The following is a 57,671-nucleotide window of genomic DNA, read 5'->3' on the forward strand; positions in this document are numbered from 1 at the left end:
AAGGACCGCTGGCCAACGGGTTATGGTTTTGAGTATTTTTACGGATTTTTGGGCGGGGAAACCTCGCAATGGGAACCCCGGCTGACCCGTAATCTGGACGCGGTGGAGCCGCCGGTGGGAGACCCGGAATATCACCTGACGGAAGATCTCGTGAATGATGCCTTGAACTGGTTGGATGATTATCGCGCCTTCGATCCCAACAAGCCTTTCTTTATGTACTGGGCGCCGGGCGGCGTGCATGGCCCTCATCATATTTTCCCCGAATGGGCCGACAAATATGACGGCCAGTTTGACGAAGGCTGGGACGCCTACCGCGAGGCCACGTTCAAACGACAACTCGAGCTTGGTGTGATCCCGGAAGGCACAGAGCTAACGCCGCGGGACGAAACCATGCAGGGCTGGGACGACATCCCAGAGGACCAACACGAATTCCAAACGCGGCTGATGGAGATTTTTGCGGGCTTTGTGGAGCATACCGATACGCAAGTCGGTCGTCTGGTAGATGGCCTCGACGATCGGGGTTTGCGCGACAACACGCTGATCTTTTACATTTTCGGTGACAATGGGTCGTCCTCGGAAGGACAGCGAGGGTCGATCAGCGAGCTTCTCGCCCAGAACAACATCCCCAATACCATCGACCAGCAATTAGAGGCGCTCGACCGGATTGGCGGTGTGGATGTGCTTGGAGGCCCCCGCACGGACAACATGTATCACGCTGGCTGGGCTTGGGCAGGCAGCACGCCGTTCAAGGGAACAAAGTTGATGGGCTCCTACTTCGGAGGAACACGCAACCCGATGGTTGTAACGTGGCCCGGGCGGATCGCTCACGACCGCAAGATGCGCACGCAGTTTCACCATGTCGTTGATATCGCCCCCACCATCTATGAGATCCTGAAGATCCCGCATCCACAGGTCGTCAATGGCTACACGCAGATGCAGATGGATGGCGTAAGCCTTGCCTATGCGTTTGAGGACGCAGAGGCGGCGCCGCAAAAGTCGGAGCAGTTCTTCGACAACAACGGCAGTCGCGGCCTGTTTCTTGACGGCTGGTTCGCGGGCACGTTCGGACCCTTCACCCCTTGGGACAGCGCAGGGTCTGCCGCCGGTATTGCGGACTGGGATTCCGATAATGATGTCTGGGAGCTATACAATCTCACGGAGGATTTCAGCCAGGCCAATGATCTGGCCGAAGAGATGCCGGACAAACTGGCAGAAATGAAAGCGCGCTTTCTTGAGGTTGCTGAGGACAACGAGGATTTCCCGATTGGGGCTGGCAACTGGCTGCGCATTCACCCCGCAGACCGGATCACGTCGGATTACGACACATGGACATTCGGGCCGAACATCAGGCGCATGCCCGAGTTTGCCGCCCCCGGGATCGGTCGCCAGTCAACGCGTGTGACAATTGACGTGGAACTCGGCGACGCGGCGAACGGCGTACTCTATGCCGTCGGCGGCGCGGGTGGCGGTCTGACGGTCTATTTGCAGGACGGAGTTATGGTCTATGAATACAACATGCTGATCATCGAAAACACACAGGTTCGCACCGATCCGCTACCAGCGGGGCGCCACAGCATCATCATTGACACGTCGATTTCAAAACCCGGCGGATCTGCAGACGTTGCCATAACTGTTAATGGAGAGGAAGCCGCAAGTGTTCAGGTGCCTCGAACTGTGCCAGCAGCGTTCACAGCGACCGAGAGCTTTGACGTCGGTCGGGACCTAGGCTCGCCTGTGTCCTTGTCCTACGAAGAAGAGCGTCCGTTTGCTTTCGACGGGATCATACACACCGTCGAAATCTCGCAAGGCGCAGCTTTGGAAAATTGAGGTCAAAACAGTCTACCTTCAGAATGTCAACTTTGGATAGTTGAAATCCTGTTCCGCTAACGTCTGCTTTGTCCGCATAGCTGCCATCTGACGGAAACATTCAGATGACTGCACCGAGCCCAAACTGACAAACGCTGCGGACTTGATTATTGACAGAGAAATGAAGAAAGCTGTCATTGGAATAGTCTATAGAGGCCCGCGCCGATTTAGTGGCATTGCCACATGCGCGTTATGCTCCATGCCTTTCGCGGTCGTCATCGCAACAATGGGCTGCCGCATAACTTGCCCTGATTTTGAGCGGCATGAAAAGACAAGAAAACACGCCGAACTGCCAATAAGAGATAAACTGTGGTTACATTTAACCTGTGAGTTTGTATGGCATTTTCCCTCCACGCGCCTATTGTGTTCTCACAATATGCAGCCATCATGATATAGGAATCCGAAGTCAAAACGCTAAGTGCTCAGCCAAAATTGCATCGCGGAATGGCTGGTAACCAATTGAGAAAATTTAAGCGAATAAGCCTCAGATAGGAGCTTTAGATGAAAATCCACTATATGTTCACAATGGGATTAGTTCTGGCTGTATCGTCGTCGGTCGCAATTGCCCAAAATGCCCCAGAGATGAAGGAGCCTCTGGGCTATCCCGGTTTCAACGGCAAGATTGAACTGGACGTGCGCGACTCTGAATCGGATTGGACGCCGTTCACACCAAAAGCAGCGCCCGAAGGCTCACCTAACATCCTGTTTGTTCTGTACGACGACACCGGGCTTGGGGCGTGGTCGCCCTATGGTGGTAAGATCAACATGCCGACCATGGATGATCTGGCTGCGCAGGGTTTGACTTATACGCAGTGGCACACGACAGCATTGTGCTCTCCGACGCGTTCGACACTTCTGACAGGCCGCAACCATCACTTGAATGGTATGGCGGCAATTACCGAAACGGCGGATGGTTTCCCTGGCGCCAGTGGTCGACTTCCTCCGCAAGTAACAACAGTAGCTGAAGTGCTTCAGGCCAACGGGTACAGTACATTCTGGATCGGTAAGAACCACAACGTCCCCGAGCAGGATGTGGCATCTGGGGCCAGCCGCACGGAATGGCCGCTCAATCAAGGTTTTGATCGCTTCTATGGTTTCCTGGGCGGCGAGACGAACCAATGGTATCCCGATCTTGTTGAGGACAACCGGTTCATCGAACAACCATATAGCCCCGAAGATGGGTATCACCTGTCCAAAGATCTCGCTGACCAGGCGATCCAGATGTTGCGCGATCAGAAAGCGACTAACCCGTCGAAACCTTGGTACATGTGGTTTAACCCCGGCGCCAATCACGCGCCGCATCACGCAGGCGCGGAATGGGCGGACAAATACAAGGGTGTTTTTGACGAAGGCTACGATGTATACCGCGAGGAGATCACTCAGGCGATGATCGAAAAAGGTATCGTGCCTGAGGGAACGGTCAACACCGAGTTGAACTTCCTGCCGGATGGCATCGCCAATCCGGCTGATGCAGTGCGTCCCTGGGACAGTCTGAACGACGATGAAAAGAAATTGTTCACCCGTATGGCAGAAGTCTATGCGGGCTTCTCGGAGTATACCGATAGTCAGGTGGGACGCATTGTCGATCACCTGAAAGAAACCGGACAATACGAGAATACTCTGATCATCTATGCCGCCGACAACGGGGCATCGGGCGAAGGCTCTCCGAACGGGTCGGTGAACGAGAACAAGTTCTTCAATGGCTTCCCGGATGAGCTGGAAGAGAACATGAAGTATCTTGATACGCTTGGTGGTCCGGATACCTATAACCACTATCCAACCGGCTGGGCGGCAGCATTCTCGGCCCCGTTCAAGATGTTCAAGCGCTATTCGAACTATGCTGGCGGCACCAATGACCCGCTAGTCATGTCCTGGCCTGCGGGCATCAAGGATGGCGGTGAAATCCGGCATCAGTATCACCACTCGGTCGATATTGTTCCGACCATACTGGAGATCACCGGCCTGGAAATGCCCGCCGAGGCAAATGGCGTCGAGCAATACCCTCTGTCGGGGGTTTCAATGGCCTATACCTTCGATGCAGAGCCCAATGACCCCACCCAAAAAGAGGTGCAGTATTACACTATGCTGGGGACCCGAGGGATCTGGAAGGATGGTTGGAAAGCGGTTGCGGTCCACGCGCCTTTGACCGGTACAAGCAACTTCGATCAAGACAAATGGGAACTGTATCACGTTGATGTTGATCGTTCAGAGTCAAACAACCTTGCAGAACAGGAACCGGAAAAACTTCAGGAACTGATTCAGGTCTGGTTCGATGAGGCCGCAAAAAACAACGTGCTGCCTTTGGATGACCGCAGCGCGGTAGAAATCTTGACCATCGAACGCCCGACGGCGGAACCTCCTCGTGATACCTATGTCTACTACCCGAACACGACATGTGTGCCGGAAGGTGTGGCGGTTAACGTGCGAGGGCGCGACTACAAGATCCTCGCAAACGTCGATGTGGAAGAGGATGCCAGTGGTGTTATCTTCGCCCACGGGTCACGCTTTGGCGGCCATGCTTTGGTGGTCAAGGACAAAAAGCTCTACTACACCTACAACTTCCTCGGAATTCAGCCTGAACAGACGTTTGAGTCGGATGTGGAACTTGAGCCCGGGAGCTACACGCTGGGGATGGAGTTCGACGCGACCGGCACGGGCGCCAATGGCGAAGTTCTTGGGTCGATGAAGCTCTACGTCAACGATCAAGAGGTGGCCTCGGGCGATATGCGGACCCAGTCGGGCAAGTTTACGCTTTCGGGTGACGGCTTGTGCATCGGCTATGACAGCGGCGACGCCGTTAGCAAGCTGTATACCACGCCAGGTGAATTCGAAGGCGGAACCATCCGCGAGGTTGCCGTGTCCGTCTCAGGTGAAAGCTATGAAAGCCTTGAAGCGGCGGCTCAGCGTATGCTGAAGCGGCAGTAAATCCATAGCCGGTTACACCACATGAACGCAGTGACACGACGATTGGTGAGAGTATGATCTTGGTACGCTTCCCTGACATCAGGCCGCAAAAATGGATCACTCGTGTGGCTGTTATCTTGGTTATCTCGTGTACAATGAACTTTGTATCCGCCGCTTCGGCGGCGGATATGATCCAAATTGAAGGGCAGACGTTTAATATGGGATCGCAATCGCATTACCGCGAAGAAGGTCCCATACGCCCTGTGACTGTAAGCACATTCTTCATAGGCAAGACTGAGGTCACAAACGCGGAATTCGGTGCATTTGTGGACGCGACGGGCTATGTCACCACGGCTGAACGTGGCCTGACACAAGAAGAACGCCCCGGCTGGCCGCCGGAGCTACTTGAGCCCGGATCCATGGTGTTCGCGCAACCCGCTGAACCTGTCGATCTGGATAATCCCAACAAGTGGTGGCGCTGGGTTGCTGGTGCAAACTGGCGAGCACCTGAGGGGCCCGGAAGTACAATTGACGGACGCGATAATCATCCCGTCGTGCAAGTTTCACCGGAGGATGCTGAAGCCTATGCGATTTGGGCCGGAGGCCGTTTACCGACAGAAGCTGAATGGGAATTGGCTGCGCGTGGTGGCCTCGGTGACGGTGCAACCTGGGATGAACCTTATGACCCGGTGTCTGGCTGGAAAGCGAACACATGGCAGGGCGAGTTTCCTTCGACTGACATGGCTGCTGATGGTCATCACGGCACGTCACCCGTCGCCAGTTTTTTGCCAAACGGCTATGGAATTCACGACATGGTCGGCAATGTTTGGGAGCATGTGTCAGATTGGTGGGTGCCGACGCATCCGAACGTCTCGGAAACCGACCCTCATGGCCCTTCCGAAGCACTCGCAGCGCGCTTCTCCCATCCAGAAATAGGAGCTCAGCGCGTGGTAAAGGGAGGTTCGTGGCTTTGTGCCCCTGCCTTCTGCATGCGTTATCGACCAACTGCAAGGCAACCCTTTGAACGCGGCCTTGGATCAAACCATACGGGCTTTCGGCTTGCTAAGAATGCTCAGTAGCAAAAGGGGTTTCCAGCCGTTTTTGTGTTTATCCCAATTACAATGCACGTAAGCCAAAGGAACAACTGTCTTTTCTTACATTAACTACATGATCGTTTCGCGGGTAGGGCGCTCTTGCCTATAGGCGCTAAGCAAACAAAGCGGACTTTGCGACGCCACACCCAAACGGCGGCAATGTCCCGCAAAGCAGTCGTTTTGAAGGGTTGCGGCGAACGGTTGCTCCGAGCCCACTACTTCAAAGTAGTAAACGACCCTAACAACCTTGGTCTTCAGTCGATTTTGTTGCGCAAGCCGCACTATAAGTCGGTTGAACTTGCAGTTTGTTTTCAGCAGCGACCAAACTATTGCGCCAGAGCGGCTTCCAACCGGGCAGAACTGCAGAAACAACGTTTGGCATACTCGACCTTGCGAATAGATCCAGCATCAAGTCCAACGGCTTTACCACAGTCTTCGCGCGCAGCACCTGCCATTTGAAATGCAGGCCCGTTGCGGCCTGAGTTCGTGAGTTGGTCATGTTGTGCCACCGCAACCTGAAGGCGTGCCGTCAAATCGCTTTGCAGTTCGTCGCCAGCAGCCGTTTCAGAAAGGGGCACATCACGATAGCTCCTGCAGGCGGCCAGAATGTCTCCCAGACCTACGGTGACACGGCGATTGCGACGCTCGGCCGTGGTCACAGCGATAAGAAGGTCGGTTTTGCCGCGACTTGAAATATCTCCGATCTGATCAACCGATACGCCAGCAGCAACCAGTGCACGCGCGACTGTATTTGCCCGCCTTTGCCCAAGACTCTGATTATAACCCGTTGAACCAACTGCATCCGTGTACCCAACCACAACTGTTGGCTTATAGCTGTCAGTTGCTTTCAGCCGTTCCGCTATTTCATCGACCTGCCGCTGGCCTTCCGCATCCAACTGGTCGGAATCAAAATTAAAATTTACGGTCCCGAACACCTCGGCCAATACGCTGACCGGCAGTACCGAAAGAACAAGAATAACAACAAGCCGAGCGAGTTTTTGTAAACGCATCAGTATGGCCTCATAAAATTGGTGGTCTTTGGAAATGTGTCAGGACCCGTGTGTTTTGACAAGCTCACGTCTCGCTATGCGCGACTCGCCCGCACGTATCATAATAATTTGTTGCCAATTGCCCATTGTTGGGCAATCTTCCTAAACAAATTGGCCTAAACGCGTCCCTTAACCGGAGAGCTTTTCGAGGAAATCTATGCGCAAATTTCTTTGCGGCACGGCAATGCTTTGTATTGCGGCGATATCATTGCCAAAAACCACCAGTGCGTTGTCTCTGGAAGACGCTATTTTATTTGTTCTTGAAACCAACCCGGAGATCACCGCAGCGGAATCCAACAAGCAGGCCATAGAATTTGAACTGCAACAAGCCCGCAGCTTTTGGGCTCCGCGCTTTGAGCTGGACGCCTTTGCCGGGGGCAGCGTCAATGATGGCACCACAACCCCGGACCTCTCCGCGGCCGATGGGTGGATCGACGGCTATGAAGTCGGCGCTCGCGTTTCGCAACTGTTGTTCGACGCTGGTGAGACGCGATCCGAGATCGAACGTCAGGCCTATCGGATTGACGCTGCGGCCCTGCGCGTCCTTGAAAGATCCGAGGTTCTTTCTCTGGAAGCGATCCGGCTTTACGCGGACGTTCTGCGCGTTCAGTCCCTGGTGCAACTGGCACGTGAGAACAGGGACTATCACGTTGAAGTCCTCAGACGGATACAGAAAGCCTATGACAGCGGCGTTGTCGGGATCGGAGACCTGCAGCAAGCCGAAGAACGTCTGATTTTGGCCGAAGACACGATCATTTCGTTTGAATTTGATCTGGAAGACGTCAAGAACCTGTTCATTGCCGTGGTGGGTGTTGATGCCGAAGGGCTTTCGTCCGTGCCGGACATTCGCCACTCCTTACCCGCAGATATGGATGCCGCGCTTGAAATTGCGCGCCGCACCAATCCCACTATTCGGTTCCTGCAGGCCGATGTCGGGTCGGCCGAAGCACAATCACGCCGCACCAATGCAAACGCATATCCCAAGTTATTCCTCGAAGCTGACGGACGCGTTGGTGAGGACGTTGGCGGTTTTGAAGGCGATGTTGCTGACGCGCGGATCGGCTTGGTGATGCGCTATCAGTTCCAGGGCAGCTCAAAACGTGCGGCCAGACAGGAAGAGGTGCGTCGCGTCAGCGAAAGCCGCGCACGTCTTTTGGCCCAGACCCGAAATGTCGAAAACGAGGTACGCCAGAGCTATTCGATCTATCGGACCGCGCAGCGGCGGACCCGTAAGATCACTGCTCAGGTCAAAATCGCGCAAAAGCTGCGGGACACGTATGAGCAGGAATTCACGGTCGGTCAGCGGTCATTGCTGGATGTTCTGAATACGCAGAACGCGCTGTTTCAGGCCGAAGCCAATCTGGTGAATGCCAAGTCGGCCGAGAACTATGTGCGGTATCGTATTCTGGCCTCGGTCGGGGTGCTGCTAAGGACAATGAGCATTGAACCACCCGAGGACAGCCGCGTCTATGCCCGCGACGAGTTGAACGTAACGCCCCGCAGCCAGACCGGAGGAGAGCAGCGTCTGGATGCCAGCACGTTCCGGGACTGGAGGAAATCACTTGACTGACACGATCCCTCTTTAGCCGGAGTTACAGCCATCACCAGTGAAAAACCGCCAAACCGTCCTGCAACCGCACGTGTTAACATTGCTCCGCGTGTGGTTTCAGGCGGTCGCAAGACGGCCGGTAACGCGCCGGATTGGCAGTTTGAAGCAAGGCCGAAGGATACGCTCGCCGACGCCATAGCCACATGCATACGGCTGTATGGGCATGATATCGGGGTCGAGGTTCTGCTGTCCGGGCGACGGCTGGATAGCCACGGGTCGCTGACACCTACCGAAGGGGCCAAAGCCGCCGAGGCGCAAGGCTTTCGGGCCCATCTGTCACGGCGCGCGTTGAACGATATACCCGAGTCGGTTTTACCAGCCGTCCTGTTCTTGTCAGGACGGGATGCCTGCGTTCTGCAGGCCATCAAGGGCGCGCAGGCCACCCTCGTCTGGCCGACACGGTCCAGCGATCCGCTGACAGTGCCAATGACCGAGCTGTCCGACCTCTACGCCGGCCATGTATTGTTGTTGCAAGCCGATGACAGCGCCGAGTTTGACCCCGTTTCATCCGAAAGTCCCGGCCACTGGTATTGGAAGGTCGTGAACCGGTTCTGGCCTGACTACATGCAGGTCATCATGGCCTCGGCAATGATCAACATTCTGGCCTTGGCCATGCCCCTGTTTACCATGAATGTCTATGACCGGGTGTTTCCGAATGCGGCATTGGTCACGCTTTGGTCTCTGGTCGCAGGGGTTGGACTGGCGCTGCTGGTGGATGCTATCCTGAAATGGGTTCGGGCGCGTGTTGTCGACAAGGTGGCACGCCGCGTCGATCTGGCAGTGTCGTCCGAGATTTTTCGTCACATTTCTGATCTGCGTTTGGATGCGCAGGCGCAGCCTACGGGAGGGCTGATCAACAACCTCAAAGATTATGAACAGGTCCGGGATTTCTTCTCGTCTCAGACCTTGGCCTCACTGACGGATCTTGTTTTCGCGGTGCTGTTCATTGGGGTCATTGCCTATATCGGCGGGCCGTTGGCCTGGCCTCCGACGATTGCGCTTTGCTTTGTTCTGGTCATGGGGGTGATGATCCTTGTGCCTTTGCGGCGGGCGTCTGACTCTGACAGACAAGTAACAGGGGTTAAAAATTCTGTTGCCGTTGAAGCTGTCAGTGATCTGGAAACGCTCAAGGCTGTTTCGGGTCAAAGCCGCATGCAGGCAAGGTGGGAGCGGATGGTTTCAGAATCCGCCGCGACACAAGAGCGCAGCCGCCGACTGGCGACGTTTGCAACTACGGTCACGGGCTTTGCCCAGCAGCTATCGTCTATCGGGATTGTGGTGATTGGTGTCTATCTGGCGTTAGAGGGCAATCTGACCATGGGCGCTGTCATTGCGGCGATGATCCTGTCGGGTCGGGCAATGGCCCCCACGGCCGCCCTGTCCGGCCTGTTTGTCCGCGCAAGTTTCGCCATCGAGACGCTGCGCGGCTTGAACGCGCTGATGTCTCAGCCTTCGGACACAGTGGCAAGGGGGGCCGCACTGAACGCGCCCGCCAAGGAAGGCGCCTATGCGATGCGGAATGTCTCGCTGCAATACCCGGGAACTAAGGTGCCAGCCCTGGCCGAGGTGTCGTTCACAAGCGCCGCGATGGCGCGGATCGGAATTATCGGGCCTGTGGGTGCGGGCAAAACAAGCCTCGTGCGTATCCTGTCGGGGCTGTTTGCCCCCACCGACGGCATGGTTCTGCTGGATGGGTTGAACATGGCGCAGTTGGCTCCGGCCCGGCTGCGCAAGGACATCCAACTGGTCCCGCAAGAGGCGGTGCTTTTCTCGGGTACATTGGCCGAAAACATTGCCTTCGGCGTGCCTCAGGCAACGAACGAGGATGTTCTGCGTGTCGCACGATTAGCAGGGGTCGACCGCATCGCCGCCGCGCATCCGCAGGGGTTCGACATGCCAATCACCGAACGGGGGCGCAATTTGTCCGGCGGGCAACGGCAGCTTGTGGCCCTGGCCCGTGCTTTGCTGCCGCGTCCACGGGTTCTGATTCTGGATGAACCGACATCATCAATGGACACGCAAACCGAGCAGGTCTTTGTGCAGAACCTGTCGCGGGTTCTGGCGCATTGGCCAATGACCCTGATTGTCTCGACCCACCGCAGCAGCTTGCTGGGTTTGGTCGACAGGCTGGTCGTGTTGGACAAGGGCAGGATTGCGGCGGATGGACCAAAGGACGACATTCTGCGGCAATTGGTAAAAAACTCCGGCGGTGAATCGTCATGAGTAACCGGGACTGGGAGCTGATTGATTTCGCAAGTGGCCCGGAAACGGCAGGACTACGCCGGTCTTCGGGATGGGTGTTTGCGGTATTGCTGGGGTTACTACTGATCCTCGGCTGTGCAGTGCTGTGGGCGTCGCTGGCGCGTATTGAAGAACTGGCCCGCGCAACAGGACGCGTTGTTCCGTCCGGTCAGGCGCGGGTTGTCGAAAGCCTTGAGGGCGGCATCGTCCAGCAAATTCAGGTGCGAGAGGGCGATGCAGTCCAGGCCGGACAGGTTCTGGTCCGTCTGGACGACACCAGCTCGGCCGCCAGTCTGGGCGAGTTGCGCGCGCAGCAACAGGCGCTGCGGGCCCGCGCCCTGCGACTTGAGGCCGAACTGGCCGGTGCAGCTCAGCCCGATTTCACCAATGTCGGGATTGATCCCGACGGTTCCCTTGCTGTGCGAGAAAGCGCGCTGTTCGATAGCCGGACAGCCTCTTATCTGGGACAAAGGGCCGTTCTGGACGCGCAGGTTCAGCAACGCGAACAAGAGATCGCAGAACTCAGCGCCGCACTGGATCGCGTGGCTGAAAATATTACTTTGCTGGACGAAGAAATTCAGATCAAGACCGACAGCGGTATTGTCCCGCGGGCGCAAATCCTGCCGGTCGAGCGCGAACGCACTGCCCGACGGCAGGAACGAGACGCATTAAGCAGCCAGCGCGAACAGGCCCGCGCCGCTTTGACCGAAGCCAACGCCCGTCTGACCGAGGCCGAGTTGCAACGACGGGCCGAGATCAACATTGAACGATCCGATACGCTCAACCAGCTTAGCGTCATCGACGAAAGCCTCAAAAGCGCGACCGATGTTGTGAACCGCGCCGCCCTTCGAGCTCCGGTGAACGGGATTGTATCGACCTTAAACGTGCACACAATCGGTGCCGTGATTGCACCGGGCGAGGAAGTTCTGCGCATCGTTCCGGCAGATGACTCCCTGCTGATCGAGGCGCGCGCGAAACCGGAAGACGTTGCCTTTCTGCGCCCGGGCCTACCTGCCAGCGTCAAGCTGACTTCGTTTGACTTTACGGTCTACGGATCGCTGGACGGTCAGGTGACCCGCGTTGGCGCTGATGCCGAGCAGGATGAGGCCACTGGTGAGGTCTTTTTCCCGATCATCGTGGAAACCCAAAGCAACGCGCTTGAAAAGAACGGCCAGCGGCTGGAAATCCGCCCCGGCATGGTCGCCTCGGTCGATATCCTGACCGGCGAGCGCACCGTGCTGGACTACATTCTAAAACCCTTTCGCAAGGCAAGGTTCGAAGCGCTGCGCGAGCGGTGATCCGGTTCAGATCACCGCCGTCTGCTGCGCCCCACCGGCATCGTTGAAAATCACCTCGACCTGGGCCGAGAAGCCGCCGCCGGACGCATTGACCGTGGCCACCAAAGTGCCGGCCACGTCCAGTGCTCCAGTCGTATTGTCATAAGTCACCTCGGTTCCAAGGTTGCCCGGATCAACACTGACCAACGCCGTCAAGTCGATCTGATCGCCGCCAGCGGGACCGTCATAGTCGGTGATCACGTCCGACATGGTCAGATCGGTCATCACGAAGATATCGGCCCCTGCCCCACCTTCCAGCGTGTCAGCGCCTGTGCCTCCGGTCAGGGTATCGTTGCCGCCGCTGCCAATGACCCAGTCATCCCCCTGTCCCAGATCGACACTATATCCATCAGACGACGCAGACAGGTCCACGAAGTCATCTCCGCCCAGCAGGCTGAACCCTTCGATCTCTGCATAGGGCGAGGTGTTGGACAGAACAACGCCGTCATTTCCTGCCGTACCTTTGGCGATGTCATTGCCACCGACAGCGCCGGTCACATCGTCCAGCAGATCGCGCGGAGCGCCGCCGGGGTCTGTGATCGTGGTGCCGGTGGCCTCCATCTGCAGGGTATCGATATCCAGATTGGCCGTAGCCGCCGCGCTGGCCGGAGGTGTGCCGTTGTCCACGATATCATAGCTCAGCACGGGCGTTCCGACAAATCCATCAGGCACAGTAATCTGCACACCCCCCGCCTGAACACTCACTGTCACGTTGGTGGGATCATCCGAAGTGACATTGGCGATATTCAGGGCGTCCATGTCACTGGCATTTGCCAGCAACTCGCCATTGGTGATGAAAAACGTCGGATCGGTCGAGGATACGTCCACCGGACCAGACACGACGGGCTGATCGTTCACGTCGAAACTGAACGGAACAGGTGAGGAAGTGCCGTGATTGGTTGTGGCAACAACAGACCCGTCAACGGCACCGGCAAATGTCCCGGGCAGCAGAAGCGTCACTGCGGCCAAAAGCGTTGTAAATTCAGCCGAAGTCAGCGCACCGCGCGTCAGCGTCAGGGTCTGGCGATCTGCCGAAAGCACTCCGTCTGACGCGATTGTGCCGGCAGGCAGCGGTGCATTGAACGTGACCACAACCTGATCCAGGGTTTCCAGACCCAGCGTTTCAGTGACTTGGGCGTCGATACCCAGCTCAATCGAAATCGGTGCTCCGGTCTGCGCAACCGCGTCGGGGTCAGGATCGACTTTCAGGTCCAGATCAAGCGACGGCGTGATTGTCAACGTCAGCGGGGCCGAAGCGGAACTTTCGCTGTCTGTAAAGCCGCCAACCAGCGCCGTATCCGTCGTGACTGCGACCACACCCAGTGCGATATCGCCTGCGAAATCAGCCAGCGGTTCAAAGGTGACGACGCCGGAGGGCACAAAAGTGCTGCCACCCCCGGTCGACGCGCCCGGCACCCCGGTCAGGGTCACGACGCCGCCGACGGCGGGCTGCAGGAACCCGTCCAGATAAATCTGCCCACCCGGAGGCACGGTGATTTCGAACTGCATCGTTTCGTGGGGATCAGGCGTGGTGCCTGAAATATCCAGCGTATAGACGGTTCCGTCGTCTTCGACCCCAGTATTCGGCGCGATGGTTGCAGTGACCGTTGGGACATCTGCATCCGGGCGGACCCGTATGATGAAATCGATGGACCCGGTGTTGCTGTCCGAGTTCGCCACTTCCAGCGTGTTGACGGTCAGGGTCAACGGGATTTCGTCCGGAATTGAACTGTTCAAACTGTCTGGCGTGCGGCCGTGCTGATCCTGAAGAACAAACTGGACCTGATCGAATGCGCTCTCGGCGATTGTATAGGTTCCGTCCCCGTTGTCGATAAAGCCGCTGGCTGGCCCGGTCACAATCAGATAGTCCGGGACACCGGACAGCACCAAGGTGACCACCTCTGACCCGTCCTGATCAGGAGATCCCGCATCCACAACATTGCCCAGCGCGAAGGGAATGTCCTCGATGATCGTGATTACCGGTGTCGGGCCGCTCAGATCGACAAAAGGATTCCCGGTATCCGGATCAAAGGGTGTCTGATCGAAGACGAAGAACGGATCATCCGCGACGGGTACGATCATCAAAGTTTGCGTGATCGTGTTGGACAGAGTCGAGCCATCAAGGTCTTCGGACGTTGCGGTCACAGTGTATTCAAGCGGACCGCTATAGTGCGGGTTTGCCGTGATCTGAAGGGTCGGCAACTGCGCTGCAGTAACCGTATACTCAATACGGCCGCCACCAACCGGTGTGCCCGGCAACGGGTTGCCCGCTCCGTCCAGCAGTTGACCGCCATTTGTTCCATCCACAACAATGGTGATGTTTCCTACAGGACGTTCACCCAGATCAATGCCGCGAATTTCGATATTGGGCAGGTACGCCGTGTCCTCAAGAACGGAATCTGACCCGAGCACAACAATCTCTGGGCCGTCCACGACCGGGTTGATCGTGATGGCGAATGAGCCATTGGCGCTTGTGGTGGTGCCGCAGGTGGAGTTGACCAGGATCGTCGAATAATCGAGCGAATTCAGGCCGTCATAGGGATCATCCGGCCCAAACGTGTCGCTTGGCGGAAACGGATCGGGGCTGGATTCGTGCGCGGGCGGTGTGAACAGGATCGATCCGGCTGTCAGGGTCGGGTCGGTTGGGTCCACGCCCAACACACTCAGGTCGATTGCGTATTGGCCGGTAACCGGATCAAACAGTACCGCGCCCGGAGGGTTGCTGCTGATGGACGACCCCGGCGGCAAATCAATCCCCAGACCAAAGCTGCCGGTCACCCCGTTTGGCAGGTTCACCAGATCGTCGATACTGTCATAAAAGCCCGGCACCGGCGTGATTTGAATCTGAAAGGCGATTTCAGTATCTTCGTCACCGCTGCCGATCAGTTGCAGTGTTGGAATGGGCAGTTGCTGAGCGGTCGTGCACCCGCCGCCGCCGCTTCCTCCTCCGGGGAAGGGTACGACGACAACACTTATGTCCTCCGACACTGCCGCCCCGCCGGGTAGAGCGTCAATTGCCTGAATAATCTCTGCGGTCGTCAATCCGGTGAAGTCAGGCAGCACCGCATCGTCTTCGGTCACAATGGCGGTAAACGTCAGGTTATAAAACGTAACGGCAGCTACATCTGCCGGAACAAACTGAAGGTTTGCCAGCTGACTTTCGGTCACCAGATAGCTTTCCCCAGTCGCATCCAACGGGGTAGCGTTCGCAAAACTTGTGGCGGGATCAACACCGGTGATCAGGTAATAGATCGTCTCTGACCCGTCGAAATCCGCAGCCGGGCCCCCAACGGGAACCAGAATCTCCGTCATTGTCCCGGTCAGGGGAACGACACTGTTCGTGGTGAATGTCAGGTTCTGCTGATCGCTGCTTACACCGTTTTGAATGACGCCGTCTTGCAACCGGCTGTCCAACAAAAACGGCGCGTTGGAAAAACCGGCATAGCCGTAAACCAGCTCTGTGTTCGGACGCCCGTCGGTTGTACCGCCGGGGATAAACTCGGCATCAATCGCGCCCGAATAGCCGGTTTCATCCTGTGTGGTGATAATCGGATCATCCGCCACACCGGTCACGTTTAGAGTTGCGGTTCCGGTGGCAACTTGTACTTGAGACAGATCAAGCGTTTCGTAGTAAATCAGCGAAACGTCGAAGACGAAGTCTTCGTTGCTGTCCGGACCCGGCAGAACCCAAAGGTTGGCTGCCTGTGCAACGGTCAGATCCAGACTACCAGATGGTCCGGCAAATACCGGGAACAGTTCGACCGAAGTAGGATCACCAGGGCGGCCATCAAAGAATTGCGGCACACGCCCACCAGAATCCGGGATGATGTTGCTAAGGATCACAACATTCAAAATGGCCTCTGGTGATTCAGGCGAGTTTGTCGGGTTGTCGATCAGATTGCCGTCCAGCGGGAAGAAAACCGCAGTGTCTTCCGGCGTCGTATAGTTTTCGCTTGGGTCGCCACCATCGACGACAGGATCGATATACAGCTGGTTGCTAAGCGGGGTAACCCGTGTGCCGCCGCCGTCCGCTTCGGTCGTGACGACTTCGATCGTTGCGCCGAACGGCCCGGCGAAATGCAATGGGATGCCGCGCACCTCGGCCCCGGTCCAGCCGCCATTTTCGAGGCTCCATGTATTGAAGCCCGGAGGGGTGTTTACCTCGGTCAGCAGCGCCAGCACCTTCGGGCCGGTGGGATCGTTGGGATCAGGAACGTAGACCGTAATCGCGGCCGGTACGTTCCGCAGAACCACGGCGGTGACTTCCTCACTGCCATCCTGATCCTGAATGACCGGATCAAACGGCACCTGCCAGACCCCACCGGCAGCGTCGATGACCCCTTCGTTGCCTGGGGGCAACGTCAGAATGACAGCGAAATTGTTGACCGGATCGACATCCACATCAAAGGTCGCGTCCGAGGCCTGAGTATCGGTGGTGGCTGTATTGTCGTCCTGAGTCGTCAAGGTGATCGTCAGGTCATTGCCAAAGAAATCCCCGGCTGACGTGAACGGGTCCGAGTTGTTGCGATCCACGTCATAATCTTCGTACAGCGTGGGTGTCAGCTGAATTGACCCTTCGAAGCTGGTCACATCCGGCACGAATGTAAGCGTCAGCTCACCCGTCGTTGGATCGTAGATCGCGGTATCGATCTTGGCCAGCTCTACCGGGTCCAGCGGCGACAGGCCGTCTGCCGCAAAAAAGGCATTCGGGTCCACGGTGTTACCCGTCAGGTAGTTCGCGATCCAGTCGGTTGGCACATTGGCCACGACCAGAGTGCTCAGTTCTTCAGACCCGTCCGTATCCGGGGTTTCCGCATCCAGACCAACAAACAGGTTAACCTGACCGGGACCTGACCCATCCGCGGTGCTTTCCAGCAGTGTAAGTATCTGCGACCCGCTGACCGATCCGTCCTGAACACTGGCAGAAACCGAAGTCGTGCTTCCGGTGGCGACCTCGGCGGCAGTCAGCACGAACACAGATGCGGCCAAGTCTGCCTCGGCCACAGGATTGACGGTCTGGGTGATTTGGAAAACGCCAGTGTTGAAATTGTCCGTCAGGTCGTCTTCGACATCGCCGGTCGTTGTCTCGTTCCACGCCACCGTACCGTCCAAAGTCAGAACGCCGCTGAAATGCTGCGGGACGACGGTTTCCAAGGACTCAAGCGCAGAGGTGAACTGGGCCTGCGTTGCCCCGGCTGCAGGGGTAAAACTGTATGAGACGCTATTTGCGGTGGACCCTGTTTGGGTAATGACAACAAAGCCCGCCAAGGTGGGATCACTGACGCGCAGCTCAAGCTGGGCGGGATCAGACGGATCGAAGCCTGTGCTTTCCGTGGCAACAGTGATGGTCAAATCCAGTGCCGAGATCGTCTCGGACCCGTCATTGTCCTCGAGGGTGCCCGAGATATTGACGTCGAGCGCGCGCCTGCCGTTGCGGTTTTCGTTCACGGTTATGTCGTTCGTGGTACCAATCAGACCATCTACGATCGCGTCCACGTCCACATCCACGCTGTCGGTTGCGGTCTGCATGTCCGACGGCAAAGATGGTGCCTGATCCACAGAGGTGACAGTGGCCGTCAGGTCGTTGCCCACAATCGTTGCCACGTCGCGGTCGTCATCGGGCAACGGTGTCATCCGAATGCCACCATCAAACTGTGTCACGCCCCCGACCAGAGTGATTGTTAGGGTTGTTCCTGAAATCGTTGCGGACGCGACTTGCGCCCCGCCCAGTTCGATCAGCACCGGATCGACCACGCCGCCTGTATCGGTGATCCACCCCGTCGGGATGTTTTCGATCACGATCTGCGTCAGCGCCTCGGACCCATCCTGATCCGGAGTGCCGGCGTCGATCAGCAAAAGGAAAGAGGTATCCTCGTCCACCAGATAATTGTCCGGACCGCGCAAACCCACATTGGCAACACTGTCATCCACCGACAGGTCAATTGTCGGCTCGGCAACAGGGGTGACGTTCAGGTCAAAGGTTTCGGTTGCAACAGTCGGATCGCCCTCATCCGTATCCACGGTGACGGTTATGGTAATTACACCCGAGTAATGTGTTGGCAGACTGGTAACGGCCAGGCTTTGTAACGTTGCCAGATTGCCGGTCCACTGCGTGTTGCCTGCGTTCAGCGCGGTTCCGTCGCTCAGAACCGTGTTCCCGGCTGGTAAGTTGGCAAAGTCCAGCGTCAGGGACGTGATGGACTCTGATCCGTCGATATCGGTGATCGCCACATCCACATTCAGCGGGATTGGCGTATCCAAATCCTCGATCACCGTGATATCGTTCGAGGTAATCTCGACATCCTGTTCGGAATTCACCGTGATCGTGAACGTGCCCGTTTCGACGCCGTCATTTGGGCCGGTATCCACCTCACCCGCCAAGATCGCTTCGTCCGTGGTGAATGTCGCACTTCCGGTCAGCGGCGTAGTGGTCGAAAAATCGTCGGGCAGCCGGATGATCAAATCCTGATATTCTGCGAAGGTCAGCCCGTTCAGGGTGAACACGGCCCCAGCTGGCGCGGTCTGAAACGTCGTGCCGCCATCAGTCGAGTATTCGGTTCCAGCAGGCAGGCCGTTGATCGACACATCCACGTTGGCGATGGATTCCGATCCGTCGATATCCGTCGGCTGACCCGTAACTGCATCTGCGGGGCGCACGTCCAGCGGCGTCGATGGCGTGTTGTCCTCGTCCGTATCACCCGGCGCATCGTTTTCGTCGAGCGTCAGAGTGCCCGGACCCGAAAGCTGCAAATCGCCTTCGGCACCGATATCGACAACCCGGGTCGCGGTGACCGTACCGTCATTCGGCGTGTCCGTTGCAGCGGACACGTCTTCATCCGTCTGAATGTTCAACGTGAGGGTCAGCGGCAAGTCACCGGCAAATCTCAGGTCCGTGCGGCTTTCGGTGGAAAAGTCGGTCGGCAGCGTCAATTCAAGGCTGTCATAAGCCGCCTGAGTGTCTGCCACCTGCCCTGCTGTCATGGTGATTGTAAGCGTCGTTGATCCATTGAGCGCAGGCGACAGTGCGGCCACTGCTCCGGCAGGGACAACCAACCCAAGGCTGGCCAACGTCGACCCCGCAGGCAGACCTTCGACGATCAGTTCCAACATCTCGTAGTCTTCGGACCCGTCAATGTCAGTCACTTGCGGCGCCAGCAGGTCAGACGGTTTCACCGAAGTAGGCGCGTCCGTTTCATCCACAACATTATCGGGGCCGGTGTCATCAATGACAGCATCACCCTCGGCAAACACCTCGATGGGAAAATCCAGCTGTGCCGAACCCAGGAAAGTCGTCTCGATCGAGATGGTCGCCTGCAGCGGGCCTTCAGGTGTGTCGTTCCGGCTTTCGGTCGAAAAATCGGTCGGGAAGGTCAGCAACAGAGCGTTAAAATCATCCTCGCTGCCAGTAAAATTCAGCGTTGCCACGCCTCCGACATTCACGATCTGGCCAAGGTTGGTCGTTGTTCCCAATGGCAGGCCGGTAATCTGCAACGTCACCTGGCTGACGGATTCGCCTATATCGGCTTGTTCCAGATTGAATTCGATGAAGGAAGCTGGACGCAGATCGACGGGTGCGTCGGTCTCATAAGCGACCGGTTGCCCCGTCAGATCAATAGTGTTTACGCCCGGTTCCGGGACTCCATCATTGTCACCGTCAAACTGATCGCCGCCGAAAAAGCGTCTCTGTATTTCTATCTCAGGCGGGTATTCAGTCGGCGGCAACAAGGGGTTGTATTCCAAACCTGTGAGGGGATCGCCAACACGCACGGGTTCTTGCTCACCTGTACCGGGGCGTGCGTCTCCCAGATCCAGCATCTGGTCCAGAGTCATTTGAGGGATGTCGCCCAATTGATCCCACGCGCCAAGGGCCTCCACCGAAGCTGTCAGAGCTGTTGCAGCGACGGGTATGCCATCGAACTGAAGAATGAACGTGTTCTGGGCGCCGGCCAATAGCGCTATGATCTGACCGTCCGGTCCGATCAGGAACAGATCACCCTCAACGATTGCATACCGAATTGCGACAAAGCCGTCCGGTAAATTGACCGCAGAAAGCCCGTCTGTGTCGATCACCAATTGGAACAGCTCAGGTGTTTCGGCCAGCGCTGAGGCCAATTGATCGGGTGTCATTGCATCAGAAAACCGGCGCCCTTGGTCAACCGAATCTTTCGCCACTGCTCTATCCTAACTGTCTACGTACTAACCAATGTGAATACGTTAACACTCTGTTAGGAATTGCCCAAGCCTGTGCAATTGGCCGAGGATTTTTTTTGTTATATTCATGAACTATCATACAAGGAAGACTATCTAAAATCTCGAAAATTGTGGCCAGGTACTCGTGGCCGCCCACATAGACCTCACCTGGCTTGTTGCTCATTTGGACAAACTGGCCGCGTAAGGTGGTCAAAATAACCCCAAGAACTCGCTGCGAGCTGTGTGAACTTTGAGTTCAGTTCAGGAACAATTCCCAATAGCTTACGAGGGAGCGACAACCGCAATTGCTGGAATGCAAATCTCTTCCATACACTTTGATTTGCAGACTTAGACAAGGCTGGCTGCACAATAGGGATGTTCGTATGCAAATACTCTACATCCAAAGTGAACCTCTTTTGGAGTAGCAGAAATTCCACCATGGATAAGAGAGAAAATTAGGTCCGCTTTCGCCGTGAGAAATTCAGGCTCTCGCAGATGCAGCGAATGACCGTATTCCGCCCGACGGGCTGATCAAGCATGACCGCTTTGGGCTGACTGCGCTCATTTGGAAAAAAATGTGGATAGCAGCAAAGTCCGCAGAGCGGTCATTCAGACGGAACGCAGCGAACGACCGCTCGGAGCCCCTTTTGACCGATGCTGCGCGATGCCCCAGTTACTGCAATGGGCAAAAAGCTGAATTTGCAAATCCAGGTTGATTGCCCAAGAACAAAATTCTCTTAAAGTGAAGTAACTTCGCATGACGTTTGCGGTCGCGACTGGAGCGTGGCATTGAGCAACAAAGGTGCTATTCGAAACGGCTTAGTGGTATGGAGGATGACTCAGTAGAGGTTCGTCCGCCATTTACTATTCCACGGGCCTGATTCTCATGTTGGCTTCATCTGAACGGTTCAGCCATCCGTATAAGAGTTTATCGTTCGAAGTTCCCTCGCCGTCCAAAAAGACTATCACAATACGGTCTTCGGGTCGGTTCCGAATTGGTTTGAAATCCGCGACCACCACATCGGCACCAGCCCCAGTTTCACCAATGATGCTCCAACGCGCGTCGATCATGTCTGGGCGGAAACGCAAGTCATCCTTTGTTCCATTTAGAGTGACACCCTTGCCGCGTACATACGCTTCAATTGCACCAATTTCGTCGTTCTCTAAAAGCGCAAGAAGTGTCTCGTGCCGCGACATATCGTTTCCATGCGTTATGAAGGTTCCGGTCATAGTAAATGGTGGGCGAAGTTGTTGGTCGACCCCATTGCCCACATAGCGATGTGTGACACCATCGCGGAAATTGAGCGCCACAATCCGGCGAACCACGCCATCCTTGTGGAGTACAATGGCCTCAGCAGAACTTACGCTATCAGTCCATCCATTCCATCCGGCTCCCGGCGCTATTGGCATCGCACCCAACGAATACTCGCCATCTAATACGACTTCGGGTGCTGTCAGAGCGTAGCAAACCTGCGAGGCGGTTTCTTGGGAAAACAGCGGCAGTTGGAAGCTGTTAGCTTCTGCCCATGAGCCAAGGGCTGTTTGGGCTCCCTTACCAGGCGCACCATCTACACCTTTAGGATCGAATCCGGCGTCCAAAAGAGCTTGTTGGCCGCAGTGCGCGTATTTCCTATTTGCACGAAATTCGAGAGCTGCTTTAGATGCTTTTGAAAGGTATTCTACGCTTGGCGTTTTCACATACCGAATGACGGCCGCATCAGTCGGGTTGTTGTTGTTTTTGTTGAAAGCAACATAGACGATGTAGTCATTGATTTTCGTCTGTGTAAGGTGCCCCCAACCCCCGTCATGCCAGGTCATTTTACCATTCTCGACAGCTTTATCGAATTGGCTTCCATCGAGACTGGCTGAATTTAGCAATACTGTGAGGTGTTCGCGGAATTTTCCGCCTTCGCCGATGGAAGAAAGCAACTGGGTTGGTGCTTGTTCCTCTGGCGTCTCTGGCTGCCAGTCAAAAAAAGTTTCTCGTCCGCCATTGATTTCGTTTTGATTGACGAAGCCTGTTACGACTTCGTTCTGCACCCTAAAATAGAATGGTACATCCCAAACTGCTCCAGGGCCATGTTGAAACCGAAATAAAGCGGTGTTTTTTGCATCTGGATCTTTAGAGGGATCGGCAAACAGGCTAACAGGTGCGGTGATTGCGAAGGTCGCCAAAAACCATGAAATCATCCATCTTTTCAATAGAACATACATCCCATTTCCTTCTACTTGTTACTTGTTACCAATAGTTACAGTTGATTTTGCGCCAAAAAATCTAAGAACCAGTTTCCTACACTCTGTCACCTTCTTCGCTACTGTAATCATGTATTGCCACGTAGATTGAATTTTTGTCCCTTACGAAGGTGGGTAGTTACCACTTGATCGCCCTGCCAAATCACCACGTGAACACTGCCACTTCCACGTACTCTTACTCGCCCGTTCACGAATGTTACCCAGGTTCCCTCGTCCAGACCAAAGCCAATCAAATTACGATTGGCAGAAATGACTTTTTTTAAACGGTATTCGCGCCCGCGCTGACGGACATGTTGATCCAAGACAACTTCCGGCCAAAATCCTAAACCTGTTCGGGTAAAAACACTGCCACCGGACCCACCAGAGATCATCAGCTTTGACAGAACAGCCGCGCCCGCCGATCCTCCTGACATAACGGTTCCAGACCGAAATGCTGTCAAAAGCGCATCATGGACACCTGGAACGGATTTCAGTGCCTGAACCTGCCGACTTTGAACACCTCCCGTGAACCATACTGCGTCAGCTTGTGCAATTTGCGCTTTTGCTCCAGCCGCAGAAGAAAGCTCAAGAACATCGATTTTCCCAAAACCGCTTTGCCGAAAAAAGCCCTTGGTCCTGGCGGCAGCAGTTGCTGGATTGCTGGCCGCAAAAGGTACGATTAACAACCGCCTCCCTTTGGCCAGCTTGCGCAATTCTTTCGTAAGGCTAATTGGAGTTTCACCGCCCCCATGCGCCAACAATGTTGGAGTCCGCGCTTTGGCTGTCGCAAGCTCCGGAAATGTACACGCTGACAACGATGCCAGAACAAAATTTCTTCTGTTAAACATCCAGCAACGTTCGAGCTAAAGGAGATTTCTGTCAAGCCGCGCGAGTCTTCAAATCCTCTGAGCCTGCTGGCTATACTAGTTAAAATTATCAATTCGGGACTTCGTGCAAATATTATTTGTGAAGGTCCGCTCAAGGGCTACTACGGTCATCCGAAAGTGATTTTCGGAGGGCAGCTAAGTCCGCAACCCGGTCATAGCCATATTTTCTACCAGTGTCTGCTCTTGGATCAAAGCAGCAGTTGACGCTGCGACCTGTTTATAGGGCCAGAGCCTAAAGAACCGTTGCTCGATGGTCCCCAGTACCATCCACAGGAGCAATTGGCTGCCGTAGACTATGCAAGAGGCATTTTTGCTCAAGCTCAAGTATCTTTTGGCGAAGCGCTCCCCACAAACCCGAACGGAATCTTCATAAGATTTGTCGAAAACTGTCCAACAGTGTGAGTTCGCTTTTGTCGATTGACGTTGACCAAATGAGAACAAGAGTAGAACACTTGGTCATGAACAAATGGCCCCGAACGATCCCCTACGACCTACGCTGTCGCCTTGAGACGCTGCTCGAATACCGCGACGCGCCTTCGATCCAAACGCAATGGGGCACTATCCTTGAGTGGCTGGAGCATCATGGAGTCACTCCGCCGGATCACGCGTTACCGGTAGAACCGGAGCTAAAAGGCCCAGTCGGACATTCCTAATACGCAGGTACTCGCGGGACGATTACCATACGCCCTTAAACCATGGCAGGCTTCCGCCGGTATGCTTCTGCGGGAACGCGTCGCGGTATTCTTCCAGTTTTTCCCAGATATGGTCGGGGACCAAAAAGGGAAAGCCAGCCATGTCATAGGACAACCCTACGATTACCTGCGACTTTATGAAACCGCGTTTAAGCAGCGCTGCCCCGGTACCGCAATTCATCTCGGCTGTGAACGTCTTTTGTTGGTGTTCCAGTAGGTAACCGAAGATCGCGCGCTCGTCGTCGTTCATAAATGGGATGTAGTCGACGAATTCTTGCGTGTGGATCGCAATCGCCTCCGCCCGCCTTCTTTTCTTCAACCATTCTTCGACGCCGGATTTCACGAGTCCCGCCAGCCATTCAATGAAAGGGGCAAGCCCAAGCCCACCGGTGATCAAAACAGCCAAAGGCAATCCATAGACAACCCACGGAGAATCGCTAGGTGGCAAAAGCTCAATCTGGAAAAGGTACCAAAAGACTCCGAGGGCGAAACTTAGCGTCAGCAACTGCCCCCAACTGGCCTTTAATATCTGCAGCCAACCTGATTCCAAAGCCTTGCACCTCACCGGGACACGGGTGGGACACAACGACCAGCACGCCTAAGAATTGTGTCCCGAAATAAAAATAAATCTTTTCATTTCAGTGATTTAATGGTGCCCCCACACGGACTCGAACCGCGGACCTACTGATTACAAATCAGTTGCTCTACCAGCTGAGCTATAGGGGCTTTGGCAGTCGATTACTTCCTCTGGCGGGGGACTGCAAGCCTCATTTTCAACTTGAACTAGGGTATTGTCCGTTTTCCTGAGAAAGTGCAAAAACCACACAGGCAAAAACACCGCATACGTCTGGTAAAGTAAAGGACATGTGCAAGGCTGGGCACATTGGCTGGGGGTACGGAAGACGACATGCGGGTAATCATTCATGCCGGTGCAGCCTTTGCCGATGAAGGCCACATTTTGTCGTCGCTTGTTGCAAACAGACAGATGTTGGCAGAGATGAAGACTGCTCCGATGGGCCCGCGCATGTCCCGTCAATTCGTCAAGATCATGTCGGATGCACTGATTCATGGGACATCGATCGAAGAAACGCGGGACAGTCTGGCCCCTCTTTTTCCACAAGACGTCAACCTGGAGCGTGTAATTTTGTCGAGCGACAAGTTCTTTGGGCCCCGACGGACTGCGCTGCAACATGGTCAGATATATCCTTTTGCGGGACGGCGGACAGCCTTTACCGAAACCCTCTTGGAAGGCGCGCAGCTTGAGCTGTTTGTCGGCCTGGTGAACCCCGGACTTTTCATTCCCAAAACACTGATGTCCATTCACGAAGACCACCGGCGAGATATTCTGGCCAGCACCGACCTCAGTTGCCTCAGTTGGCTCAGCATGATCGAAGACCTGCGCGAACTTGCGCCTCAGTTTAAACTGACCGTATGGGAAAACGAAAATCTACCTCTGATCTGGGGAGATATTGTCCGGGCTATGACGGGGTTGCCGACTGAGACCCTCCTTGCCGATGAGTATTCCTTTTTGTCGTCGCTTTTGACCGATGCAGGGCAACGACAAGTGCAGGAGATCCTTGGGCGGCGCACACCCTTGGATTTGCAAGGCCAACGCGAAGAATTGGCGCAAGTCCTCGAGGATCAAGCGCGCCCCGAGCAGGTTGAGGAAGAGTTGGATTTGCCTGGGTGGAACACGGATATATTTGACGCGTTTACTGAGCTTTATGCGCAGGACATGGCAGCCATCCGCACCATGTCAGATATTCGCGTGTTGTAACCTTCGATCACCGTTTCAGGTAGCACCTCAGATGCCTGCCTCTGATCCGTCATAACTCCGAGTTATCCGTCATAACGTCAAAATACCTGTACGTTTCGTCACATTTCACCCTGCCACCCGAACAGCCTGCGAACCATCGTTAAGTGAGGCATAAATTGGGAGGCAAAGACAGTAATGTCCTGGAATGTGTGTATCGTAGGCGCAGGCAAAATCGGGCAGATGATCGCGACTCTGCTGAAAGTATCGCCAAATTACACCGTGTCTGTTGCGGATCACGACCTGAAATCACTGGCCGAAGTTGTAAAGCTTGGCGTTCCCACCAAGCAGGTCGACGCCAGCGACACACATAGTTTGGCCGCAGGTCTGAACGGTTTTGATGCCGTCATTTCGGCAGCACCCTTCTTTTTGACACCAAAGATTGCTGAGGCGGCTCAAAAGGCAGACGCGCATTACTTCGATCTGACCGAGGATGTGGCCGCCACGAACGCTGTACGCGCCTTGGCCGAGGGCAGCCAGACCGCGTTCATGCCGCAATGCGGGCTGGCGCCGGGCTTTGTTGGAATCGCGGGGGCATCTCTGGCCGCTGAGTTTGATGAAATCGACAGCCTGCACATGCGCGTGGGCGCACTGCCGCTCTATCCGACCAACGCGCTGAAATACAACCTGACTTGGTCAACTGACGGGCTGATCAACGAGTATTGCAACCCTTGCGATGCCATCGTGAATGGCCAGCGGGTTAAAACCGCGCCGCTGGAAGACTACGAGGTTCTGGGACATGACGGCGTGGAATACGAATGTTTCAATACTTCGGGCGGGCTGGGCACATTGCCCGAAACGCTTGAAGGTAAGGCGCGGTCGGTCTCGTATCGGTCGATCCGTTATCCCGGTCACTGCGATATTCTGAAACTGCTGTTGCATGACCTTGGACTGGAACGTCGCCGCGATCTGCTGAAAGAGATTTTCGAGTCCGCCCTGCCCCGCACCGATCAGGACGTGGTTCTCGTCTACTGCACCGCCAAGGGCATGATCGACGGCGCGCTGCGTGAGAAATCATTAATCAACAAGAGCTTTGCCCGTGACATCAGCGGCCAGACCTGGAGCGCCATTCAGGTCACGACAGCCGCAGGCGTTCTAGGCGTTGTCGACCTGATGCGCACGGGTGCGCTGCCTTCAAAAGGCTTTGTCCGGCAAGAGCAGGTGAAGCTGCCCGACTTCCTGAACACTGAATTTGGCGCGCTCTATCGCGCCGGTGATGCAACCCCTCAAAACAAAGCGGCCTGAGACATGAAAGACGTTGTAATGACTGCAGAAACCACACTTGCGAAACTGGACCTGACTGCGGCTGAATTGACCGGCGGCACCTTGCAGGTGACGTCTCCGATCGATGGTCGTGTATTGGCCGACGTGCACGAGACGCCCGCCGCTGAGATGGACGCCATCATCGCCCGGTCGCAAGCTGCGTTCAAAGCCTGGCGCGTGGTGCCCGCACCGCAGCGGGGCGAGTTGATCCGGCTGCTGGGTGAAGAACTGCGCGCGGCCAAAGACGATCTTGGCGCGCTTGTGAGCTGGGAGGCTGGTAAGATCACCTCCGAAGGCCTGGGCGAAGTGCAAGAGATGATCGATATTTGCGACTTTGCCGTTGGTTTGTCGCGGCAGCTTTACGGTCTGACCATCGCGTCCGAGCGTCCGGGCCACCGGATGATGGAAACCTGGCACCCTGCTGGGCCGGTGGGTGTCATCTCGGCCTTCAACTTCCCGGTTGCAGTCTGGTCGTGGAACGCGGCGCTGGCGATTGTTTGTGGTGATCCGGTGATCTGGAAACCGTCCGAGAAGACACCGCTGACTGCGATGGCGTGCCAGAAGATCTTTGAACGTGCTCTGACCCGTTTTGGCGACGCACCTGACGGTCTGTTGCAGACCGTGATCGGCGGCGCGGTTTTGGGCGAGGCTTTGGTCTCAAGCGAAGATGTACCTGTGATTTCGGCAACCGGTTCGACTCGCATGGGTCGAGCAGTGGCGCCCATCGTGGCGGCGCGCTTTGGCAAGTGTATTCTGGAACTGGGTGGTAACAACGCGATGATCGTTGGCCCCTCGGCAGATCTGGAAATGGCCGTGCGCGCCATTGTGTTCTCGGCCGTTGGCACCGCAGGTCAGCGCTGCACAACCTTGCGCCGCCTGATCGTTCACAACTCGATCAAGGACGAATTGGTGGCCCGCCTCAAGAAAGCTTATTCTGGTTTGCCCATCGGCGACCCAATGGCTGAAGGCACTCTGGTCGGGCCTTTGGTGGATGAAGCCTCGGGCGCAGCCATGACAGCTGCGCTGAAGGCGGCAGAGGGTGAAGGTGGTAAGGTGTTCGGCGGCAACCGTGTGACCGAAGGTGTCCCCGGCGGCGTCTATATGGAACCCGCGATCGTCGAGATGCCCGGGCAGTCCGATACTGTAAAAACCGAAACCTTTGCACCGATCCTTTACGTCTTGGGCTATGAGGATTTCAACGAGGCTATCGAGCTGCAAAACGATGTGCCACAGGGGCTGTCTTCTTGCGTGTTCACCCTGAACATGCGCGAGGCCGAGCAGTTCCTGACCGCAGCCGGCTCCGATTGTGGCATCGCCAACGTCAATATCGGGCCATCAGGGGCCGAGATCGGCGGCGCGTTCGGCGGTGAAAAGGAAACGGGCGGCGGACGTGAAAGCGGCTCGGACGCGTGGAGAGCCTATATGCGTCGGCAAACAAACACAGTGAACTACTCTGCTGAATTGCCTCTGGCACAGGGTGTGAAGTTCGACATCTAAGACCTGTGCAACTCACAAAACAGCAGCCTTAGAAATCAAAACATGGTGGCCGCATCGGGAGGGCAAACCCGGTGCGGCCTTTTTTTAATCCTCACAGCTACCCGGCTGATCGCCGTTGCTTCGACTGTTTGATCAACCAGTTCGAAAAGAGCTGAACCGCTTCATTTTTCTGCCCTGTTGGAAAAGCGACGTAATACGCGCTGCCCGACATGTTCGCGATCTGACCGATCTCGACAAGCGTTCCCGAGGCCAACTCGGCCTCGATCAGATAAGACGGCAGGATCGAAGCCCCCAACCCGGCCACGGCCCCCTCGATCAGCATTGAAAACTGATCAAAACGCATACCTGGGAACATGGCACGCGCATCCAACCCCAGACTCGCATGATAATCTGACCATTGCTGGGACCGAGACGTGAGATGCAACAGCGGAAGATCGAACACATCTTGTTTTTCCTCCAGCCCAGCGCTGCCCACCAATGCAGGCGCAGCCGTGACCACCAGATGTTCCGGGAACAACTTGCGCAGAGTGGCACCCGGCCAGTCTTCGTGACCAAAGTGAATGGCAACGTCCACGCGTCTTTCTTCCAAGCTAAATGGCGTCGTATAGGAATGAAGGTCCAGTACTATCTCGGGATGTGACGCTTTGAAATCGGCCAGGCGCGGCACCAGCCATCGCGACGCAAAGGTAGGCAGTACAGCCATGGTCAACAGCGTTGCACCATCCCCAGCAGCAATGGCGCGGTTGATCGTGCCGCTAAGGCGTTCAAGATCACCTGCCAGTTCCTCGCGCAACGCGCGTCCTGCCTTGGAAAGGCGCACCGCGCGCCCGACACGTCGAAACAACGTGACACCAATCGCCGCCTCCAACTCGCGCACCTGACGACTGACCGCGCCCTGCGTAACGCCCAGTTCCTCTGCCGCCATGGTATAGCTTTCATGGCGCGCGGCGGCCTCGAAGCTGCGCATCAGGGCAAGAGACGGAAGAGCGTTGATCCTGGGCATGACATCCATGAGCGTTAGTCACAGAAAAGATACCTATTGAGGTGTTTTTCTCAAGTAATTTAGGCATTAGTTTCATGCTGAATTTCAAAGGAAATGCCATGTTGTTCCAACGTGCAGAGCGGCTAAACGGGATCGAACTCTCCGAGATCGTACAGATTTCCGAGGCGGCTGCCCGTCTGCGTGCGGATGGTCGTGATATTGTGGCGCTGTCAACGGGTGAGCCGGATTTGCCCACGCCGCCACATGTGGTCGAGGCGGCCCACGCCGCAGCGCAAGACGGGAAGACAAAATACCCACCAACCGCAGGTATCCCCGATCTGCGTAGCGAGATCGCCCGGCAGGCAAGGGTCGAGATGGCACAGGTCATCGTGTCAACAGGTGCAAAACAGGTGATTGCTAACGCCATGCTGGCCAGCCTCAACCCCGGCGACGAGGTGATCATGCCCGCGCCCTATTGGACCAGCTATTCCGATATTGTTCGCATGGCGGGCGGAACGCCGATTGTCCTGCCCTGCCCGATGCAACAGGGTTTCAAGCTGCTGCCCGAACAGCTTCAGGCCGCTATCACACCGCGTACCCGCTGGCTGATGCTCAACACACCGTCGAACCCGTCCGGGGCCATCTATTCGCAAGATGAAATCGCCGCGCTGTCCGCCGTTTTGGCACGGCACCCGCAGATTTGGGTTCTGGCGGATGAAATCTATCAGCACCTCAGCTTTGTTCCGTTCACCTCGGTAGCCGAAGCCGCACCAGAACTTGCCGAACGTATGTTGGTCGTCAATGGCGTGGCCAAGGCTTGGTCCATGACCGGTTGGCGCATCGGCTGGGGGATTGGCCCCGCCGATCTGATCAAGGCGATGGTGGCGGTGCAAGGTCAGGTGACCTCGGGCGCGTGTTCGATTTCGCAATGGGCCTCTTTGGCGGCCATCACCTGTGACCCAAGCTTACTGGAAGAACGCCGTGACCTGTTCGCCCAACGCCGCGATCTTGTGGTTGCCGGGCTGAACGCGGTTCCTGGATTGCGTTGTGACGCGCCTGATGGGGCCTTTTATGCCTTCCCCTCATGCGCGGAATTGTTTGCAGATAACGGCGGTCCCTTCAAAAATGACGCTGACTTCTGCGCCTGGGTCCTGGAAGATGCCGGTGTCGCCGTTGTCCCCGGTCGCGCTTTTGGCTTGCCCGGACACTTCCGCCTGAGCTTCGCTTACGCCCAAGATACAATTGTAGCTGGTCTTGAACGTCTTAAATCAGCTGTAGAAAGGAAACTCTCATGAAACCACAATCCCGCCCGCAGCTTGGCCCCTTCACCTGGGAAGACCCCTTCCTGCTGGAAGATCAATTGGCCGAAGACGAGCGCATGGTGCGCGACGCCGCGCGTGCTTATGCGCAGGACAAGCTGCTGCCGCGCGTGACCGAAGCCTTTGCCAAAGAAGAAACCGACCCTGGCATATTCCGCGAAATGGGTGAGATGGGCCTGCTGGGCACCACCATCCCCGAAGAATTCGGCGGCATCGGGTCCAGCTATGTGACCTATGGCCTTGTGGCGCGTGAAGTTGAGCGTGTCGACAGCGGATATCGCTCGATGATGTCTGTGCAGTCCAGCCTTGTGATGTACCCGATCTATGCCTACGGCACCGACGAACAACGCCAGAAATACCTGCCGAAACTGGCCAGCGGCGAGTTCATTGGGTGTTTTGGCCTGACTGAACCCGACGCAGGTTCGGACCCTGGCGGGATGAAGACCGTCGCGAAAAAGACCGAAGGCGGGTATGTGCTGAATGGCTCGAAAATGTGGATCTCGAACGCGCCAATCGCGGATGTGTTTGTAGTCTGGGCCAAGTCCGAGGCACATGATGGCAAGATCAAAGGCTTTGTTCTGGACAAGGGCATGGCGGGACTGTCTGCGCCCAAGATCGAAGGCAAACTGTCACTGCGCGCCTCAATCACCGGTGAGATCGTGATGAACAATGTCGAAGTCTCAGAAGATGCGTTGTTGCCTAATGTCGAGGGGCTCAAAGGGCCGTTCGGCTGTTTGAACCGCGCGCGGTATGGCATTGCCTGGGGCACCATGGGCGCAGCCGAAGCTTGCTGGTACGCCGCACATCAATACGGGATGGATCGCAAGCAATTCGGGCGGCCTTTGGCGCAGACCCAGCTGTTCCAGTTGAAACTTGCCAACATGCAAACCGAAATTGCGCTTGGCCTGCAGGCCGCCCTTCGCGTGGGTCGCCTGATGGACGAAGCCCGCGCCGCGCCCGAGATGATCAGCCTGATCAAGCGCAACAATTGCGGTAAAGCACTTGAGATCGCGCGCCACGCCCGTGACATGCATGGCGGCAACGGTATCAGCCAAGATTTCCACGTCATCCGGCACATGGTCAATCTGGAAACGGTGAACACCTATGAAGGAACCCACGACGTACACGCGTTGATTTTAGGGCGCGCGCAAACGGGCTTGCAAGCCTTCGCCTAAGGACAGTCAACATGGATCGCGCAGCCATTGTGCACGAAAACTTCCTGCGTCGCGTGGCGGCGCGGGATTTCCCGGCAGGTGATGCCCCTGCTGGCCCTTTGACCCAGGCCGAAGCCGTGCGGCTGTATCGTGCACAATGCCTCAGCCGGGCGCTGGATCGGGAAAGCCGCGCGATGCAGAAAGCCGGTCAGGGGTTTTACACCATCGGCTCTTCCGGGCACGAAGGCATGGCAGCTGTTGCTGCCGCGCTGCGCCCGACCGATCCGGCCTTTCTGCATTATCGCGATGCCGCCTTTCAAATCGCCCGCTCTGATCAGGTTCCAGGGCAAAGCCCAACCTGGGATATTCTGCTGTCCTTCGCCTCATCCTCTGAAGATCCGATCAGCGGCGGGCGGCACAAGGTACTGGGGTCCAAGGCGTTGAGCATCCCTCCGCAGACCTCAACCATTGCCAGCCACCTGCCCAAAGCGGTGGGCGCGGCTTATGCTATTGGCGTGGCCCGCCGCCATCGCCCCGAACATGCTGACATGCCGGATGATGCGATTGTCTATTGTTCCTTTGGCGATGCTTCGGCCAACCATTCAACCGCGCAAGGTGCGTTCAACACTGCACAATGGACGTCGTTCCAATCGGTCCCTCTGCCATTGCTGTTTTGCTGTGAAGACAACGGCATTGGCATTTCGACCAAGACACCTCAGGGCTGGATCGCAGCCACCTTCAGGAACCGGCCGGGCCTGAAATACTTCAGTTGCAACGGGCTTGATCTGTTCGACACATTCCGAGTCGCGCAAGAGGCGGCCGACTATGTGCGCCGCCGTCGCAAACCCGCCTTCCTTCATGTGCGCACTGTGCGTCTTTACGGTCATGCCGGGGCGGATATGCCGACCACCTATCTGCTGAAGTCGGAAGTTGAGGCAGAGGAGGCCAACGATCCCCTGCTGCATTCTGTCCGCCTGCTGGAACAATCCGGGGCGACGCAGCCCAAGGACGCCTTGGACGTCTATATCGACACCTGCGCACGTGTCGCCCGTGTCGCAGACAAAGCCGTCACCCGCCCGCGCTTGAAAACAGCAAGTGACGTGATGGCCAGCCTGATCCCACCTGCGCGCCCCTGTGCACCGACCAATGGCCCAAGCCCAGAGCACAGAGCCGAAGTTTTCGGCAGCGACCTCAAAGCGCAATCCGAGCCTCAGATCATGTCGCGCCTGATCAATTGGACCCTGACTGACCTGATGCTGGAACACGGCGAGATCGTGATGATGGGCGAAGATGTCGGACGCAAAGGTGGTGTCTATGGTGTGACGCAAAAACTGCAGGCGCGTTTCGGCCCCGACCGGATGATCGACACTTTGCTGGACGAACAATCGATCCTGGGTCTGGCCATCGGTATGGCGCAAAATGGCTTTGTTCCGATGCCGGAAATCCAGTTTCTGGCCTATCTGCACAACGCCGAAGACCAGTTGCGTGGCGAGGCGGCCACCCTGCCCTTCTTCTCGAACGGGCAATACACCAACCCGATGGTCGTGCGTATTGCCGGGCTGGGATACCAGAAAGGCTTTGGCGGGCATTTCCATAACGATAACTCGGTCGCAGTACTGCGCGACATTCCGGGCCTGATCCTGGCCTGCCCGTCGAACGGCGCTGACGCCGCACGGATGCTGCGCGAATGTGTCCGGCTCGCCCGTGAAGAACAGCGGCTTGTCGTGTTCCTGGAGCCCATCGCGCTCTATCCGATGCGGGATTTGCACGAAACGGGCGATGGTGGGTGGATGCAAACCTATCCCGACCCGTCCGAAAGCATCGAGTTAGGGGAGGTCGGCGTAGAAGGTGGCGGGGACGATCTGGCCATCGTGACTTTTGGCAATGGCGTCTATCTCAGCCACCAGGCGCAAAAGGCGTTGCAGGCGAATGGTATCAACACCCGGATCGTTGACCTGCGTTGGCTGTCACCTTTGCCCAAGGATGCGCTGACCCAAGCGGTCGCCGGGGCCAAACGTATCCTGGTCGTTGACGAAACCCGACACCATGGCGGTGTGGCCGAGGCCCTTATGGCGCACTTTCATGAAACCGCAAATGTACCACTGGCCCGCATCACGGCCGAAGACAGCTTCATCGCAACCGGCCCGGCCTATGCCGCCACAATGCCGTCCAAAGACAGCATCGAGGTCGCGGCGCGGCGCCTGATGGAGACTGAGGTATGAGCAAAGGAAAACAGACCGCCGTTGTCATCTGCCCCGGTCGGGGTACGTATAATAAACCCGAACTTGGTGTGCTGGGGCGGCAATTTTCGGACAAGGCTCTGTTGGCGCGGTTCGACCGGATGCGTAGCGCGCAGGGACAGGAATCTCTTACTGCGTTGGACGGTGCGGAACGGTATTTGGTTGCGAAACACACACGCGGCGACAATGCATCAGCCTTGATCTATGCCGCTACACTGGGCGATTTCCGCACCATCAACCCTGAAAAGATCGACGTGGTGGCGGTGACAGGAAACTCGATGGGTTGGTATTCGGCCCTGGCCTGCGCGGGTGCGCTGAGCGCCGAAGGTGGGTTCGAGGTCGTCAACACCATGGGCACGCTGATGCAGGACAACATGATCGGCGGGCAACTGGTTTATCCATTCCTGAACGCGGATTGGCACCCGGATCCTGCCCGCAAGGCCGAGCTTTTGGCTCTGGTCGATCAGATCAACGGAACGGGCGCGACGCTGACTCTGTCAATTGACCTGGGTGGAATGCTTGTGCTGGCCGGGGATGAGGCCGGGCTGGCCGCGTTCGAAAAAGCCGTACCGGTGGTACAGGACCGCTTCCCCCTGCGCCTTGCCAATCACGCGGGCTTTCATTCACACCTTCAAACCCCCGTGGCCGTACAGGGTCGCGCGCAGCTGGGCGCAGACCTTTTCCAACAGCCCAGTCTGCCAATGATCGACGGTCGAGGCCAGATTTGGTGGCCTGGGGCTTGCGACACAAACGCTTTGTGGGAGTATACGCTGGGTCATCAGGTCACGGAGACCTACAACTTCACCCATGCAATAGCGCAGGCCGCACGTGAGTTCGCGCCTGACCTGTTTATTGTCACTGGTCCGGGCACCACGCTGGGCGGTGCCGTGGCACAATCCCTGATCCTCAGCAACTGGGACGGGCTGAGCGATAAGGCATCTTTCCAGAACAGGCAGCGCGAAGAACCACTGCTGGTTTCAATGGGTATGGATGATCAAAGGGCATTGGTCACTTAACCTGACGCCCGATCTCAAACGGGGCCAATAGCCGAGAGATTTCGCTGGCTAGAGGCTGACAAGTTTGTGCTGTCCGTCAGCGCCCAGGAAACTTGTTTGACCAGACCCGAAAGCCGCTTGAAAAGCCTTGTCCGTCTTGGCCCATTCCAAAAGTGCTTTGGCTTCTTTCAACGCATCCGGCCCCGTTGGTGCAGCAGCAATCGCCGCGAGGATTTGCCGAAGTTTCGAGTTCTTGTCTGCGACGCTTGAACCAACTTCAAGTACAAGGCCAACGACCGGTGGCGGGGTATACACATAGTCCGCATCGGATTGCGCCGCGATACGGGCCTGCAGGGCCGGAACGATGTCGACTGTGTCATGGACATAGGTCCAACTGGTAGACAGCCCCTCGATCATGGGGTTGTCGGTCCCGGCCAGCATTGTGATCGGTGTGGTTTTGTAGATCACGATTGGTTTTCCAGCCGCATAGGCAATGGAGGATTCAACAAGACTGCCCCCGTCAGGCACACGCCCATCCATGTTAAAAACCAGACATGTGCACCGACCGATTAACTGATAAATATCCAGCGAATAAGTGACTTTGCGCACGATCGAGAGCGCAATTTGTCCTTCCTGCGAAGAAATCTGGGGGTCAAGAAGCAGCGCCATTAACTTGCCCACTTCAAGCCCGTCACGCTGCGGCAAATAGGTTGTGAACCCCCCGGCCTCTAGCACGGCGGCAATGTTCTGCTGTTCCCAAAGGTCCCCGACGCTGAACATCGGCCCCGAGCAATACACGATCTGTTCTGACATTTGAAAAAGCTCCACAAATTGACTTCAGGAATTCACAGAAGCGAGGACACGGGATGCCTTTTGCGCATCCACAGTGTCAGTCCCAGGCTCAAGTGCTTTTAGGACAGTCGCCAATCGATTTCGGGTGGTCCGATCCTCGGACCCAAGCACATCGTCCAATGTCAACAACGCGCGCAATTCCAACGAGCGGGCGTGGTTGCCGCGTGCCAAGTCCACGGCTTCGGACACGCTTTCAACCGCTGCTGTGCGGTCGCCCATTGTTGCCTGAACCTCTCCCAACAATCGTTTTAGTTCAGCGTCCCAGAAATGCTGACCCAGCATCGCCGACATCTGGCTGCCCGTTTGCAACACACCCAACGCGATCTCGGGGTTGCCTTGATCTGCCTGCGCGCTGGCCATAATGGAAAAACCCAAGCCCACAGCAGATTGGCTGCCGCTGCCCGACAGAATACCAAGCCCCGCTTCTATGTCTTGCAGACGTTTTGCAGGCTGATCGACTTTTTGACCCGCGCGCAGCAGTAGGCACAACCCTTGCCAAAACGGTATCCCAAGGTTGGCGCAGAACATCACTGTTTCGTCAGCAACCTCGTATGCGAGCTCCTCATCCCCGCGGTAATGGTGAATAAGCGCCAGATAAGACCGAGCTGCAGCAAGGCTCAGGGCGGATTCAAGCCCCTCGGCAAGAGCGACACCCTGGCGGGCCCGTCTCAGTCCGGTTTGCGCGTCCCCCAACCACCAATGCGACGCCGCTGCAGCCCCATAGGCCACAACGCCCTGATCGGTTCCAACGCCATACGTTACGTTTGCAAAGTCATCAGGTTGATACAGCGAAACCGCTGTTTCGGCATGATCTAGCGCATCTTGCACATCGCCAATTTGGAACTTCGCATTCGCAAGCGATGAATGCGCCCGAAGCATACCAATGCGATGGTTGGCAGGTTCTGACCACGACAATATCTGAAGTGCAAAATCGCAGGCTTTGGCGCAATCGCCTTTGCCAATCCAATATGCGGCCAGACCATTGAGCGCCGATGACCGCTCATCGTAATCCTTCAGCGTTTCCGCAATGCTCAGGGCGCGTTCCCAAACCGGTACAATTTCATCGGATCCAAATCCACGCACACCCATCAATGCGTTGCCCAACAGTATCTGCAACGACAGTTCTGAATTGTGGCGTTCGGGCGTTTCCGAAGCACCCTCCAACGCTTCAAGCGCACGTCTGTACAGTGTCGCGGCATCCTCTACCGCAGCCTGCTTTGCAGCACTCCGCCCTGCTTTTTTGAACCATTCAGCGGCTGGCGTGAATTGTTCGGACGCCAGAAGGTGATAGGCGACGACAGACGGGTTCATGTCACCCTGTCCGCTGAATTGCGTCATCAACTGATCCGCCGTCGCAGCGTGAAGGGTTTTGCGTCTTTGCCGCAACAACGTGCCATAAGCCCCGTCGCGTGTCAGAGCATGGCGGAAGAAATAGCTGCCCGGTTGACCCGCATGACGCCGGATCAGATCAGCATCCAGCAAAACATCAATTGATGCATCCAAACCTTCCGCATCAAGTTCCGATACCGCCGCAAGCAGCGTCTGATCAAAAGCCTGCCCCAAAACCGCAGCAACCTGAGCAGTGCCTTTGGCGCTCTTGGGCAAGCGATCAAGCTGTTGCATGACAAGGCCGTCGAGCGACGTAGGAATGAGAGATTGGTGCCCGGCCTCGTCACGCAGCGCTTGCCGAGTCAGTTCTTCCAAAAACAGCGGCACACCCTGCGCCCGCTCAATCAATTGCTGAACGTCTTCGGTGTTCAGACGCTGCGCGGTGTCAATCGCGCGTATGAGCTGGTGCGCCTCTGAATTTGCAAGTGTCGACAGCTCAATCACACGACCAATCAACTTTTTGTCGATACCGTCTTTGGCGTTCCGCGACGTGACAAGGCACAACAGCTTTGCCGGCCTTTCCCGCTGCAACATCAGATTTAGCAAGTCAATCGTTGTTGCATCGCTCCAATGCAAATCCTCGCATACCAAAACAACAGGGCGTTGATTGGACAGAAATTCGATCCAGAGAACCAATGTTTCCAGCGTCAGTTTGCGCAGGCTTTCAGGGCTTTCACTGGCCAAAACCGATAACTCTGGCACCCGGAGTCCCAAAAAATTGGCGATGACGGGAAACGCATTTTCCGGCCTTTCATCCCAAGCTGCCAACCCCTCGTTCAACCGAAACGCAGCGTCTTCGGTATTCTGTGGGTCGGCTATTCCAAGGCTTTTCAACCCCAACTCGATGAACGGATGCAAAGCCGCGCCGGTTTGCAAAACATCACATCTCGCCTCTAGCCAGGTATGCGGCGTTTCGGACAGACCTGCCTGAAACCTGTCGATCAACGTGCTTTTGCCCACGCCAGGGTCAGCCACAAGGCTAACACTGGACCGCGTGCCGCTAAGCACAGCCTCGAATTCTGAGGTCAGCGTGGATAGCTCTTCCTCTCGTCCCACCAGCGCGCTGAGGGGCCGCGCCACTGATCGCTTCGCTGGCGTGGATTGGCGCAATTGATGAAGAACAACCTCATTCGCAAGCCCCTTTAACTGGGCCGGGGGTTGCGGTCGGGACCCAAATTTTCCTTTCAGAAGATGTAGGGCGGATTCGCTGGTAAAGATCGTTCCGGGCGATGCGGCTGATTGGATACGGGCAGCAACATTCACCGTTTCGCCTAAAAGGATATCGCCCAAACCATCGCTGCTTTGCCCCACGATCACTGGCCCGGCGTGGATACCTACGCGCGCTTGTAGTGGCGATTTAAGCCGGGGCTGACCTACTTGACCCAACCCTTGCAGCATCTCAAAAGCCGCGCGCACGGCCCGTTCGGCATCGTTTTCCTGCGCCTGTGGGTATCCAAAATAGACAAGAAGACCATCGCCCAGATAATGGGCAATTTTTCCACCAAATTTCTCGAAGGCCTGGCTTCCGAACTTTTGAAACGCCAGCATCAAGTCAGCGAAATCTTCGGAATCCATCCTGGTGCTTAACTCGGTTGAGCCCACAACATCGACAAACGCAAGAACAAGGCGCCGACGCTCACCGCTAAGCCCAGAGTCGTTTTGAGTACCAGCGGAGGTCTTCGCCATAAAGTCACCTGCGCGCAAAAATGAAAAAACATTCTGGTCAAAATCCAGCTATTGTTCAAACAAACACGCAAAGGTGTCGCGAGGTCAAGTTTTGTGATAAGTCAACGGAATAGTCAGACCTCGTGTCAAAACATCGATGCGACGCAATAAATCGTAGTTTAAACATGTTTTGGGTGGATTATGGGCGACATCAGATATGTCTGTCTTTCAGATATGCATTTTGGGGCAGATAACAGCATTTTGACGCGCCTGAACGCGACGGACGGCAGTGTTGATCCGATGCACCCCAGCGATGTTCTGATACACTTGGCGAACTGCCTGAGGCACCTCATCAACAACAATTCAGGTGATCGCCTGCCGACGCTCATTTTGAACGGGGATATTCTCGATCTGGCCTTCAGTACGGAAAACGTGGCTGCGATGGCCTTTCGCCACTTTCTTGAACTGACCATGCCGGAAGATCCCACCGCCCGGCTTTTCGACCCCCAGATTGTGTTCATCCCCGGCAATCATGACCATCATCTTTGGGAAACCTGCCGAGAGCGACAATATGCGGATTGTCTGAGCTCAGCCGATTGGAGCACCCCCCTGCCCCGCCCACCGCACATCACTCCGATGCGCGAACCCGACGGTGTTCCCAGCTATTTTGTCAATGCAATCGCACACAGCCTTCCTTGGCTTGCAGACGTCAAGATCAAAACCGTTTATCCCAATTACGCCATCACATCCGGCGACAAGCTTATTGTGGTCAGCCACGGGCACTTTATCGAAGACGCATATCTGATGGTCAGCGAATTCGCGGACCTCCTCTACTCAAAAACAACACCACCCGAGACAATGGAAGCCTGGGAAGCTCAGAACTTTGCCTGGATTGACTTTGTCTGGTCTGTTCTTGGCCGTTCCGGCCACATCGGTGTCGATGAGGAAAACGTTTACAACACTGAAAACAGCCCAAAGGCGATTGGATCACTGCTGGGCAGTGCGGCCCGAAATCTGGTTCTGAAAAAGGGCGGAGCGACCGGGAAAACACTTGCCAAAGGCGTCGGCGAAATGGTTGGCGCGTTGGTCACTGATTATTTTGAACGCGGGCAGACTGACACGTTGCTCAGCGACGATGGCGCAGGCGTCAAGCGGTTCATGCAGGTTCCGGTTCAAGAACAAATCAGATCGGAATTTGGCGAGACAGCTCCGTCAAACGTGGCACTTGTTTTTGGGCACACTCACAAGCCTTTTGAAGCAATCATGCCGTTGGAGCATTTCTTTGCCCCAAGTTTCGCCGCCTACAACAGCGGTGGATGGGTCGTGGACAGCCCTGAGGTCAAACCGCTCATCGGAGGCGCGATTGTGTTGATCGACGACGACGCCAACCTTGCCTCGCTGCGTATGTATAACGAGTGTGATGACACCTCGGACTATCGCGTTTCGGTCCAAATCGCCGAGACGACGGACGACGCAGACAATCCGCTGTTTTCGCAACTGTCCAAATCCATTGACCCCCAGAACTGGCCTTGGTCAGACTTTTCCAAAGCCGCCGCCGTTGCCGTCAAACAGCACAACACACGACTGGCCAGTTTTCTGAAAAACGCAGGTGATACCAGTTAGCGTCGGCGTGCAGTTGATTGTCGGAACGTCACGAGACTGCTCAGTCTGCGGAAAAGCACCTGCCGACAAGTTTTGCATAAAGCTGTCGCAATTGTTGACTGTCGGGACAGCATTGTTCCTTTGCAGGAAGTTATTTCAGACAACAATGAAGGCTCAGGAATTGCGTACGAGCGAGAACGTCAGTTACTCTACGTCGGTTTGACACGAGCTAGGGAAAGCCTCCTAGTTACCTGTGGAGGGCAGCCCAGCCCATTCCTGGACGAACTGAAGTCAAATAGAGTGAGATAGAAATCGACTAAACCGTCGTCGGCGGTACTGTTGTTCGAAGCTATGCCGTTCTAGCCGACGAGCAGTCATACAAAAACGCACGTGCGAGAAACTGTCCACAGATCTGTACATTCGCCGACCGCGATTAGGCGCTAACTGATTGTTATTAATTCTTAAAATTCGGATAAATGGTGCCCGGGGGCGGAAGTTCTGCTCCCGTTACAGGCACCGTTGCCGGTGATCACCTCAGTAAAACTAGGGTTATCAGCAGAGGTGAATCCACGTCAACAGGCACGTTTTGTCCTACGTTTTGTCCTACTGTCCTCTTGGCGTCCCCTCAGAGTCCCTCAGTGACTCCCTGAGGCCTCGTTCGATTCCCGGGGGCGGCTTCATACTGATCCAGCAAGCAATTGCTATCATTCTGAATTCTCAAAACACTTGCCTTCTTTCCACCCCCATTTCCACCCCCATTGGAGTATCCATTTGTTTCCAAGCACTTGAAACAACAGTATGATTCCACGTTGTGGAATCGAATGGAGTGTCCTTTAAATCCATATTCGCCCTTAGTAGTTCAGAATAGTGTATGACGTATTCTTGCTCAAGAGATGCCTCGGCAGGATCTGCCAACAAGCCTAACGCGATAGAAGTCAAATGAACCTCTAGGGTCATATCGTGTCAGCAGGTACCCTACCAATATGGGTAGAACCCAATCATTCGCTTCGGACTCGAGAATTCCAAGACGTAAACGTTCAAAAAGCTTGATCGCTGTTTGCAACAGTGGATGGTCAACCTTCGCCATCGCCATCTTTTATCAGATAGCAGAATACGCAATGTCCAAGCAAGGTTACGAAGGTGGCCATCGGTCTAGATGTGCGTTGCCATGCTGGTGTCGCTCGCGCAGAATTCTCACAGCTTCCCTGTGTTCAACGCAATACAATGGACTGGTGAATACTATGCTCCCGCGAAACATGAGGCAGAAGATCCAGAATTTTTTCTGGGTCAGACAGTGTATCCCGCCAAAGTCTATGGAAGGCTCTTGCACCGTCCGAGTAACGCTCGGCGAACCAGGCCTTCGCTCCCATAGTTTCCCGGGCAATCAGTTTCGGCTTATCACAAATCTCGCCAAGTTCGTCGCGGTAGGCAACTCGCAGCGGCCACTTCAACTGCGTTTTAGGACCAATCAGAGTTCGAGGCGCCATGTCCAAAGCAAGGTGAACAACGTCGGGATGTAAAAAGGGTGATCTTAGTTCGATTGAATACCCGCCGTATACCTTATTTAAAGCCCGAAGATCTAGTTTGTGGTAGTCGTTAAGGAACCTTTCTTGTAACGCATCACGTGGAAGCCTCCGCAGCAGGTGGGAGTATCCGATAAAAAGCTCATCGGCACCTGCTCCTGTAAGAAGAACACGGACTCCACAGTCTGCGATATGCTTCGCCAAAGGTATGTGAAGGCAAGACTCTTCAAGTACGCTCCTGTTTCTGACCTCAGAAGCTATGATAGCAAGTTCTACTGCTACGGGCTCAACGCACATCAATTCCCAATCCAAGCCTAGCTTTTGAGCGACCTTTCCGGCAGAAATTGCGTCACTACACTGCGGGCTGGTTGCAACCGTCCAAGCCTTTCTGACACCCAGTTTTGCTGCGTGATGAGCGATGATAGTCGAGTCCAATCCGCCTGATATTAGTAGACCAACTTTTTGCAGATCGGCTCGCGTACAAGTCGCCTCAACTGCTTTTTCTAGATGATGGCGGATACTAATTGGATCGATTGTTTCATTGCGAGCAGAAGAAGTTAAATGACTGTATCGATCCATCGAAAGTTCGCTGGAGAAGCGATATAAGCAACCGGGTTTGACGTGCTCTATTTTGTGAAATGGTACACCGCAAAGCACAAGCGCTTTTAGTTCGCTGGCTATAAACAATTCGCCTTCATAAACACAGTAGTGCAACGGTTGTTCGCCGATCCAATCGGTGCAAAACTGAACACTCTGGGACTCAGTGTCGACATATACTAGTGCCCACATTCCCTTACTACTGGAGACAGTACGTTGAAATCCTAACGTTTCGACTCTGGCGGCCAGTTCTAAAGTGTCGGATGCGTCCTCTTCAGAATCCCACAACTCGCCTGTAAACATCAAGAAACCAGACCTGACAGGTAGTGGTTGGCGAACGGGGAAAGAGCCGCGAACAGGTAGTAGACTATGCCCCAAGGTCCATCCATTGTCCAAAATTTCCCAAGCAGGGCCTTCAGTGCCGCGTCTGATTAATACGTTCTCAACAGCTGCTGACTCAAAGTCGGTTAATTTGCGAGACGCAAAAAAAATTCCGCACATTAAATGTTTCCCAAAGATATTTTTGTGACTTCGTCTTCGATATGCCGCCGCTCTCGATCCAATGTATCGTTTGACATAACTTTAACATCGGGATCGGAAGCTAAGGCTAATTTTGCACTTGCTGCCGCGAATTCTCCTCGACCGCGTAAAACCTGTGCCAACCGGTAGTTTACATATCCAGGATCCCAACCTGTCTCGCTAAGAGTTTGAAAAATTCTTTCCGCTTCATCCAGCGCTTGGGATACTCTAAATGGTTCGTTATGAAGCGTGGATTCATGGAGTAGCAGCGTGGCTCTGTTGGCCAAAGGGTCAAGGCAATAGCCCACCAAATCGTAAGCTTTCTTGGCTTTTACTTGCGCTGCGACAACTTTATTTACGTCCTTTTCCTTCCAGTTGTAGGTCGACGCTGCTTCTGCGTTCAGCATCCTCCAACGAACTTCCGTTTTTGCGGTGCCAAGCCTCGCGCTGCATTTCCAAGTGAGCGCATTTTCCAACTGAGAAAGCACATCTTTCAACTTTTTTTGTAAATCTGACCTATTTTCGCCGCCATGTGTTTTGGTTTCGTCGGCTTCCGGCCTCATATGTGCGTAACAGAGTGCCAAATTAGACTGGGCCAATAAGTAAAGCAGCACTTTTTGCTGGTATTTGGTCACTCCCACCCACGCGAGCAGCGTTACGAACCAACACGGACGCTTGATACTATTGAACAGGCTGACTGCTTCATCGATCTCGGCAGAGCCGTATGTGTAAAACTTCGCAAGAGCACCTTGATACTTTAGTACAAGCCTTGTGTGGGCATTTGTTTTGACTTCAAGGTTCTGAAGCTGTTTAACCTTGTCGATAACCATATGCGGGCGAGTCTGCGCCAGCTGAGAACAAAACACAGACAACGCCATAGACTCGAAGGCCAAGTTTTGCATAGTGGACGATTTTTCTAACTCCGCTATTGCATTTTCCAAGTTTGCGACTTGGTGAGCGCCAGCAAAGTACTTCGACATGTAAATTAGAGCTCTTACAAAATTCTCCTGTCTTGGATCGCCCCTGCCGTCTCGCGCGCCCATCTTTGCTGCTACTGAAAAAACACAGTTTTGGATAGATGCGGTGTCATCAACGAGATCTCCGATTTCCAGAATCTCTGAGTCTCGCTCAAGTGAGTAAATGACTTTGTCGTCTGACTTGATTAGCCGCAGTCTGTAATGATTTTTCTTGGTTAAGAAGTAGGATACTATCTTCTCAACACCTTTTATTTCAGCAGTGCCAACCTTCATATTGAGCGCGAAGCCGTCGAGACGGGGAGAAGCCACTAGCTTCCTTAGGTCTTTACCCATTTGTGTCGAAAGCCACAGTTGTGGCATCCATCTTTGCATTTCAACGAACTGTTTTCGTTGCTCAGATAGGCCGCTCCAAATACTAGCTTGTGTTGCCGCCAGATCGTCGCTCGCCTCTAGGGAGATGGATGCACCTAGTCTAAAATAAAGTACGAATTTGACGACAACAATAATCGCAAAAGCCAAGAGCACTAGCGTGGCTATGACCGCGAGGGATGTGGCTAGCGTATCTAAGAGGGTTTGAGACGCCTTCTGTAAAAAAGCTTCGAACCATGTTAAAGCCTTTGCTTCTTCGCTTGTGGGACGAAAGAAAATACTAAGGAATTTTGAAGCGATGTCGTCCAAGGGATTAAGTGGAAAACTCATCATTTAAAACTACTCTTAGTTGACGAAATGCAGCGTCCTTTGCTACCTTTAATGGTGCTTACCGTTGACTGATGTCAACGGGTCTGTTGTCGTAATACTGACTTTGCTTCTATGATCCCTAACTTGCTAAAGACTGTTTTTGCTGTGTTTTTTTTGAATGACCTGTGGCCTAGGAGTTCGTTTTGAACGAGTTGTCGAGCGTTGCCACCGACACCGCGTTTCCCAAGGAGCATCCTAATGATGAGTTCGATGTTCAACTGTGTAGAGGTCGGGAAGTACTTTCACTAGATGAATTGCAGCGAGCCAAGCTTCTGAAAGAAGCGGTTAGGCATTGGAGACTCAAGGGTTTTCCGTACTCCCGCTACTCAAAGGAAGATGCTCATGTTGCCGCCCTCAATTTCCGAAAATCTCTGCAAGAAAAATCACCGCAAGAGTTGTTGGAAAGCCGCAGCACTCTCGGCTTAGGCTTGGCAAACTCCTACCATCCCCAGATGTGGAGTGTTAAAGGATATGGCCGGAACAAGTCTCCAATCGACTATTTTAATGATGATGACTCTCTGAAGAAGGCCTTGTCTCGAGCACCAAGGTTTTGGCCCAACCGGCATTGCTGGAACGAAAACTCGGTAAGGAGTCTATTTAGGATCATGGGACCAGGCCGAGTTGCTAATTTCAGACCGACGGTGGCCGCAGGGGTAATAAAAAGATTCTGTCCAGAACGTGGAAGAGTTGTTGACTTTAGCAGCGGATTCAGCGGCCGCCTCTTGGCTGCATTGTCTCTCGGAGTAAATTATCTGGGCATTGATGCGGCTGTGTCTCAATGCTCAGGTGGCCAAAAAATGATAAGCGATATTGGAGCAATAAACCGCGAGCGCACTGAAATCCGACATGGTTGTGCTACAAGGGTGATGAGAGAGTTGGATCCTAGCAGCGTGGACTTAGTCTTCACTAGCCCGCCCTATTTTGATCGTGAACGATACTCGGAAGACCATCTCCAAAGTATCATCCAATTTCCTACATATGGTTCCTGGTTCGATGGATTTTTGAAAACTTGCATAGAACTATCCTTCAAAAAACTGAGAGCTGGTGGAACTCTTGTTTTAAACGTTGGAAATAGCGCTAGATATCCACTGGCGACCGACACTGTGGAGACTATGCGTCGAGTTTTTGGCAATGTGGAAGTTTTTGAGCTGTCGATGAGAAGGCTGCCATCCTACCAGCATTTTTCGTCATCGTTCAGGAGCGAAGTAATCGTATCATCAGTCAAACAAAGTGTTGATCAATAAAACCTTCTTGGAGGTAAGTACATTGGCAAACGGCATGGATGCTTGGAAGCCCCGGCGACAAAGAAAAAAGGGCGTATACTACCGCGTTGAAGTGTATGATCAGACGTCTCTTTGCTGGCGCGATGCACCCGGTTCATTTGATTCTGAAAAAGATGCAAGAAGTTATATTTTGGAAGAACTCAAGAACCGAAAAGCTAGAGTTATGAGCATCGACGGAAAAAAGCGCTCGATCATCGAATGAGAGGCAATGTAAGTCTCAGACTGGACTGATCTTCCTTTAGACGCGCCGGGTCAAGCTTGGCTTTCAATTTGGTTCCTTCCTCCAATTTAGCGGGTTCCAGAATGGTAGATTTTTCTTTTGTGGCTTGCTGTTTTCGTGAGGCGTCTCTGTCGGTGCTGAAGCAGATATGACTTTGGAATCATTCGTATCTTGCACATGGGCCTTGGCGTCCAAAAAGGCCGCGTTTACCAAACCCTGCAATTCATCGTCCGACAGCATGCTAAGAACACGAACTTCAGCCATTGCTCGAAGACGCTTGGTCACAATACGCATGACGTCCTCCATCTCCCTCACGGTTCTTGATGTTTCCACCCAACCTTTCCCAATAGCAGTTGAGAGCCTACTGTCGGCGGCAATCGATGGCCGCTCGATAATCTGAACTACCGCATCCTCTGTAAGCTGATCAACGAGGCTCCAACGACTGTCACATTCAACCGAATCTAGGCCAAGTGAGTTGGTACGAAGCCAAAGCCTGCGGAGGAAGTTCCTTTCGCGGCCGAGTAACCTATGCACTGAGATAGACTTACCCTCTTTACTATGCCGCCAAAGGGCGAGATCTGGAACGTCGAAACAAACCAGGCCAGCCCAACAGTTTGGTCGCATAGTTTCTCCGAAAGCCTCGCGTAGCATTGGATCTTCAGCCAGTATCCTACAAGCAGCGCGGTCGAACGCCTGCTGACCATGTAGATTTAGTGGCTGCGGACATCCAAACTCCTGCGCAAGTTGTCGTAGCCTTGAGGCGAGCAGATCGCGTTGCTCTGGACTCGCGGGCATACCGCCAGAACGATTCCAGTGCGGTCGAAGACCAAGCTCTTCTAAAATTCCAACCGCTTGGCAGGGCTTGGCATCGCGGCGCCCCAATTCCTCGACCAATACGTCTACCTCGTGTCGCTCAATGCGTGGAAGCAACAACATTCTACTCATCCCCCACAGCTGCTAATGCGTTCAGCCGGGCATGAAAGCGCCCGGGGTCAGCTTCGAGATCTCGACGTGCGGCGTCAGCAGAGCCGAATGCTGTGACTAGCCAATGGAGTGACACACCGGCAAGAGAGCTCTCAGAGATGTCGCCGCTCGAGATATCCTGATCGCCGCTTTGCCGCAGGAAATCCCTTGATATCTGAGCGATGACGTCCGCCATAACCGTTTGAAGTGTCTCGCGATCGCCCTTCCGGAACCGCTCGGAGAAGGCCTTGTTTTGCGAATTGACGTGCAATCGAACTGCAGTGTCGAAATCTGCTGCGGGATCACTCCAATCCACCTGCAGTCGCCACAACGCATCCCGCCATTCCTCGCCGAGCAGTCTGGAGAGATCGGTTTCGCTAACGGGAAATCTCGATACGTTGCCTTCTAGGCGGATGCGTCGTCGTTCTCGCCAGACAATGTCACCAGCTCTGGCCGGAGCTATAGATGAATTTCTCGTGCCTGGCGCCGTCGAAAGGCCGATGACCGCGTCAAGAAAGAGGTTTTCTGCCATACGACTACCAGCAATCTCAAACTGGATCGAAATAGGGGACGCACTCTTTACAGGCCCCCGGAATGCCAGCCACCGTTCAGATGGAAGAGTTCCTGCGCCAGTGCCTGCGAAAACCAAGATCTCGAGCTCTGGATTGGGAATGTCGATGCTACTTGCCGCAGAGGAAGGATCAAGGCTGAATTCACAGCTGACGAGAAGGTTTGTGGCATTGTCCCAGTTGGGGACAAACTCGGGGTCTTCAAGCTTTTCCCCAGTCGAAAGACCTATTTTCCACGGCGTAATCTGAACGAGGTCTTCCGGGATCGTGAGAAATGGTAGAATCGCGCTGGTCAATCGACTACACTCCTCGGTTCGCGAATACGAAGTCCGACGGCAACATCGCCCGGTATGGTAACCCGTACGACCCATCGTCCTTCCAGATGCGCTACAACACCGATACCGCTCAAGCTAGATCCGTCTGGTGCCAGCCACTCGCGAACTTGCGGGTATCCTGTTGCCTCGTCTGGATCTTGCGCGCTCCCATCTATTACTACCCTAGGTACGGCTTCAAGGTTCCTAGATCTTCCATCTGCATGGAGATCGAACTCGAACTCCGCTACGGCCTGCCCATCTGGATCTGCGAATAGACGGACCGGGCGAGGTTGTGAGAAAGGACGCCTGCTTCCGCCACTACCGCCACCACCGCCGCCTGACCCGCGCCCTCCACCGTCGCCCTGAGCGCCGGGCAACAAACGACCCATTGCTGTTGCTGGGATCGCAAGCGGCACTTCTTCCGCGGGGGCCGTTTCAGTGGTTTCGTCCTCACCTGCAATCGCATCGCGAATGCGCTTTAGAGCTAGGTTCACGAAGCGACGCTCGTAAGATTTCGCGGGAAGGCTCTCGGGCTGCCAGTCATCATGCGCGGGCGGTTCCGAACGCGCAAACGCCCCCTCAATGTCAATATCCTCGGAGCACATGAACACACCGCCCCACTCCTGCGAATGATCTGCGAGTTCCTTTCCCACCTCGTAGCGCACCACAAGCTGAGCAGGACGCATAAGGGCAACGTGGCGCAGACGCGTGGGTATGATGCTTTGTAGTTGTTCTTCTCCTTCATTGTCGCTGTCGGACCTTGGTGGAAGGAGCCACTTCCTCATTGCCGCTCTGCCACTCGAGATCGCAAGAGTTCCGAGTACGCGAGCTGGTCTGAAAGAACGTATCGATTTCTTTTTTGTGAAAACGTCAGTTTCGTCTGCTTCGGTGCCCCTGGTCGCGTTCATCGCATGGCAGAGAAGGTCCAGTGGCGCGAACTCCTCGGGGTTAGGAACGGGCTGCCAAGTTTCACCGTCGCGCGCAACGAGGGCACTGAGTTTCTTTCCAGCGGGAGTGGTCTGCATCATCCGAGGCCAGAAGTTCCAAAGCAGATATTCCGTCAATGCCCCTACAACCATATCCCCATCCGCTGGGAGATGCGGCGCGAGGATCATTACGGTCGTACCCAGCCCGGCCCGGTTATCAGGGCGTTCCGGCATACCAAGTTCTTTCGCACATTCCGATGCCGCTTCGCCAGTCAAGGGCTCAACCGTAAGCCCGTCGTTTGCTCCTACGCCCCACCAGTGGCGCCCGGTCGTCCGCCCAGAAACTGCCCTCCCCATCTGTGCAGCCATGAATCGCCTTGTTGGCGTCCCAGCATCGGTCGTTCTGGTGTCTACCAGGATCGTGTGCGCACTGCTGGCACGGTATAGCGTCGCCTTTCCATATCCATAAGTGCCACCTCCACCCTCTACGTCTCTTGCCGCACCAATGTTGCGAAAGAAGTTGACGAAGTCTGGGTTTTCGTTGTCGGCGAGAGGTACGTCCGCTCTAGTAGGGCCGGCAAGGCCGGTGGTTCCATAGTCGGCGATCTCCAGAACCTTGAGGTCGTCTCCTCCCAACAGGACCTCAGAGAGGTTCTGCCGTGCCGTATCCTCATCCGGAAGATGCTGAAAAACTCTCTCCTTCAGGTAAAGGCGTTGTTCCGAAGTGAGACTGCGGATCCTTATGCGTACTTCTGCTTTTTTGGCATCAGACCTCGTCGCGTCGCATGAGTTCTGCACTGCCTCCCTGACAAGGATTGCAAGAAGATCGAGCGAGGGCGTCCCCAGAAGGTTCTCGAAGCCTTCAGCGGACAGATTTCCATCAGGGCTGAAAGGTTCCGAATGAAGCAGGAGGCTCATGATAACTCTCCCCCTGTCTCGCCAATGACGGAAATCAACTGCCTCGGATCGACGACGCTTGCTCCGGCCACTTCAAGAGAAACAGTGTAACGTACATCGGTGACTCCCTGTTGAAGGGAGCCGGCCTGTAGCGACCCTGGAACGAGCCGCGGAAAACCTGCATCAATTCTCCATACTTCGACTGGCGCCAGAGCGAACCCGCGGCGATTCCATGGCTCAGTAATCGGGACAGGGCAGCCGGCACTTTGGATTGCTGCCTCTAGATCGTCTACACTTTCGTGTGGTAGGAGGGTCAACAGTCTCTCAAGGATCGTTCCAATAGTTTCTCGCCCGGGAGCAAGTCGCACACCAGCAAGAAAGAGGGTCCCACCCATCGGCTCCTCAAGCTGATGGATATTTGAGATACGGCACTTGCGCTCACCCGATGCGGGTAATGCCTTAACCTCTACGTGCAGATTTCCAAAAGCAAAATCGTGTGTTTCTCCATAAGGACCGCGCCAGGCACGGACCGCATTGGTTCCATTCTCGACAAGCCATTCAAGAACAAAAAGTTCCGCGACAAGTCCAGCAATGCGTTCGCCGTCTATCGCTGAGTCTGCCTGTTCGAACAACCGTCGGAACCGCGAGAGCGCTCTACCAATAGCAAGCGGTGTTGGGGCATTCCTTGCAATCTCTGCGAGAACGGATTCACAGAAACGCAGGAAAACGGTTTCTAGATCGCGATCAAGACATATTATCCTGACCCACGCATGACCATCTCGGAAATCCTCATGAATCAGTAGGCGCCGTGATCCCGTCGGAACATCGTCCAATTCCTCTCGCGCTGAGGGCAGGAGTATTCCCGCGTAGTCCTCAGGCGTTAGTACCCACTCAGGCCTTCTTCGATCCGAAGTGAAGGGCTCGATCGGTTGCACTCGCAATCCCGAACCGGGCTCAAGCCGGGAGTGAAGTCGCAAGTCCTGCCACGGTGAACCTGCGAGCCACGTTGGACTAGGACCGCTATTTTCAGCTGGCATCCTGTTCTCCCTCCGCCTCTTCGCCGTCCTCGTCGGCAAAACTGCTTCGACCAAGATCAACTTGTATGTACTTCGTGGGCCGTCTGTCGGCGTCGATACCAAGCTGCGGAAAAACGATACCCAGGCCTAGAACATCGTGGACTGCGTCAAGCGGCTCCCGCTTGCTTGTTCCGTCCTTCTTGGGCAGCGGCACCGAATTCCTATCGATGGGATAAAGGAGTAACAGGGGCCGTTGTCCCAGCTGGTCTTCCCGCCATTTCTTCAATCGGGCCCACTCCCAACCCCGCCAGCCGGCAATATCCGGAAGCTGCTCCTTGGGAACGTCCAGCATGACATCTGGACGGGACATCAAGGCCTTGATGTCGGCTACTTCATGATCGCGGGTCTTCTCAAGCCTTGATCGTCGCGCGAGATTCGGCACCACGTTGCCGAGGGGCTGTCTCGCCTTCCCGACTGCCCGGTCACCCGGCTCAAAGATGCCCACAGACCATTCTCCGAGTATGTTTGCATTCACACGAACGTACTCCTCTAGCCAGCCGGAACTGAGATCACGATGTGAGGTGTGGACGGAATAATCCCTTAGAAACTCAAGAATTCCAGCTGATTCTATCCGACCCAGCTTCCCTGAAGCTTCGATTCCGGATTGCTTGACAAGGCGTGCACCCGCTGCCCAGTTTCGTTTCAGTGTATCCCCATCAACACGTGGGAAGCGGATAGTCTGAACGTGCAGGCCGCGGTAGTCTATGTTTGCGGTTCGTGCATGACGGCTCTTATTGCGAGCGGTCACCTGCAATCCAGGAAGGGTTCGAATCCGGACAGCAAAGTCTATGGGACGAGCGCCCCTTGCCGCATACTCCGAGATTTCCTCGCGAAGCTCATATTCCACGAGGGCTAGCTGCCGGAACGCGTTGGACACTTCCTCGGGCATCCAGAGCCGCACAAGGTCTTCGTAACCTGCGCGGTAGCCGAACCAGCGTCCCATCTGGAGCAGTGTGTCGTATTGCTTCGGGCGGCGAGCAAAGTAGGTCACGGTAAGGCCCTCGAGGGTCAGACCGCGCGACAGGATATTGCCTCCAATCGCGATCACCGCCGTCGGTGGACCTTCATAGGAGAGTCGATCCTCGCTTTTGGAGTTCTCGACGGCTATTTGCAGGCGCGCCGCCGCCACCGGCAGTTGAACTGCAATTTGATCGAAGCCCACCATTTCGTTTTCGAAAAGAGTAGGATTAACCTTGGCTGACTCCCGATCCCAGAGTTCCTCAAGTTCTTTCAGTAGAGCCATGTCGTGGGGCGACGCAGTAAGCCGCTCGAACTCTGGTTGAATCAGCTTTTCAAGATCTGAGTGATCATCCGTACGGTGCGATGTGTGTATGAGCATGGAGGCATGGGCGGCGTCATGTCCTCTCGCAAGCCGGGCGGCAACCGCTATCAGGAACCAGCGCACTGCTTCCCGTAGGCTCTCCACATCCTCCAGATGAGGGGTCTCGTCGACAGAGGTCAGGAGTCGCACCTCTTTTGCGCCTACAAATCGAATGACATCGAGGCCATCCGAACCGTCATCCTCGGCATCGACCGGATCGCGTCCAAAGATCTGTTCCGCCCCGAAGTAGCCTCTTGGTCGCGGCAGCGAGATCAGGAAGTCCCTCGGATAAAGGTCTTCAAGCGACTGCTCATCCTCCGTCGTGACTCCAACAGGAAACGGGTTGATCAACACGTTCGCAAATGGCGTGGCAGTGTAGCCCACATAGGAAACCGTGGGCAGCGCGGCGAGAAGTTCTCTGATCCTTCGATTAGTTTTGGTTGGGTCATTGTCAGTTTTCGAAGCGTTGGGACTAGCCTGATCCGCCTCGTCATCTATGACAAGCATGCGCCAACGGTTTTTCATGAGCCCTGGGCTTTTCCGTATGTCACTTGTGAGGCGTTCAAGCTGCGCCGGAAGTTTCTTCATCACCGCTATCATTGCCACGTCCTGCGCAACGTTCGGGAGTTGATTGGCTGTTTGGCTCTGGTAGTCGCCGCTTTCGAGAAGCTGCCCGTCACTGTCATATTCGTTACGACTGGTCAGCGGCTGCCAATTGTAGAGGTTGCGTTTGATCAGATCGTCTTCCAGACGTGCCTGCGTCTGATGTCGCAATTTGTCCGTGGTTCCTGCGAGTACGACAACTAGGTTGTATCCTGCATCAACCGCACGAGCGATAACACCCGTCATGTTTGCTGTCTTTCCAGATTGGACGTAACCAACAACTAGCCCACGGACATCAAACTCCGCCTCTGCCGGATCTCCAAGCTCGGCAACCACCTTAGCGGAAGACCGGGAGACGGATCGGACAACCTCCTCGCCCCAACCCTTCTCGCTCTCAAGATAACCTGCGAGGGCAGACCAGTGAACGCCTCTGTGCTTCTGCTCGTCGTACCAGTGAGGTCTGGACTTTGAGAGTGTGTAGGGGTCCTGAATCCGCCTTATCCTCTCGAGCAACTCGCTCGCGATCTCTTCCTTGACCCGTCCCAGCAATTCATCGTCTACACCAAATGGACTGAAAAACTCACGCGCCTTATCTGTCGCGACCTCGAGGTCCGGGTCCGCCAGCTCTCTTAAGTATTCCTCGATACGCTCACGGTACCGGTCTGCTATGCTGCTCATGCTGTCCTTAGACAATTCTGTTTTCTCTCATTAACATGAAACTCACAGGATTTCGCGTCCGAATTCAACCGTTTCGCACAACTTGAAGTTGCGACAGTCTGACGCGAATCCTAGCAAGGATCTCTCGAATTCACAGAACACAAGCATCTCGAAAACACCTCCTAGGATGGCGGTACTCCAGTCCGCTTCCTATGGGCGTGCCTTACTTCACTACGGCAACTTCACCCGCTGATCGGAGTTGGAGATTGCCCGCTTGAGGATGTCATTTTGGTGACTCTGGCGATCCGACGCTTGGCACCCGTTTCCTAGGGTAGGATCCGCAACAGAGCCTCTGCAATCTGCGCGGCAAGGAATGGGGGTACGGCGTTACCCACCTGAATGTACTGCTGCGTTCGATTTCCAAGGAAAAGATAGTTGTCTGGAAACGTCTGAAGTCGGGCCGCTTCTCGAACCGTCAGGCTTCGGCACTGTGTAGGATCAGGATGAATGAAATAGTGACCGTCTTTCGAGATATGGCTTGTCACGGTTGTTGACGCCCTATCCCACATCTGGACTCTAAAACGATCCGCAAATTTCCCACTATTCCAGCTACGGTGATCCGGTGCCAACTGTACCGGAAAATCAGCCGATTTTGGTGTTCGTCCATGTACCTCGGCGAAGACTGAGCAGAACAGGTACCGCGCCAGATCCGATTTCATATGCCCCCTAGTTTCATGCTGCGCCAGCGACATGAGCCGATCATCCGCAAGAAAGTCCTGCAGTGGCCCCGAGTGTCCGTTGGCAATCTTGCCCAGGCTGTAGTCTCTGGCACTTCTGCCGAGCTTCCTGTTCGCCTTTGAAACCTGAGCCTTGATTGCTCTCAGCGATGGTCGCAGTGACCTGAGCGTCGCATCCTGACCCCTCTGGCCGGCGAGCTGAATCAACTCAGAGGCGGCACTGGAAACTGTATGTCGCCAGGCTTTCTCATCATCCTCTCGACTCATTCCGCTCCGGACTTCTGGCATGCCCCCGAGAACATCCCTCACTGTCACGGGCTTGCTTGGGCTAAGCAAAGGTGCGTCAACTGGCACCCGCATTTCTGCCGCTATGTCGGATCGCAGGCCGACGACAAAAACGCGGTGCCTCGCCTGCGGTACTCCGAACTCCTCCGCGCGGACAACGAAGTCACGCGCTGAAGGTGGCTGTAGCGTTTCAAGAGATGAGCCCGATGGTGCAGCAAGAGCGACCAGCCTGTAGCCACCTTGCTCGTGCCCAACCTTTCCTAGATCTTCAAGAATGCGCTCGAAGATCTGAGCTCCTGCAACAGATGACGAGAGAATACCCTTAACGTTTTCCATTACGAATGCTGCGGGCCGGAGACGATCAAGAATTTGGATGTATTCCCTGTAAAGAAAATGCCGTCCATCGTCCTCGGGTACGTAGTCTTGGTTTCCAGCGTTTCTCGATCGCCCAACCAGTGAGTAGGCCTGACAGGGCGGCCCCCCAATTAGTATCGTTCGCCCACCTGAATCGTTACGGATCCGGTCGATGCGCGGAGTGAGGATTTTCTTTGCCTCTACACTGCCTAGCTCAAGTCTCAGGGCTTCGGAGCGTGCATCATTCCAGTATTGCGGATACGCCTTCTCAAGATCTTCCAACGTCCGCTCGCCCGATAGAAACTGATAGTAGAGTTCTGGAAGCTCACCGCGCGGAAATCGTCGCGTGAATGCCCTGAGTGTCAGCGTGCGATGAGCGGAAGCTTCCATCTCAACAGAAAGCGTGACCTCGAAAGGTCGACCGTTTTCACTCGGAACCGAGGAAAACCCCTCCGCCAGTCCACCGGGACCAGCAAACAAATCTACTACCTGATAGGGTTCCTTCATTGTCCGGGAATTGCTCCTGTTTTTGATGGAACTCTTCTACCAGGATGATAGGCAATGGCCAGAGACAATATGACATGAGCGATCCCTTGACGCCCGAGCAGCGCCGCAAGGTCATGCAGGGCAATCGCGGTAAGAACACGAAACTCGAACTCGCCGTCAGGCGGGGCCTACATGCCCGTGGCCTGCGCTACCGCTTGCACGGGTCAAAGTCGATCGGCTCGCCCGATATCGTTTTCCCGAGGTATGGAGCAGTCGTGTTCGTGCATGGATGCTTCTGGCATCAGCATTCGGGCTGCAGACTGGCAGCCAGTGTGCGGGGCAAAACTCACGACAGATGGGAATCCAAGTTCCTAGCAAACATCGAAAGGGACGCTCGAAACATCCGGGCCGCGAGGGAGGCGGGCTATCGCGTGGCTGTTGTCTGGGAGTGTGCGGTAGAGCATCGGAAAAAGATGAGCGCTCTACGCGATGGAACCCTAGAGCAACTCGAACAGTGGCTTCGCGATGGCGCATCCGAACAGATAATCGAGATTGGATGAAACCTAGGCAGCCAGGATTTGACCATTGAACAAAACAGCTGCAATACGCGGGCCAAGTTTCAAAGCTCTCTTGAGAAGCCATTCCTCTCTCGCACCTGAGGTTGACCTTTTCGACTGCAGCCGGAACCGGAACAGACGTCTAAAACACCCCTTGGATTGGCGCTTTGGGTCCTTCCCCGAGGATTGGCTCTGCCACGGGGGGCGTTGAGCCCGGGGTTCGAAAATTTTCGGAAAGTCTTAGGATACACCCGTTTAAAAAAAGCGCAGGAAGCGCATTTCGGTGGATCTCCCTTAAGGGCTTAAAGGCGCTAAAGACTATCAGAGCGGAATAAGCGCAAAAATACGCTTCATATGCTCCACCACAATCTTCAATCAGAAAAGTCATCAACAACCTCCAACAACTCGATGCCCACGATCCGCCTGACAGAGGTCCCAGGCGCTCTCTTGAGACCACGCTGCGTCATGAGCCGCGAAAACTGGTTCTTTGACATCGGGGACAATCCGTCCTCCATGCAAAAAAGCCGATAGCTGGCGTAAAGATCCCCGACCCCGGTGACAGCGGACGCTACGCGCCTACAGTGTTGCGCCTCCCATTGGCCGATGACGTCGGTTTCGTTTCGGTACAGATTGCTGAAAGCCTTGATACTTGCCGGGATCTTCAGACCTTTGTGCTGCCACGCGATGCATCCATCAATGGCCCAATTCAAAACGCCGGGTAATTCCTCACAGATTATTTGAGAATCCAGATCCGGAACGCGCTCTTCTTCCGGTATTTGAACCCCGAATTCGACGGGGACCAATCGTCGCCAAAACCCGTCGCCGGCATCGTGCGCCCCGGGCAGGTAGTTGCCTCGAATGAGCAACTTGTGCGTCGGAAAGAACTCGAACGCTTCGTGGTGCAGAAAGCGGGCGGACACTCGCTCTCGAGAAGCCAACTCTTTTAGTCGCTGATCGTCCCAAATGTCGCCCTGCCCTAATTCGTTGATCTGAGCCAACCTCGCTCCCGGCAGGCGTGCTTTCAGCCGTTCAGCTTCGTTTTCGTGCTTGCTTTTCGCGACGAGAGAACTGCCCAAAGAAACCGCGTAGTCGCCCATGAGGCTAGCCAGCACGTTACCGAATACCGACTTGCCGTTCGCCCCGTTGCCCCAGAAAAAGAAAACCTTTTCTTCGACGACGCTGCCCGTGAGCATGTAT

General features: G+C 55.2%; 35 protein-coding genes and 1 tRNA gene (2 of these 36 running past the window's edge). 18 read left to right on the top strand and 18 right to left on the bottom strand.

Going from position 1 to position 57,671, the window contains the following annotated elements; translation table 11 throughout:
* The 3 genes from GS636_RS06775 to GS636_RS06785 all read left to right on the top strand — a co-directional run.
* Window positions 1-1,827, top strand: the 3' portion of a protein-coding gene (locus GS636_RS06775; protein WP_253762663.1) for an arylsulfatase. 567 nt of this gene lie to the left of the window's left edge; the window shows 1,827 of its 2,394 coding nt (coding positions 568-2,394); the start codon falls outside the window, past its left edge; its stop codon occupies window positions 1,825-1,827.
* Window positions 1,828-2,367: 540 nt separating this feature from the next.
* Window positions 2,368-4,791 carry an arylsulfatase gene (locus tag GS636_RS06780; protein WP_171668905.1) on the top strand — a complete coding sequence of 808 codons (2,424 nt, stop codon included), beginning with the start codon at window positions 2,368-2,370 and terminating at the stop codon, window positions 4,789-4,791.
* A 167-nt stretch (window positions 4,792-4,958) separates the two neighbouring features.
* Complete coding sequence (locus tag GS636_RS06785; RefSeq protein ID WP_216602842.1) at window positions 4,959-5,849, top strand: formylglycine-generating enzyme family protein; 891 nt, start codon at window positions 4,959-4,961, stop codon at window positions 5,847-5,849.
* Window positions 5,850-6,190: 341 nt separating this feature from the next.
* Here GS636_RS06785 and GS636_RS06790 read toward each other — a convergent pair whose 3' ends face one another.
* Entirely contained in the window at window positions 6,191-6,874 is a 684-nt protein-coding gene (locus tag GS636_RS06790) for an OmpA family protein (protein WP_171668907.1), read from the bottom strand.
* A 196-nt stretch (window positions 6,875-7,070) separates the two neighbouring features.
* On the opposite strand from GS636_RS06790, the gene GS636_RS06795 reads away from it, so the two are divergent.
* The 3 genes from GS636_RS06795 to GS636_RS06805 all read left to right on the top strand — a co-directional run bounded on the left by GS636_RS06795 (window position 7,071) and on the right by GS636_RS06805 (window position 12,061).
* A complete protein-coding gene (locus GS636_RS06795; RefSeq protein ID WP_253762664.1) occupies window positions 7,071-8,483 on the top strand; it encodes a TolC family outer membrane protein in 1,413 nt (470 codons plus the stop codon).
* Window positions 8,484-8,573: 90 nt separating this feature from the next.
* Window positions 8,574-10,745: a type I secretion system permease/ATPase gene (locus tag GS636_RS06800; protein WP_371808699.1), complete on the top strand. Its 2,172-nt coding sequence runs from the start codon at window positions 8,574-8,576 to the stop codon at window positions 10,743-10,745.
* Window positions 10,742-12,061: an HlyD family type I secretion periplasmic adaptor subunit gene (locus GS636_RS06805; RefSeq protein ID WP_171668908.1), complete on the top strand. Its 1,320-nt coding sequence runs from the start codon at window positions 10,742-10,744 to the stop codon at window positions 12,059-12,061. Before GS636_RS06800 ends, GS636_RS06805 begins: the two co-directional genes overlap by 4 nt.
* A 6-nt stretch (window positions 12,062-12,067) precedes the next feature.
* Here GS636_RS06805 and GS636_RS06810 read toward each other — a convergent pair whose 3' ends face one another.
* From GS636_RS06810 to GS636_RS06820, 3 genes are all read right to left on the bottom strand, one after another.
* Window positions 12,068-20,272 (bottom strand): cadherin-like domain-containing protein, encoded by an 8,205-nt coding sequence (locus tag GS636_RS06810; RefSeq protein WP_171668909.1) that lies wholly within the window; start codon window positions 20,270-20,272, stop codon window positions 12,068-12,070.
* Between the two features lie 882 nt (window positions 20,273-21,154).
* The gene (locus tag GS636_RS06815; RefSeq protein WP_171668910.1) at window positions 21,155-22,504 is read right to left on the bottom strand and encodes a hypothetical protein; all 1,350 of its coding nucleotides are present in this window, start codon (window positions 22,502-22,504) and stop codon (window positions 21,155-21,157) included.
* 107 nt (window positions 22,505-22,611) lie between these two features.
* Complete coding sequence (locus GS636_RS06820) at window positions 22,612-23,370, bottom strand: cyanophycinase (protein ID WP_171668911.1); 759 nt, start codon at window positions 23,368-23,370, stop codon at window positions 22,612-22,614.
* A gap of 497 nt (window positions 23,371-23,867) precedes the next feature.
* Here GS636_RS06820 and GS636_RS06825 point away from each other — a divergent pair, with 497 nt between their 5' ends.
* A complete protein-coding gene (locus GS636_RS06825; protein ID WP_171668912.1) occupies window positions 23,868-24,062 on the top strand; it encodes a hypothetical protein in 195 nt (64 codons plus the stop codon).
* A gap of 22 nt (window positions 24,063-24,084) precedes the next feature.
* Here the strand turns inward: GS636_RS06825 and GS636_RS06830 are convergent, their stop codons facing one another.
* Together GS636_RS06830 and GS636_RS06835 are read right to left on the bottom strand one after the other, a co-directional pair.
* Complete coding sequence (locus GS636_RS06830) at window positions 24,085-24,507, bottom strand: hypothetical protein (protein ID WP_171668913.1); 423 nt, start codon at window positions 24,505-24,507, stop codon at window positions 24,085-24,087.
* Between the two features lie 244 nt (window positions 24,508-24,751).
* Window positions 24,752-24,827 (bottom strand) — tRNA-Thr (locus GS636_RS06835).
* A 181-nt stretch (window positions 24,828-25,008) separates the two neighbouring features.
* On the opposite strand from GS636_RS06835, the gene GS636_RS06840 reads away from it, so the two are divergent.
* From GS636_RS06840 to GS636_RS06850, 3 genes are all read left to right on the top strand, one after another.
* On the top strand, window positions 25,009-25,878 hold the full coding sequence (locus GS636_RS06840) for a hypothetical protein (RefSeq protein ID WP_171668914.1): 870 nt from the start codon (window positions 25,009-25,011) through the stop codon (window positions 25,876-25,878).
* A 174-nt stretch (window positions 25,879-26,052) separates the two neighbouring features.
* On the top strand, window positions 26,053-27,159 hold the full coding sequence (locus GS636_RS06845) for a saccharopine dehydrogenase family protein (RefSeq protein ID WP_171668915.1): 1,107 nt from the start codon (window positions 26,053-26,055) through the stop codon (window positions 27,157-27,159).
* Window positions 27,160-27,177: 18 nt separating this feature from the next.
* The gene (locus tag GS636_RS06850) at window positions 27,178-28,674 is read left to right on the top strand and encodes an aldehyde dehydrogenase family protein (RefSeq protein WP_171668916.1); all 1,497 of its coding nucleotides are present in this window, start codon (window positions 27,178-27,180) and stop codon (window positions 28,672-28,674) included.
* Between the two features lie 97 nt (window positions 28,675-28,771).
* On the opposite strand, the gene GS636_RS06855 is transcribed toward GS636_RS06850, so the two are convergent.
* Window positions 28,772-29,677, bottom strand: a complete 906-nt coding sequence (locus tag GS636_RS06855; RefSeq protein ID WP_171668917.1) for a LysR substrate-binding domain-containing protein — start codon at window positions 29,675-29,677, stop codon at window positions 28,772-28,774.
* A 98-nt stretch (window positions 29,678-29,775) separates the two neighbouring features.
* Here GS636_RS06855 and GS636_RS06860 point away from each other — a divergent pair, with 98 nt between their 5' ends.
* Genes GS636_RS06860 through GS636_RS06875 form a run of 4 tightly spaced genes read left to right on the top strand, consistent with a single transcriptional unit; the run spans window position 29,776 to window position 35,385 of the window.
* The gene (locus tag GS636_RS06860) at window positions 29,776-30,951 is read left to right on the top strand and encodes a pyridoxal phosphate-dependent aminotransferase (RefSeq protein ID WP_171668918.1); all 1,176 of its coding nucleotides are present in this window, start codon (window positions 29,776-29,778) and stop codon (window positions 30,949-30,951) included.
* Window positions 30,948-32,150, top strand: coding sequence for an acyl-CoA dehydrogenase (locus GS636_RS06865; RefSeq protein ID WP_171668919.1), 1,203 nt, complete (start codon window positions 30,948-30,950; stop codon window positions 32,148-32,150). Before GS636_RS06860 ends, GS636_RS06865 begins: the two co-directional genes overlap by 4 nt.
* An 11-nt stretch (window positions 32,151-32,161) precedes the next feature.
* Window positions 32,162-34,351 carry a thiamine pyrophosphate-dependent enzyme gene (locus GS636_RS06870; protein WP_171668920.1) on the top strand — a complete coding sequence of 730 codons (2,190 nt, stop codon included), beginning with the start codon at window positions 32,162-32,164 and terminating at the stop codon, window positions 34,349-34,351.
* Window positions 34,348-35,385, top strand: coding sequence for an ACP S-malonyltransferase (locus GS636_RS06875; protein WP_171668921.1), 1,038 nt, complete (start codon window positions 34,348-34,350; stop codon window positions 35,383-35,385). Before GS636_RS06870 ends, GS636_RS06875 begins: the two co-directional genes overlap by 4 nt.
* A 48-nt stretch (window positions 35,386-35,433) precedes the next feature.
* Here the strand turns inward: GS636_RS06875 and GS636_RS06880 are convergent, their stop codons facing one another.
* Both GS636_RS06880 and GS636_RS06885 read right to left on the bottom strand, forming a co-directional pair.
* Window positions 35,434-36,177: a nucleoside 2-deoxyribosyltransferase gene (locus tag GS636_RS06880; protein WP_171668922.1), complete on the bottom strand. Its 744-nt coding sequence runs from the start codon at window positions 36,175-36,177 to the stop codon at window positions 35,434-35,436.
* Between the two features lie 24 nt (window positions 36,178-36,201).
* The gene (locus GS636_RS06885) at window positions 36,202-39,291 is read right to left on the bottom strand and encodes an AAA family ATPase (RefSeq protein WP_171668923.1); all 3,090 of its coding nucleotides are present in this window, start codon (window positions 39,289-39,291) and stop codon (window positions 36,202-36,204) included.
* Between the two features lie 180 nt (window positions 39,292-39,471).
* Between GS636_RS06885 and GS636_RS06890 the strand changes: the two genes are divergently transcribed.
* Window positions 39,472-40,893 (top strand): metallophosphoesterase, encoded by a 1,422-nt coding sequence (locus tag GS636_RS06890; protein WP_171668924.1) that lies wholly within the window; start codon window positions 39,472-39,474, stop codon window positions 40,891-40,893.
* Between the two features lie 1,190 nt (window positions 40,894-42,083).
* Here GS636_RS06890 and GS636_RS06895 read toward each other — a convergent pair.
* Complete coding sequence (locus tag GS636_RS06895) at window positions 42,084-43,493, bottom strand: asparagine synthase-related protein (RefSeq protein ID WP_171668925.1); 1,410 nt, start codon at window positions 43,491-43,493, stop codon at window positions 42,084-42,086.
* Window positions 43,493-45,190: a hypothetical protein gene (locus GS636_RS06900; RefSeq protein ID WP_171668926.1), complete on the bottom strand. Its 1,698-nt coding sequence runs from the start codon at window positions 45,188-45,190 to the stop codon at window positions 43,493-43,495. The genes GS636_RS06895 and GS636_RS06900 overlap by 1 nt, the downstream gene beginning before the upstream one ends.
* 179 nt (window positions 45,191-45,369) lie before the next feature.
* Here GS636_RS06900 and GS636_RS06905 point away from each other — a divergent pair, with 179 nt between their 5' ends.
* Complete coding sequence (locus tag GS636_RS06905) at window positions 45,370-46,470, top strand: hypothetical protein (RefSeq protein WP_171668927.1); 1,101 nt, start codon at window positions 45,370-45,372, stop codon at window positions 46,468-46,470.
* A gap of 22 nt (window positions 46,471-46,492) precedes the next feature.
* Window positions 46,493-46,711 (top strand): hypothetical protein, encoded by a 219-nt coding sequence (locus tag GS636_RS06910; RefSeq protein WP_171668928.1) that lies wholly within the window; start codon window positions 46,493-46,495, stop codon window positions 46,709-46,711.
* A gap of 63 nt (window positions 46,712-46,774) precedes the next feature.
* Here GS636_RS06910 and GS636_RS06915 read toward each other — a convergent pair whose 3' ends face one another.
* The 6 genes from GS636_RS06915 to GS636_RS06940 all read right to left on the bottom strand — a co-directional run bounded on the left by GS636_RS06915 (window position 46,775) and on the right by GS636_RS06940 (window position 55,938).
* On the bottom strand, window positions 46,775-47,665 hold the full coding sequence (locus GS636_RS06915) for a DUF6339 family protein (protein ID WP_171668929.1): 891 nt from the start codon (window positions 47,663-47,665) through the stop codon (window positions 46,775-46,777).
* A 1-nt stretch (window position 47,666) separates the two neighbouring features.
* A complete protein-coding gene (locus GS636_RS06920) occupies window positions 47,667-48,557 on the bottom strand; it encodes a hypothetical protein (protein WP_171668930.1) in 891 nt (296 codons plus the stop codon).
* On the bottom strand, window positions 48,554-50,419 hold the full coding sequence (locus GS636_RS06925) for a hypothetical protein (RefSeq protein ID WP_171668931.1): 1,866 nt from the start codon (window positions 50,417-50,419) through the stop codon (window positions 48,554-48,556). Before GS636_RS06925 ends, GS636_RS06920 begins: the two co-directional genes overlap by 4 nt.
* Entirely contained in the window at window positions 50,416-51,435 is a 1,020-nt protein-coding gene (locus GS636_RS06930; protein ID WP_253762666.1) for a PD-(D/E)XK motif protein, read from the bottom strand. Before GS636_RS06930 ends, GS636_RS06925 begins: the two co-directional genes overlap by 4 nt.
* Window positions 51,425-54,076: a Z1 domain-containing protein gene (locus GS636_RS06935; protein ID WP_171668933.1), complete on the bottom strand. Its 2,652-nt coding sequence runs from the start codon at window positions 54,074-54,076 to the stop codon at window positions 51,425-51,427. The genes GS636_RS06930 and GS636_RS06935 overlap by 11 nt, the downstream gene beginning before the upstream one ends.
* Before the next feature lie 305 nt (window positions 54,077-54,381).
* Complete coding sequence (locus tag GS636_RS06940; RefSeq protein WP_171668934.1) at window positions 54,382-55,938, bottom strand: DNA cytosine methyltransferase; 1,557 nt, start codon at window positions 55,936-55,938, stop codon at window positions 54,382-54,384.
* A gap of 74 nt (window positions 55,939-56,012) precedes the next feature.
* Between GS636_RS06940 and GS636_RS06945 the strand changes: the two genes are divergently transcribed.
* Window positions 56,013-56,477: a very short patch repair endonuclease gene (locus GS636_RS06945; protein ID WP_171668935.1), complete on the top strand. Its 465-nt coding sequence runs from the start codon at window positions 56,013-56,015 to the stop codon at window positions 56,475-56,477.
* A gap of 368 nt (window positions 56,478-56,845) precedes the next feature.
* On the opposite strand, the gene GS636_RS06950 is transcribed toward GS636_RS06945, so the two are convergent.
* Window positions 56,846-57,671: the end of a phage/plasmid primase, P4 family gene (locus tag GS636_RS06950; RefSeq protein WP_171668936.1), read on the bottom strand. It continues 1,751 nt past the right edge of the window; 826 of the gene's 2,577 nt are visible here — the last part of the coding sequence; its start codon lies beyond the right edge, outside the window; the stop codon is at window positions 56,846-56,848.

Source organism: Ruegeria sp. HKCCD4884 (assembly GCF_013110855.1).
Classification (GTDB): Bacteria; Pseudomonadota; Alphaproteobacteria; order Rhodobacterales; family Rhodobacteraceae; genus Ruegeria.

Excerpts from the sequence above, each read along its gene's own strand:
- GS636_RS06780 (WP_171668905.1), top strand. The coding sequence starts at position 2,368 with ATGAAAATCCACTATATGTTCACAATGGGATTAGTTCTGGCTGTATCG.
- GS636_RS06785 (WP_216602842.1), top strand. The coding sequence starts at position 4,959 with ATGATCCAAATTGAAGGGCAGACGTTTAATATGGGATCGCAATCGCAT.
- GS636_RS06790 (WP_171668907.1), bottom strand. The coding sequence starts at position 6,874 with ATGCGTTTACAAAAACTCGCTCGGCTTGTTGTTATTCTTGTTCTTTCG.
- GS636_RS06795 (WP_253762664.1), top strand. The coding sequence starts at position 7,071 with ATGCGCAAATTTCTTTGCGGCACGGCAATGCTTTGTATTGCGGCGATA.
- GS636_RS06805 (WP_171668908.1), top strand. The coding sequence starts at position 10,742 with ATGAGTAACCGGGACTGGGAGCTGATTGATTTCGCAAGTGGCCCGGAA.
- GS636_RS06815 (WP_171668910.1), bottom strand. The coding sequence starts at position 22,504 with ATGTATGTTCTATTGAAAAGATGGATGATTTCATGGTTTTTGGCGACC.
- GS636_RS06820 (WP_171668911.1), bottom strand. The coding sequence starts at position 23,370 with ATGTTTAACAGAAGAAATTTTGTTCTGGCATCGTTGTCAGCGTGTACA.
- GS636_RS06825 (WP_171668912.1), top strand. The coding sequence starts at position 23,868 with ATGAACAAATGGCCCCGAACGATCCCCTACGACCTACGCTGTCGCCTT.
- GS636_RS06840 (WP_171668914.1), top strand. The coding sequence starts at position 25,009 with ATGCGGGTAATCATTCATGCCGGTGCAGCCTTTGCCGATGAAGGCCAC.
- GS636_RS06845 (WP_171668915.1), top strand. The coding sequence starts at position 26,053 with ATGTCCTGGAATGTGTGTATCGTAGGCGCAGGCAAAATCGGGCAGATG.
- GS636_RS06850 (WP_171668916.1), top strand. The coding sequence starts at position 27,178 with ATGACTGCAGAAACCACACTTGCGAAACTGGACCTGACTGCGGCTGAA.
- GS636_RS06855 (WP_171668917.1), bottom strand. The coding sequence starts at position 29,677 with ATGCCCAGGATCAACGCTCTTCCGTCTCTTGCCCTGATGCGCAGCTTC.
- GS636_RS06860 (WP_171668918.1), top strand. The coding sequence starts at position 29,776 with ATGTTGTTCCAACGTGCAGAGCGGCTAAACGGGATCGAACTCTCCGAG.
- GS636_RS06865 (WP_171668919.1), top strand. The coding sequence starts at position 30,948 with ATGAAACCACAATCCCGCCCGCAGCTTGGCCCCTTCACCTGGGAAGAC.
- GS636_RS06870 (WP_171668920.1), top strand. The coding sequence starts at position 32,162 with ATGGATCGCGCAGCCATTGTGCACGAAAACTTCCTGCGTCGCGTGGCG.
- GS636_RS06875 (WP_171668921.1), top strand. The coding sequence starts at position 34,348 with ATGAGCAAAGGAAAACAGACCGCCGTTGTCATCTGCCCCGGTCGGGGT.
- GS636_RS06880 (WP_171668922.1), bottom strand. The coding sequence starts at position 36,177 with ATGTCAGAACAGATCGTGTATTGCTCGGGGCCGATGTTCAGCGTCGGG.
- GS636_RS06885 (WP_171668923.1), bottom strand. The coding sequence starts at position 39,291 with ATGGCGAAGACCTCCGCTGGTACTCAAAACGACTCTGGGCTTAGCGGT.
- GS636_RS06890 (WP_171668924.1), top strand. The coding sequence starts at position 39,472 with ATGGGCGACATCAGATATGTCTGTCTTTCAGATATGCATTTTGGGGCA.
- GS636_RS06895 (WP_171668925.1), bottom strand. The coding sequence starts at position 43,493 with ATGTGCGGAATTTTTTTTGCGTCTCGCAAATTAACCGACTTTGAGTCA.
- GS636_RS06900 (WP_171668926.1), bottom strand. The coding sequence starts at position 45,190 with ATGATGAGTTTTCCACTTAATCCCTTGGACGACATCGCTTCAAAATTC.
- GS636_RS06915 (WP_171668929.1), bottom strand. The coding sequence starts at position 47,665 with ATGTTGTTGCTTCCACGCATTGAGCGACACGAGGTAGACGTATTGGTC.
- GS636_RS06925 (WP_171668931.1), bottom strand. The coding sequence starts at position 50,419 with ATGAGCCTCCTGCTTCATTCGGAACCTTTCAGCCCTGATGGAAATCTG.
- GS636_RS06930 (WP_253762666.1), bottom strand. The coding sequence starts at position 51,435 with ATGCCAGCTGAAAATAGCGGTCCTAGTCCAACGTGGCTCGCAGGTTCA.
- GS636_RS06935 (WP_171668933.1), bottom strand. The coding sequence starts at position 54,076 with ATGAGCAGCATAGCAGACCGGTACCGTGAGCGTATCGAGGAATACTTA.
- GS636_RS06940 (WP_171668934.1), bottom strand. The coding sequence starts at position 55,938 with ATGAAGGAACCCTATCAGGTAGTAGATTTGTTTGCTGGTCCCGGTGGA.
- GS636_RS06945 (WP_171668935.1), top strand. The coding sequence starts at position 56,013 with ATGAGCGATCCCTTGACGCCCGAGCAGCGCCGCAAGGTCATGCAGGGC.